This window comes from Pantoea sp. AS-PWVM4 (assembly GCF_000468095.1).
GTDB lineage: Bacteria > Pseudomonadota > Gammaproteobacteria > Enterobacterales > Enterobacteriaceae > Pantoea > Pantoea phytobeneficialis.
Genome location: NZ_ASZC01000011.1, coordinates 115,343 through 171,780 on the forward strand (window position 1 = coordinate 115,343; position 56,438 = coordinate 171,780).

General features: G+C 52.6%; 61 protein-coding genes, 1 other RNA gene and 1 pseudogene (1 of these 63 cut by a window edge). 33 read left to right on the forward strand and 30 right to left on the reverse strand.

The features are described from left to right. The first annotated feature begins 14 nt into the window (after positions 1-14). On the forward strand, positions 15-1,475 hold the full coding sequence (gene mltF / locus L579_RS11315) for a membrane-bound lytic murein transglycosylase MltF (protein WP_021184374.1): 1,461 nt from the start codon (positions 15-17) through the stop codon (positions 1,473-1,475). Here the strand turns inward: mltF and tadA are convergent. Both tadA and yfhb read right to left on the reverse strand, forming a co-directional pair. After that, positions 1,472-1,969 carry a tRNA adenosine(34) deaminase TadA gene (gene tadA / locus L579_RS11320; protein ID WP_021184375.1) on the reverse strand — a complete coding sequence of 166 codons (498 nt, stop codon included), beginning with the start codon at positions 1,967-1,969 and terminating at the stop codon, positions 1,472-1,474. The genes mltF and tadA overlap by 4 nt on opposite strands. Before the next feature lie 52 nt (positions 1,970-2,021). Then, positions 2,022-2,660 carry a phosphatidylglycerophosphatase C gene (yfhb, locus tag L579_RS11325; RefSeq protein ID WP_021184376.1) on the reverse strand — a complete coding sequence of 213 codons (639 nt, stop codon included), beginning with the start codon at positions 2,658-2,660 and terminating at the stop codon, positions 2,022-2,024. A gap of 201 nt (positions 2,661-2,861) precedes the next feature. Here yfhb and L579_RS11330 point away from each other — a divergent pair, with 201 nt between their 5' ends. Further along, entirely contained in the window at positions 2,862-3,701 is an 840-nt protein-coding gene (locus L579_RS11330) for a MurR/RpiR family transcriptional regulator (protein ID WP_021184377.1), read from the forward strand. Positions 3,702-3,807: 106 nt separating this feature from the next. Here L579_RS11330 and L579_RS11335 read toward each other — a convergent pair whose 3' ends face one another. After that, entirely contained in the window at positions 3,808-4,668 is an 861-nt protein-coding gene (locus tag L579_RS11335; protein ID WP_021184378.1) for a glycosyltransferase family A protein, read from the reverse strand. Positions 4,669-4,942: 274 nt separating this feature from the next. Between L579_RS11335 and L579_RS11340 the strand changes: the two genes are divergently transcribed. Beyond that, entirely contained in the window at positions 4,943-5,191 is a 249-nt protein-coding gene (locus L579_RS11340; RefSeq protein ID WP_021184379.1) for a YfhL family 4Fe-4S dicluster ferredoxin, read from the forward strand. On the opposite strand, the gene acpS is transcribed toward L579_RS11340, so the two are convergent. From acpS to rpoE, 11 genes are all read right to left on the reverse strand, one after another. After that, positions 5,188-5,568 carry a holo-ACP synthase gene (gene acpS, locus L579_RS11345; protein ID WP_021184380.1) on the reverse strand — a complete coding sequence of 127 codons (381 nt, stop codon included), beginning with the start codon at positions 5,566-5,568 and terminating at the stop codon, positions 5,188-5,190. The two genes, L579_RS11340 and acpS, sit on opposite strands and share 4 nt — an antisense overlap. Beyond that, positions 5,568-6,299, reverse strand: a complete 732-nt coding sequence (gene pdxJ, locus L579_RS11350; protein ID WP_021184381.1) for a pyridoxine 5'-phosphate synthase — start codon at positions 6,297-6,299, stop codon at positions 5,568-5,570. The genes acpS and pdxJ overlap by 1 nt, the downstream gene beginning before the upstream one ends. Before the next feature lie 59 nt (positions 6,300-6,358). Continuing rightward, entirely contained in the window at positions 6,359-7,087 is a 729-nt protein-coding gene (recO, locus tag L579_RS11355; RefSeq protein ID WP_021184382.1) for a DNA repair protein RecO, read from the reverse strand. 3 nt (positions 7,088-7,090) lie between these two features. After that, positions 7,091-7,996 carry a GTPase Era gene (era, locus tag L579_RS11360; protein WP_021184383.1) on the reverse strand — a complete coding sequence of 302 codons (906 nt, stop codon included), beginning with the start codon at positions 7,994-7,996 and terminating at the stop codon, positions 7,091-7,093. 45 nt (positions 7,997-8,041) lie between these two features. Beyond that, on the reverse strand, positions 8,042-8,722 hold the full coding sequence (gene rnc / locus L579_RS11365; protein WP_021184384.1) for a ribonuclease III: 681 nt from the start codon (positions 8,720-8,722) through the stop codon (positions 8,042-8,044). Positions 8,723-8,831: 109 nt separating this feature from the next. Further along, positions 8,832-9,803 (reverse strand): signal peptidase I, encoded by a 972-nt coding sequence (lepB, locus tag L579_RS11370; protein WP_021184385.1) that lies wholly within the window; start codon positions 9,801-9,803, stop codon positions 8,832-8,834. Positions 9,804-9,812: 9 nt separating this feature from the next. Then, the gene (gene lepA / locus L579_RS11375) at positions 9,813-11,612 is read right to left on the reverse strand and encodes a translation elongation factor 4 (protein WP_021184386.1); all 1,800 of its coding nucleotides are present in this window, start codon (positions 11,610-11,612) and stop codon (positions 9,813-9,815) included. A gap of 217 nt (positions 11,613-11,829) precedes the next feature. Continuing rightward, positions 11,830-12,294, reverse strand: a complete 465-nt coding sequence (rseC, locus tag L579_RS11380) for a SoxR-reducing system protein RseC (protein ID WP_021184387.1) — start codon at positions 12,292-12,294, stop codon at positions 11,830-11,832. Further along, positions 12,291-13,247, reverse strand: coding sequence for a sigma-E factor regulatory protein RseB (gene rseB / locus L579_RS11385; RefSeq protein WP_021184388.1), 957 nt, complete (start codon positions 13,245-13,247; stop codon positions 12,291-12,293). The genes rseC and rseB overlap by 4 nt, the downstream gene beginning before the upstream one ends. Further along, entirely contained in the window at positions 13,247-13,903 is a 657-nt protein-coding gene (rseA, locus tag L579_RS11390; RefSeq protein WP_021184389.1) for an anti-sigma-E factor RseA, read from the reverse strand. The genes rseB and rseA overlap by 1 nt, the downstream gene beginning before the upstream one ends. A gap of 27 nt (positions 13,904-13,930) precedes the next feature. Next, a complete protein-coding gene (rpoE, locus tag L579_RS11395; protein ID WP_010617748.1) occupies positions 13,931-14,509 on the reverse strand; it encodes an RNA polymerase sigma factor RpoE in 579 nt (192 codons plus the stop codon). Positions 14,510-14,953: 444 nt separating this feature from the next. On the opposite strand from rpoE, the gene nadB reads away from it, so the two are divergent. Then, entirely contained in the window at positions 14,954-16,573 is a 1,620-nt protein-coding gene (gene nadB, locus L579_RS11400; protein WP_021184391.1) for an L-aspartate oxidase, read from the forward strand. On the opposite strand, the gene L579_RS11405 is transcribed toward nadB, so the two are convergent. Then, positions 16,558-17,307 (reverse strand): tRNA(1)(Val) (adenine(37)-N(6))-methyltransferase TrmN, encoded by a 750-nt coding sequence (locus L579_RS11405; RefSeq protein ID WP_021184392.1) that lies wholly within the window; start codon positions 17,305-17,307, stop codon positions 16,558-16,560. The two genes, nadB and L579_RS11405, sit on opposite strands and share 16 nt — an antisense overlap. 156 nt (positions 17,308-17,463) lie before the next feature. Here L579_RS11405 and srmB point away from each other — a divergent pair, with 156 nt between their 5' ends. Beyond that, a complete protein-coding gene (gene srmB / locus L579_RS11410; protein WP_021184393.1) occupies positions 17,464-18,792 on the forward strand; it encodes an ATP-dependent RNA helicase SrmB in 1,329 nt (442 codons plus the stop codon). A gap of 207 nt (positions 18,793-18,999) precedes the next feature. Here srmB and grcA read toward each other — a convergent pair whose 3' ends face one another. Beyond that, positions 19,000-19,383: an autonomous glycyl radical cofactor GrcA gene (grcA, locus tag L579_RS11415; RefSeq protein WP_021184394.1), complete on the reverse strand. Its 384-nt coding sequence runs from the start codon at positions 19,381-19,383 to the stop codon at positions 19,000-19,002. Positions 19,384-19,650: 267 nt separating this feature from the next. Between grcA and ung the strand changes: the two genes are divergently transcribed. After that, the gene (gene ung / locus L579_RS11420) at positions 19,651-20,328 is read left to right on the forward strand and encodes a uracil-DNA glycosylase (protein WP_021184395.1); all 678 of its coding nucleotides are present in this window, start codon (positions 19,651-19,653) and stop codon (positions 20,326-20,328) included. Between the two features lie 46 nt (positions 20,329-20,374). On the opposite strand, the gene grpE is transcribed toward ung, so the two are convergent. Further along, positions 20,375-20,953 carry a nucleotide exchange factor GrpE gene (grpE, locus tag L579_RS11425; RefSeq protein ID WP_036626478.1) on the reverse strand — a complete coding sequence of 193 codons (579 nt, stop codon included), beginning with the start codon at positions 20,951-20,953 and terminating at the stop codon, positions 20,375-20,377. A gap of 122 nt (positions 20,954-21,075) precedes the next feature. Here grpE and nadK point away from each other — a divergent pair, with 122 nt between their 5' ends. From nadK to bamE, 3 genes are all read left to right on the forward strand, one after another. Then, positions 21,076-21,954 (forward strand): NAD(+) kinase, encoded by an 879-nt coding sequence (nadK, locus tag L579_RS11430; RefSeq protein ID WP_021184397.1) that lies wholly within the window; start codon positions 21,076-21,078, stop codon positions 21,952-21,954. Between the two features lie 85 nt (positions 21,955-22,039). Then, on the forward strand, positions 22,040-23,701 hold the full coding sequence (gene recN / locus L579_RS11435) for a DNA repair protein RecN (protein ID WP_021184398.1): 1,662 nt from the start codon (positions 22,040-22,042) through the stop codon (positions 23,699-23,701). 189 nt (positions 23,702-23,890) lie between these two features. After that, entirely contained in the window at positions 23,891-24,238 is a 348-nt protein-coding gene (bamE, locus tag L579_RS11440) for an outer membrane protein assembly factor BamE (protein WP_021184399.1), read from the forward strand. 52 nt (positions 24,239-24,290) lie between these two features. Here the strand turns inward: bamE and L579_RS11445 are convergent, their stop codons facing one another. Next, the gene (locus L579_RS11445; RefSeq protein WP_021184400.1) at positions 24,291-24,581 is read right to left on the reverse strand and encodes an RnfH family protein; all 291 of its coding nucleotides are present in this window, start codon (positions 24,579-24,581) and stop codon (positions 24,291-24,293) included. Continuing rightward, entirely contained in the window at positions 24,574-25,008 is a 435-nt protein-coding gene (locus L579_RS11450; protein WP_013510141.1) for a type II toxin-antitoxin system RatA family toxin, read from the reverse strand. The genes L579_RS11445 and L579_RS11450 overlap by 8 nt, the downstream gene beginning before the upstream one ends. 159 nt (positions 25,009-25,167) lie before the next feature. On the opposite strand from L579_RS11450, the gene smpB reads away from it, so the two are divergent. From smpB to L579_RS11505, 13 genes and pseudogenes are all read left to right on the forward strand, one after another. Continuing rightward, positions 25,168-25,650, forward strand: coding sequence for an SsrA-binding protein SmpB (gene smpB / locus L579_RS11455; RefSeq protein WP_021184401.1), 483 nt, complete (start codon positions 25,168-25,170; stop codon positions 25,648-25,650). Positions 25,651-25,693: 43 nt separating this feature from the next. After that, positions 25,694-26,083: a transfer-messenger RNA gene (gene ssrA / locus L579_RS23310) on the forward strand. Positions 26,084-26,164: 81 nt separating this feature from the next. Then, a pseudogene (locus L579_RS24345) lies at positions 26,165-26,374 on the forward strand (DUF1508 domain-containing protein); the annotation flags it as partial. A gap of 444 nt (positions 26,375-26,818) precedes the next feature. Continuing rightward, the gene (locus L579_RS11460) at positions 26,819-28,252 is read left to right on the forward strand and encodes a UbiA family prenyltransferase (RefSeq protein WP_021184403.1); all 1,434 of its coding nucleotides are present in this window, start codon (positions 26,819-26,821) and stop codon (positions 28,250-28,252) included. Beyond that, positions 28,246-29,538, forward strand: a complete 1,293-nt coding sequence (locus tag L579_RS11465; RefSeq protein WP_021184404.1) for an FAD-binding oxidoreductase — start codon at positions 28,246-28,248, stop codon at positions 29,536-29,538. The genes L579_RS11460 and L579_RS11465 overlap by 7 nt, the downstream gene beginning before the upstream one ends. Further along, positions 29,539-30,291 carry an SDR family NAD(P)-dependent oxidoreductase gene (locus L579_RS11470; protein WP_021184405.1) on the forward strand — a complete coding sequence of 251 codons (753 nt, stop codon included), beginning with the start codon at positions 29,539-29,541 and terminating at the stop codon, positions 30,289-30,291. Beyond that, entirely contained in the window at positions 30,291-32,669 is a 2,379-nt protein-coding gene (locus L579_RS11475) for a hypothetical protein (protein ID WP_021184406.1), read from the forward strand. Before L579_RS11470 ends, L579_RS11475 begins: the two co-directional genes overlap by 1 nt. 3 nt (positions 32,670-32,672) lie before the next feature. After that, positions 32,673-33,611, forward strand: coding sequence for an NAD-dependent epimerase/dehydratase family protein (locus tag L579_RS11480; protein WP_021184407.1), 939 nt, complete (start codon positions 32,673-32,675; stop codon positions 33,609-33,611). A gap of 1 nt (position 33,612) precedes the next feature. After that, positions 33,613-34,923: an NAD(P)/FAD-dependent oxidoreductase gene (locus tag L579_RS11485; RefSeq protein WP_021184408.1), complete on the forward strand. Its 1,311-nt coding sequence runs from the start codon at positions 33,613-33,615 to the stop codon at positions 34,921-34,923. Beyond that, on the forward strand, positions 34,920-35,309 hold the full coding sequence (locus L579_RS11490; protein WP_036626490.1) for a GtrA family protein: 390 nt from the start codon (positions 34,920-34,922) through the stop codon (positions 35,307-35,309). Before L579_RS11485 ends, L579_RS11490 begins: the two co-directional genes overlap by 4 nt. Continuing rightward, positions 35,306-36,310 carry a lysylphosphatidylglycerol synthase transmembrane domain-containing protein gene (locus L579_RS11495; RefSeq protein WP_021184410.1) on the forward strand — a complete coding sequence of 335 codons (1,005 nt, stop codon included), beginning with the start codon at positions 35,306-35,308 and terminating at the stop codon, positions 36,308-36,310. Before L579_RS11490 ends, L579_RS11495 begins: the two co-directional genes overlap by 4 nt. Positions 36,311-36,403: 93 nt before the next feature. Then, positions 36,404-36,760, forward strand: coding sequence for a hypothetical protein (locus L579_RS11500; protein ID WP_021184411.1), 357 nt, complete (start codon positions 36,404-36,406; stop codon positions 36,758-36,760). Between the two features lie 116 nt (positions 36,761-36,876). Further along, positions 36,877-37,533, forward strand: coding sequence for an epoxyqueuosine reductase QueH (locus L579_RS11505; protein ID WP_036626493.1), 657 nt, complete (start codon positions 36,877-36,879; stop codon positions 37,531-37,533). 9 nt (positions 37,534-37,542) lie between these two features. Here the strand turns inward: L579_RS11505 and L579_RS11510 are convergent, their stop codons facing one another. Further along, positions 37,543-38,061 carry a TetR/AcrR family transcriptional regulator gene (locus L579_RS11510; RefSeq protein WP_235056586.1) on the reverse strand — a complete coding sequence of 173 codons (519 nt, stop codon included), beginning with the start codon at positions 38,059-38,061 and terminating at the stop codon, positions 37,543-37,545. A 55-nt stretch (positions 38,062-38,116) separates the two neighbouring features. Further along, positions 38,117-38,374, reverse strand: a complete 258-nt coding sequence (locus tag L579_RS11515; RefSeq protein WP_021184414.1) for a DUF1471 domain-containing protein — start codon at positions 38,372-38,374, stop codon at positions 38,117-38,119. On the opposite strand from L579_RS11515, the gene L579_RS11520 reads away from it, so the two are divergent. After that, complete coding sequence (locus tag L579_RS11520) at positions 38,373-38,705, forward strand: hypothetical protein (protein WP_036626495.1); 333 nt, start codon at positions 38,373-38,375, stop codon at positions 38,703-38,705. The genes L579_RS11515 and L579_RS11520 overlap by 2 nt on opposite strands. Positions 38,706-38,780: 75 nt before the next feature. Here the strand turns inward: L579_RS11520 and mgtA are convergent, their stop codons facing one another. Then, a complete protein-coding gene (gene mgtA / locus L579_RS11525; RefSeq protein WP_021184416.1) occupies positions 38,781-41,504 on the reverse strand; it encodes a magnesium-translocating P-type ATPase in 2,724 nt (907 codons plus the stop codon). Between the two features lie 713 nt (positions 41,505-42,217). Between mgtA and L579_RS11530 the strand changes: the two genes are divergently transcribed. From L579_RS11530 to L579_RS11550, 5 genes are read left to right on the forward strand one after another with little or no spacing between them, the layout of a single operon-like run. After that, a complete protein-coding gene (locus tag L579_RS11530; RefSeq protein WP_021184417.1) occupies positions 42,218-43,786 on the forward strand; it encodes an ABC transporter substrate-binding protein in 1,569 nt (522 codons plus the stop codon). Next, on the forward strand, positions 43,786-44,838 hold the full coding sequence (locus L579_RS11535) for an ABC transporter permease (protein WP_021184418.1): 1,053 nt from the start codon (positions 43,786-43,788) through the stop codon (positions 44,836-44,838). The genes L579_RS11530 and L579_RS11535 overlap by 1 nt, the downstream gene beginning before the upstream one ends. Further along, positions 44,835-45,692: an ABC transporter permease gene (locus tag L579_RS11540; protein WP_021184419.1), complete on the forward strand. Its 858-nt coding sequence runs from the start codon at positions 44,835-44,837 to the stop codon at positions 45,690-45,692. The genes L579_RS11535 and L579_RS11540 overlap by 4 nt, the downstream gene beginning before the upstream one ends. Next, positions 45,682-46,515: an ABC transporter ATP-binding protein gene (locus tag L579_RS11545; RefSeq protein ID WP_021184420.1), complete on the forward strand. Its 834-nt coding sequence runs from the start codon at positions 45,682-45,684 to the stop codon at positions 46,513-46,515. Before L579_RS11540 ends, L579_RS11545 begins: the two co-directional genes overlap by 11 nt. Continuing rightward, complete coding sequence (locus tag L579_RS11550; protein WP_021184421.1) at positions 46,508-47,185, forward strand: ABC transporter ATP-binding protein; 678 nt, start codon at positions 46,508-46,510, stop codon at positions 47,183-47,185. Before L579_RS11545 ends, L579_RS11550 begins: the two co-directional genes overlap by 8 nt. Before the next feature lie 57 nt (positions 47,186-47,242). Here the strand turns inward: L579_RS11550 and L579_RS11555 are convergent, their stop codons facing one another. From L579_RS11555 to L579_RS11565, 3 genes are read right to left on the reverse strand one after another with little or no spacing between them, the layout of a single operon-like run. Further along, entirely contained in the window at positions 47,243-48,028 is a 786-nt protein-coding gene (locus L579_RS11555; protein WP_021184422.1) for an ABC transporter ATP-binding protein, read from the reverse strand. Beyond that, complete coding sequence (locus L579_RS11560; RefSeq protein ID WP_021184423.1) at positions 48,028-48,873, reverse strand: ABC transporter permease; 846 nt, start codon at positions 48,871-48,873, stop codon at positions 48,028-48,030. The genes L579_RS11555 and L579_RS11560 overlap by 1 nt, the downstream gene beginning before the upstream one ends. Positions 48,874-48,894: 21 nt before the next feature. Then, positions 48,895-49,806 (reverse strand): ABC transporter substrate-binding protein, encoded by a 912-nt coding sequence (locus tag L579_RS11565; RefSeq protein WP_235056588.1) that lies wholly within the window; start codon positions 49,804-49,806, stop codon positions 48,895-48,897. Positions 49,807-50,072: 266 nt separating this feature from the next. Here L579_RS11565 and speG point away from each other — a divergent pair, with 266 nt between their 5' ends. Beyond that, positions 50,073-50,618: a spermidine N1-acetyltransferase gene (gene speG, locus L579_RS11570; protein ID WP_021184425.1), complete on the forward strand. Its 546-nt coding sequence runs from the start codon at positions 50,073-50,075 to the stop codon at positions 50,616-50,618. A 39-nt stretch (positions 50,619-50,657) separates the two neighbouring features. On the opposite strand, the gene L579_RS11575 is transcribed toward speG, so the two are convergent. From L579_RS11575 to L579_RS11595, 5 genes are all read right to left on the reverse strand, one after another. Further along, the gene (locus L579_RS11575; protein ID WP_021184426.1) at positions 50,658-51,077 is read right to left on the reverse strand and encodes a hypothetical protein; all 420 of its coding nucleotides are present in this window, start codon (positions 51,075-51,077) and stop codon (positions 50,658-50,660) included. Positions 51,078-51,173: 96 nt separating this feature from the next. After that, positions 51,174-52,109, reverse strand: coding sequence for a homocysteine S-methyltransferase (gene mmuM / locus L579_RS11580; protein ID WP_021184427.1), 936 nt, complete (start codon positions 52,107-52,109; stop codon positions 51,174-51,176). After that, on the reverse strand, positions 52,099-53,514 hold the full coding sequence (gene mmuP / locus L579_RS11585) for an S-methylmethionine permease (RefSeq protein WP_021184428.1): 1,416 nt from the start codon (positions 53,512-53,514) through the stop codon (positions 52,099-52,101). Before mmuP ends, mmuM begins: the two co-directional genes overlap by 11 nt. 133 nt (positions 53,515-53,647) lie before the next feature. Then, complete coding sequence (locus tag L579_RS11590) at positions 53,648-53,986, reverse strand: DUF2002 family protein (protein WP_021184429.1); 339 nt, start codon at positions 53,984-53,986, stop codon at positions 53,648-53,650. Positions 53,987-54,177: 191 nt separating this feature from the next. Continuing rightward, positions 54,178-54,531 (reverse strand): DUF2002 family protein, encoded by a 354-nt coding sequence (locus tag L579_RS11595; protein ID WP_021184430.1) that lies wholly within the window; start codon positions 54,529-54,531, stop codon positions 54,178-54,180. Between the two features lie 149 nt (positions 54,532-54,680). Between L579_RS11595 and L579_RS11600 the strand changes: the two genes are divergently transcribed. From L579_RS11600 to nrdE, 4 genes are all read left to right on the forward strand, one after another. Next, positions 54,681-54,995 carry a DUF883 family protein gene (locus L579_RS11600; protein ID WP_021184431.1) on the forward strand — a complete coding sequence of 105 codons (315 nt, stop codon included), beginning with the start codon at positions 54,681-54,683 and terminating at the stop codon, positions 54,993-54,995. A gap of 345 nt (positions 54,996-55,340) precedes the next feature. Then, complete coding sequence (locus L579_RS11605; protein ID WP_021184432.1) at positions 55,341-55,583, forward strand: redoxin NrdH; 243 nt, start codon at positions 55,341-55,343, stop codon at positions 55,581-55,583. 4 nt (positions 55,584-55,587) lie between these two features. Next, complete coding sequence (gene nrdI / locus L579_RS11610; RefSeq protein ID WP_036626500.1) at positions 55,588-56,022, forward strand: class Ib ribonucleoside-diphosphate reductase assembly flavoprotein NrdI; 435 nt, start codon at positions 55,588-55,590, stop codon at positions 56,020-56,022. Next, positions 55,971-56,438: the 5' portion of a class 1b ribonucleoside-diphosphate reductase subunit alpha gene (gene nrdE / locus L579_RS11615; protein ID WP_071783582.1), read on the forward strand. It continues 1,671 nt past the right edge of the window; 468 of the gene's 2,139 nt are visible here — the first part of the coding sequence; its start codon is at positions 55,971-55,973; its stop codon lies off the right edge, out of view. Before nrdI ends, nrdE begins: the two co-directional genes overlap by 52 nt.

The following is a 56,438-nucleotide window of genomic DNA, read 5'->3' on the forward strand; positions in this document are numbered from 1 at the left end:
CGAGAGACAACTATTTGAAACGCCTGAAATTAAACTATCTGTTCATCGGTCTGATCACCGTGCTGCTTGCGCTGGCACTGTGGCCTTCTATCCCCTGGTACGGGGGTGGTAAAGACGCGATATCGCAGATCAAATCACGGGGAGTGCTGCGCATCAGTACTGTTAACTCCCCGCTGACATACTACACCGTCAATAATGCACCAGCCGGTATGGACTACGAGCTGGCGAAACGCTTCGCCGATTATCTGGGCGTCAAACTTGAGGTAACGGTGCGTCCGAACCTCGGTGACCTGTTTGACGATCTCGATGATGGTAAAGCGGATTTGCTGGCGGCGGGCCTGATCTACAACAACGATCGCATCGCCCGTTATCAGACCGGACCGAGTTACTATTCGGTATCGCAACAGCTGGTGTACCGCATTGATAAGCCGCGACCGAAAAATCTCGGTGACCTGAAAGGTCGGCTGGTTGTGCAGTCCGGATCGGCGTACCTGTCAACTTTGCGTTCCGCTAAAGCTGACCATTATCCCGATCTCGATTGGTCAATTGCGGCCGATCAGGGGCAAAAAGCGCTGCTGGAAGCCGTGGCGGATGGCAAGCTGGATTACACCGTGGGGGATTCTGTCACGATCGGCCTGTTGCAACGCATCCATCCCCAGCTGGCGGTCGCCTTTGATATCACCGACGAAGAGCCGGTCACCTGGTATCTGCCTCGCGATGAGCAGGATGACAGCCTGAACGCAGCGATGCTCGACTTCTATAGCCAGATGGGTGAAGAAGGCACGATGGCGCGACTGGAAGAGAAGTACCTCGGTCACGTCGGCACCTTTGATTATGTCGATACCCGCACCTTCCTGCGTGCCATCGACAACACGTTGCCGGATATTAAGCCGTTATTTGAAAAGTATGCTTCCAGCATCGACTGGCGCTTACTGGCAGCTATCTCTTATCAGGAGTCGCACTGGAATCCGCAGGCAACCTCGCCTACCGGCGTACGCGGTATGATGATGCTGACGCGCAATACCGCCGATAGCCTCGACGTTGCCGATCGGCTTGACCCCGAGCAAAGCATTCGTGGCGGCAGCGAATATCTGCAACGAATGATTGAAAAGGTCCCCACGACCATCCCGGACGATGAACGTATCTGGTTTGCGCTGGCTGCCTATAACATGGGTTACGCCCATATGCTGGATGCACGTAAGCTGACCGCCAAACAAGGCGGCAACCCGGACAGTTGGGCTGACGTGAAGTTGCGTTTACCGATGCTGAGCCAGAAACGTTACTACGCCCAGACCACCTACGGCTATGCGCGCGGCCATGAGGCGTACAATTACGTCGAGAATATCCGTAAGTATCAGATAAGCCTTGAGGGTTACTTACAGGAACAGGAGAAGCGGCTGGCACAACAATCCGCTATGGAAGCAGAACTGGGGGCCGGTTACCCGGCAGTCGAACCCAAAATTGCGATGAATTAACCGGCGTCGCGCTGCGCCTGGCGCAGTGCTTTCTTTTGCTCGCGGCGCATGCGGAAAAAGTCACTCAGCATCGCTGCGCACTCCTCCGCCAACACACCAGAATCGATCTGAATCTGGTGGTTCATCCCGGGATGACCAATCACATCCAGCAGTGAACCCGCAGCACCGGTTTTTTCATCTTTTGCGCCATAGACCAGCCGGGTAATCCGGCTGTGTACCATCGCCCCGGCACACATTACGCAGGGTTCAAGCGTGACGTATAAGGTAGTATCCAGCAGGCGATAGTTTTCCAGCACTTTGCCGCCCTGACGTAGCGCCATGATTTCCGCATGTGCCGTAGGATCATGCTGACCAATTGGTCGGTTCCAGCCTTCACCAATCACCGTATCGCCCTGCACCAGAACCGCGCCAACCGGCACTTCACCCTGCTCCCACGCCAGCCGTGCGAGACGCAATGCGTGACGCATCCAGTATTCATCTGTCTGTGGGTTCACCGGGCAGCTCCTGCGGGTTGTAAAGGCGGCGCATTATAACGGAAACGATGGGTTATTCCAGTTGTTGCAGGTTACCCTGCGGGGTGACACGCCAGCGGTGCTGGCAAAAGAACAACAGCGGATTGTCCTGTTTACTGTCGCTGTAGCCACTGTATAACTGGAGAGGTGTGCCGATTTTCTCCTCCAGCTGCGCCACTTTTTCATGCCCCAGACAACGCATCGCCAGCACCCGTCCACCACGGCCTGGTTTCATCTGACTGGCAATCAGCTGCACACGCGGCAGAAATGACGAATCGAAATAGACCTGCTCCACCAGCGATTGGGGGGAGCCGGTGATTAACCAGACATCCGCATCATCGCTACTGAGATAATCAGTCAGGCGTTGCTGTACCACCGGAAATGCGGTGACGCGCTGACGAAACCAATCGGCAAACTCGGCTTCGCGCTGCACCAGACGCTTTTCACTGTGGCCAAAGGTGATCGCCCATAATAACAAGCTCATCGGCCAACGTGCGGCACGGCCTTTCCACAGCAATCCTGCGCCGATCACCGGCAACAATGGCAGCACCAGCAAAAGATTCAGCGGCTGATGTCTCAGCAGATAACGCATAAACGTACCGAACATATCCTGCTGATGTAGCGTGCCGTCGAGATCAAAAAACACCACGCGTCGTTGCGTACCCTTTGTCAACCTACTCTCCTGGTATTCTGCCGCATGTGCCTTACAGTGTAGCCAGCATCCGCGGTCGGGGGTGAAAAGTGTCATTTTTAATTCCAATGACTACAATGCCAGCTGAATAGTTTATTCTCTTGGTCGGTAGTCTGTCATGCGACATTCCTGGTCGCCGGGATCAGACTAAAAACGCCTTACGTTCTGAATTAAGGATCGGACATGAGTTCATTGCTGCGGATTCGTCAGCTTTATCCGCGCCTGGCGCTTAACGAGCGTCGTTTGGCGGATTTTTTATTGTCGCAGCCAGATCGCGCACGGCATCTGAGTTCGCAAAAACTGGCGGAAGAATCCGGCGTCAGCCAGTCCAGCGTGGTCAAGTTTGCCCAGAAACTGGGTTATAAAGGTTTTCCGGCATTAAAGCTGGCCCTGAGTGAGTCGCTGGCCGATCGTGATGCCATCACCGTGCACAACCATATTCTCAGCGATGACCCACTGAAAGTGGTGGGTGAAAAACTGTTGGCGGAGAAAATCTCGGCAATTCGCGCCACGCTGGATATTAACAGTGAAGAGATGCTGCTTCAGACATTGCAGTTGCTGAAAAATGCCAATCGCATTCTGCTGGTGGGAATTGGTGCATCCGGTTTGGTCGCCAAAGATTTTTCGTGGAAGTTGATGAAAATTGGCATCAACGCGGTGGCCGAGCAGGATATGCATGCGTTGCTTGCCAGTGTGCAGGCGATGACTGCCGGAGATGTGTTGCTCGCCATTTCGTACACCGGTGAACGGCGCGAAATCAACCTGGCAGCGCAGGAAGCAGCCCAGACCGGCGCGGATGTGCTGGCATTTACCGGCTTTACCCCCAATACCTTGCAGCAGTGCGCTACCCATTGTCTGTATACCGTTGCGGAGGAACAAAGTACGCGTAGTGCGGCAATTTCCTCAACCAGCGCCCAACTCGCTCTGACTGACCTGTTGTTTATGGCGTTGGTGCAGAACGACCCGGAACGCGCCTCCAGCCATATTCGTCATAGCGAAGAATTGGTGAAAAAACTGGTGTAAACCGTGCCGGATATGTAGCGGCGCGATTTATCGCGCTTTCTGACCACAACGTCAAAATCAAAAGCGCGATAAATCGCGCCGCTACGAGTAAGGTGATCGATTATTTCTATCGCGCTGCGTACGCGCATAACCAACGCCACCACCATAAGGGACGCCAATATTTTCTTATTTTTGGTGCCGTGATTGACTGTCGGCAATGGCTTTTCACTTTAACCCAGTTAAAATTAAGAAACAGCCGACTGTGACCAAACTCCTTGCCGAAAGTGTCACATTCCTGCTTCTTGCGTAAATCGATGGGCGTATTAACCGATAAATCGCGTTCTAAACTGTGGTAGGTTTTTGCTCTATCCAGAGAGCGTTCATAACACCAAATATCCTTTGGCATATAACGTTGTTGCGAACCCTGATATTTCTGGTATTTCACAAATCGATAATCTTCTGCGCCATAGTGACCACAATATTCTTCATCATAACCATAAAAGCGTAAGAAGCGGGCGCGGCTCATAAAAAAAAGATTGGCATGGCCTTTATAGTAAGTCCCATCCGCACGCTTGCGACACAGTTTGTAGAAACGTCGTCCCGGGTTTGCCATGTTCGCCAGAGAAGTCAGCGTGGCTGCCGGGAAAGCGTGGTCGAGATCCGATATTAAGATCTTATCAGATTTGGCATAGGTCACCCCCAGATTACGCGCCCCACCCTGATTCCATTTAATATCAGTCGTAATACGTAACCAGGTGAAATTAATATTCAGCTCAGGAATATCGTAGGCAATTGGTGAGCCGTCATCTACAATAATAAACTCAACCCGATCCAATAACCCATCTGGATAGGTTTCATACTCTTTCAACAGCGATAAAACGGAATCGATAGATTCCTGATTGCAATAAAAGTGGGTTATATAACTTAAATCAATATGGGACTTATCACCAGCGTGACGCTGCCTGATTAATTCAGTCGGGGCATCCATTGTCAATCCATTTAACTCATCCTTGATGCCACAGATGCTAACTCAAAACACCCATTATGCTCTCATTAGTAAACATGAAAAAACATTGAGATTATTCGCCTGATAAAAACTTACTATAAAATTCATCACATTATCACTGAAATGAAATAGATGTCAGCGTTTTGCGCTAGCGCAAAACTGATGAAGAAAAAACGGACTTCAGATTGGGGCAAAGATTAAATTATGGTAAGGTGCGCGGCTTATTACTACCGATTAACCAGAAATTCAACAGATCATGGCTTTACTGATTACCCAGCGTTGTATCAACTGTGACATGTGCGAACCGGAGTGCCCTAACCAGGCCATCAGCCTCGGGGATGCCATTTACAAGATCGATAGCGACCGCTGCACCGAATGTGTCGGTCATTATGATGTGCCAACGTGCCTGAGCGTGTGCCCCATTGATAACACCATCATTCCCGATCCACAGCACCCCGAAAGCCGCGAGGCGCTGTGGGAGAAATTTGTGGAGCTACACCACTAATTCTCGATAATCACCGTGGCACAGGCGTAATGGCGCTCATCCGCCAGCGTGACGTGCACATGCTGCACCCCGAGTTGACGGGCAATGTCAGCGGCATGCTGGAAAAAACGCAGCCCCGGTTTGCCCAGCGCATCGTTATAAACCTCAAACTGATTGAACGCCAGACCACCACGGATACCGGTGCCAAACGCTTTGGCTGCGGCTTCTTTCACCGCAAAACGCTTCGCCAGAAAACGCACTGGCTGCTGGTGTGTTTGATATTGCTGCCACTCGGCTTCGCTCAGCACACGACGCGCCAGTCGGTCGCCGGAACGTTCAATCACCCCGGCAATGCGCTCGATTTCAACAATATCGGTGCCCAGTCCGAGAATAGCCATTAACGACGCGCTTCCCGCATCAGTAACTTCATCTCTTTGACCGCCTCAGCCAGACCACTCATCACCGCGCGACCAATAATGGCATGACCGATATTCAGTTCATGCATTTCCGGCAGCGCCGCAATCGGCAGCACGTTATGGTAGGTCAGACCGTGCCCGGCATTCACTTTCAGGCCGAGACTGGCTGCAAAGGTGGCTGCTTTACGAATGCGCTCCAGCTCGGCATCGCGTGCCAGACCTTCGGGTGCTTCCGCATACGCACCGGTGTGAATTTCAATGTAAGGTGCACCGCTCGCCACGGCGGCTTCGATTTGGCGGTGATCGGCATCGATAAATAATGACACCAGAATCCCCGCCTCGCTCAGCTGTTTAACCGCGGCATTGATTTTGTCCTGCTGACCCGCCACATCAAGACCGCCTTCAGTGGTCACTTCCTGACGTTTTTCCGGCACCAGGCAGCAGAAGTGTGGTTTGATGTCACAGGCAATGCCAACCATCTCATCGGTCACCGCCATTTCCAGATTCATACGCGTCTGGATGGTATCGCGCAGAATACGGACGTCACGATCGGTGATATGACGGCGGTCTTCACGCAGATGTACGGTAATACCATCCGCACCCGCCTGTTCAGAAATAAATGCAGCCTGCACCGGATCGGGATAATTCGTGCCACGCGCGTTACGTACGGTGGCGATGTGGTCAATGTTGACCCCTAACAGCAACTCAGCCATGACAATCCTTAACCAGGGTTAGTGAGTTTACAGTGTACCGCGTAGCAACAGGACTGGCATCATTCGCTCGACGCATCCGGCTTCTTTTTCGGTACAAACTGGCGAAAAAGTTCCTGACTCTTAAGCGGTTTGCCACCCAGATAGGGCTTCAGCGCCATTCGGGTAAAGCGTTTGGCGGCACGCAGGCTATCGGCATCAGGGAACTCGCGTGACCACAGCGCCCGCAACTGGCGACCGGTAAAACTACGCTGATTGACCACCAGGCTGGCAATGAAACCTTTCTCTTCACGGTAGCTGTAGGTCATACCATCATCCACCGCTTCGCCACTGCCCGCGCAGTGCAGGAAATCAACGCCGTATCCCAGATGTCCGAGCAGCGCCAGTTCGAAACGACGCAAGGCTGGCTCCGGCGTGCCGCTGACAGCGGCAAGCGCCTGGATGCAATTCAGGTAATCGAAGAAGAGGTCAGAGAAAGGGATTTCCTGCTCCAGCACCCGCGACAGCAGTTCATTGACGTACAGACCGCAGTAGAGCGTGATGCCACTCAGGGGGAGTGCCAGCGATACCGCTTCAGCGTTACGCAGCGTTTTGACTTCGCCGCGCCCGCCCCAGCGTACCAGCAAGGGGGTAAAAGGTTGTAACGCCCCCTTGAGTTGTGAACGACGTGAACGTGCGCCTTTGGCAAGGACACGCACACGCCCTTCGCTTTCGCTAAACAGATCGAGCAGCAGGCTGGTTTCGCTGTAGGGGCGACTATGCAGCACAAAGGCGCGTTGCCAGCCTTCCATCGGTTAGAGGTCGTCTACATAACCCAGACTGCGCAGCGCACGTTCGTCATCCGCCCAGCCAGATTTCACCTTCACCCACAGCTCGAGGTGAACTTTGGCCTCGAACATCTCTTCCATATCTCTGCGCGCTTCGATACCAATGGTTTTGATTTTGGCACCTTTGTTGCCAATCACCATTTTCTTCTGACCATCGCGTTCGACCAGAATCAGGCCGCTGATATCATAGCCACCGCGTTCGTTAGTCTCGAACTTTTCAATCTCAACGGTAACGGAATACGGCAGCTCTGCACCGAGGAAACGCATCAGTTTTTCACGGATGATCTCGGACGCCATAAAGCGCTGCGAACGGTCGGTGATGTACTCTTCCGGGAAGTGATGTTCCGCTTTGGGCAGACGCTTGCGCACGATGGCCGCAATGGTATCAACGTTTTTACCCGTCTCAGCCGAGATTGGGACGATATCCGTGAAGTTCATCTGCTGACCGAGGAACTGGAGATGTGGCAGCAGGATGCTTTTATCCTGGATGTTATCCACCTTGTTCACCGCCAGTACCACCGGCACTTTGCCATCACGCAGCTTGTTCAGCACCATTTCGTCATCTGGCGTCCAGCGTGTGCCATCAACCACGAAAATTACCAGTTCAACATCACCGATGGAGCTGCTGGCAGCACGGTTCATCAGGCGGTTAATCGCCCGCTTCTCTTCCATGTGCAATCCGGGCGTGTCCACATAGATAGCCTGGTATGGCCCTTCAGTATGGATACCCATGATGCGGTGACGCGTGGTTTGCGGCTTGCGCGAGGTGATCGACACCTTCTGCCCCAGCAACTGGTTCAGCAAGGTGGATTTGCCGACGTTGGGTCGGCCAACAATCGCGACAAAGCCGCAATAAGTTTCGTGTTCGCTCATTCGAGTCCTGACTTAATCAGCACCGGTCAGGGTGCTGCGATGTGACTATTCAAGGCCGAGTTTAATCAACGCCTGTTCGGCGGCGGCCTGTTCTGCTTTACGGCGGCTGGAACCTACGCCCACCACCGGCTCAGCCATGCCACTCACCTGACAGTGAATGGTAAATTCCTGGTCGTGGGCTTCACCACGCACCTGCACTACCAGATACGAAGGCAGCGGCAGATGGCGTCCCTGCAAAAACTCTTGCAGGCGCGTTTTTGGATCTTTTTGTTTATCGCCCGGACTGATCTGTTCCAGTCGCGTTTGATACCAGTCGAGAATTAGCTTTTCGACGGTCTGAATATTGCTGTCGAGGAAAATGCCGCCAATCAGCGCTTCCACCGTATCAGCAAGAATCGATTCGCGACGGAAGCCGCCGCTTTTCAGTTCACCTGGCCCCAGACGTAAACACTCGCCAAGATCAAACTCACGCGCCATTTCTGCCAACGTATTTCCACGTACCAGTGTCGCACGCATACGGCTCATGTCGCCTTCATCAACCCGCGGAAAGCGGTGATACAGCGCATTAGCAATGACATAGCTGAGAATTGAATCGCCAAGAAATTCAAGACGCTCGTTGTGTTTACTGCTGGCGCTGCGGTGAGTCAGAGCCTGTTGCAACAATTCCGGATGAGTAAAAGTGTAGCCCAGTTTGCGCTGCAACTTGTTAATGAGGATGGGGTTCATGCGATTCCAGTTCTTTTGTGCTTCTGTCACTCTGCATACGAAACAGGGCTGAGGTTCCAACACGTTCCGTTTCGTGTGCAGTGGCTCCCCGCAGGGAGCCAACCGTTTATCAGTGAATACCGCCAATGCGACTTAAGCGCACGCCGGTAGGCCACTGTCCTTCTTGTTTCTCAAAGCTCATCCAGATAGCGACCGCTTTACCGACCAGGTTGCGCTCGGGTACAAAGCCCCAGTAGCGGCTGTCGGCGCTGTTATCACGGTTATCGCCCATCATGAAATATTGCCCCTGCGGCACAATCCAGGTCGACTGAGGCTGGCCCGGCTGCTGGTAATACATGCTCGCCTGACTCTGTGCTTCGTTAACCAACAGGATATCGTGGGTTACGCTGCCCAACGTCTCTTTACGTGTACCAAGACGTAAGCCGCCGCGCATCGTTTCGCCCTGCGGTACCTGGAAAAAACCATTACCGGTTTCGTTGCCATCAAAACCGCTGAAGGTCTGAATAAAGCTGCTTGGCTCGATATTGGTATAGGTGATTGGCAGCGCAGTGTCACATTTTCCGTTGCCACAACCCGGATTCACCGTCAGGGTTTTGCTGTACGGATCGTAAACCACTTTGTCGCCCGGCAGACCAATTACCCGTTTGATGTAATCCATGCTCGGATCCTTCGGGTATTTGAATACCGCGATGTCGCCGCGCTGTGGATGACCGGTCGGGATCAGCGTCGTTTGGGTGATCGGATCTTTCAGGCCGTAGGCAAATTTCTCCACCAGGATAAAGTCACCGATCAGCAGCGTCGGCATCATCGAGCCAGACGGGATCTGGAATGGCTCATAAACGAATGACCGAACGATAAATACCACTGCCAGCACCGGGAAAACCGACGCTGCGGTTTCCACCCAACCGGGTTGCGGAGAGACTTTCGCCAGCGTTTTGCTGTCCAGCGTATTACCTGCCTGCGCCTGTGCGGCAACCTGCTTCGCACGACGCGCCGGTGCCCACTTAAAACGATCAATACACCAGATAACACCCGTTACCAGCGTCGCGATCGCCAGAATCAGGGCGAACATATTAGCCATTGAGGTTCCTTATTTGCTGTCTTTACCGACATGCAGAATGGCAAGGAATGCTTCCTGCGGCAGTTCAACGTTACCGACCTGCTTCATTCGCTTCTTACCTTCCTTCTGCTTCTGCAACAGTTTTTTCTTACGGCTAACGTCACCGCCATAGCATTTCGCCAGAACGTTTTTACGCAGCTGCTTGACTGTTGAGCGAGCGATAATGTGGTTGCCGATTGCTGCCTGAATCGCGATATCGAACTGCTGGCGTGGGATCAGATCTTTCATCTTTTCCACCAGCTCACGGCCACGATATTGCGAGTTATCACGGTGAGTAATCAGCGCCAGCGCATCGACACGTTCTGAGTTGATCAGCACGTCGACACGCACCATGTCAGAGGCCTGGAAACGTTTGAAGTTATAATCCAGTGAAGCATAGCCGCGCGACGTTGATTTCAGACGGTCAAAGAAGTCGAGAACCACTTCCGCCATCGGGATTTCGTAAGTCAGCGCAACCTGGTTACCGTGGTAAACCATATTTGTCTGAACACCACGTTTCTCGATACAGAGCGTAATGACGTTGCCGAGGAACTCCTGCGGCAGCAGCATATGACACTCGGCGATCGGTTCACGCAGTTCTTCAATATTATTCAGCGGCGGCAGCTTAGACGGGCTGTCAACATACACCACTTCGCCATCTGTGGTTTCCACTTCATACACCACGGTCGGTGCGGTGGTGATCAGATCGAGATCGTATTCACGCTCCAGGCGTTCCTGGATGATCTCCATATGCAGCAGGCCAAGGAAGCCACAGCGGAAGCCAAAGCCCAACGCCGTGGAGCTTTCTGGCTCATAGAACAGTGACGCATCGTTCAGGCTCAGTTTGCCCAGCGCATCGCGGAAAGCTTCATAATCATCAGAGCTGACCGGGAACAGACCGGCATAGACCTGCGGCTTCACTTTTTTAAAGCCTGGCAGCGCTTTATCCGCCGGGTTACGTTGCAGCGTCAGGGTATCGCCCACCGGTGCGCCGAGGATGTCTTTGATTGCACAAACCAGCCAACCTACCTCGCCACATTTCAGCTCGGTACGATCAACCTGTTTCGGGGTGAAAATCCCCAGACGATCGGCGTTATACACCTGACCGGTGCTGATCACTTTAACTTTATCGCCTTTACGCAGGGTGCCGTTCTTAATACGAATCAGTGACACAACGCCAAGATAGTTATCGAACCATGAGTCGATAATCAGCGCCTGCAATGGGCCTTCTGGATCGCCTTCCGGCGGCGGAATATCGCGCACCAGGCGTTCCAGCACATCCGGAACACCCACGCCGGTCTTCGCTGAACAGCGTACGGCGTCAGTCGCATCAATACCGACGATATCTTCAATCTCTTCCGCCACGCGCTCCGGGTCGGCCGCAGGCAGGTCGATCTTGTTCAATACCGGTACCACTTCCAGATCCATTTCCATGGCGGTATAGCAGTTCGCCAGCGTCTGTGCTTCTACGCCCTGGCCTGCATCGACCACCAGTAACGCCCCTTCACAGGCCGCCAGAGAGCGGGATACTTCATAAGAGAAGTCAACGTGTCCGGGAGTATCGATAAAATTGAGCTGGTAAGTTTCACCGTTCAGCGCTTTGTAATCGAGCGTTACACTCTGCGCCTTAATGGTAATGCCGCGTTCACGCTCCAGATCCATTGAATCCAGAACCTGCGCCGCCATCTCACGATCGCTCAGGCCACCACAAATTTGAATCAAACGGTCTGACAGCGTCGATTTGCCGTGGTCGATATGAGCGATGATGGAGAAATTTCGTATGTGCTTCATTTATATGAACATCTTCACGTAGAATATCAGTTGAATACTTGAGCACAGACATATTCAGGAAATGGAGTTTTACCTGGAAACCTGTCAGCCTCATTAATGACGACGCATATTACACTGTTAACGCCTTGCGTTAAAGAATGGAACTGCGGGGAATCGCAACAGATTTCAGCGGCTAAACGCCGTGAAAAAGGCCGCGTTCGACGCGGCCCGGCAAGTATCAAACTTCAGTTTCAACCCGCATGGCATCAGGAGGCAAAGCAATATTGAGGATTACCGGCTGAAAAGCCTCACGCTCACCAAACACCGATGAAACGCCTTTTGCCACAATAAAGCCACCCACTCCACCCAACAGCGCGCCACAGGCGGAAGCCAGATCGCTATGGAACAGCATCTGAAACAGACCTGCGACCAAAAACAGGCCAAACAGCGGCGTCATATAAACCAGCAGTGCTGAGCCTAACAAACTGCTTTCGCGAATCCCCAATTCGATACGCTGACCTGGCTGCAACGGTTCGGGGCTGGCGATCTCCATCACATGCGCATTTTTCGGCCCCAGCTTATTCAGCATATGGCTGCCGCAACCTTTACGCGCCGAGCAACTGTTGCAGGAGGTTTTCGCTTCGGTATGTAGCGTCGCGATACCCTCTTTCCACGCCACCACAGTGGCCCATTCTCTCATCATTTTGCTGATCCCGAATCAATGCTGTCCGCAATACGTTTTGCTGTGGTCGGTGGAATCTCACCCACCACGGTAATCTCGTTATTATTGCGCACTTCAGTCTGCACCGTACGACGCCCAGTGCGCAATGTCTGCGCCACGCTGTTTTTATCTGCGGGAGTAATGTTAATCGCAAAACTAAACAGGCCATCGCTGTAGAGACGGGATTCAACGGTTTTATTCAGCGCCGGGATATCTCGGCGACTCTGAGAGATGAGGGTCATCCCTGCCGGAAGCCATGTTGGCTGCCAGTTGAGCTGCACTTTATCGCCCGCCGGTAATGATAATGTTGGCGGCAGATTTGCTTTCTCCAGCCCCTGCATCAGATTGCGCACACCTTCATCAACGGCAAAACTGATAACCCGGAACTGTTCCAGCGTTTCACCATCACGATCCAGCAGGTCAATGCGTAACGGCAGCTTGGTATCAACATCCAGCCACACCACATAGCTGTAGCGCGAACCGTCGCGTGAGACGATGCGCACCACCTCACACAACTGATCAGCGATGCGTGACCGACCAACGGGAATGAAATCGTAGGCATCGCTCAGGCGTGAGAAGTCGGCAAACATCAACGGTGGCAGGGCATCCACAATATGGTTGCCGGGCAAGGAGAACGGATCAAGGCCGGGTTCAAAGTAGCTGATATCGTTACCACGCTGAATCACCTCACGACGTGGCCCGTCCATCTGCAACAATTGAGCAAAGATACGATTGTCGATAACCGCATGGCGATAACGCAAGGACTCAATGCCAAGCCGGGAGACATTGATGTAAGCGAATTCATAATTGAGGGACTGGCTTGCTTGCTCCATCTGCTGTAACAACGCCCCGGACGCAGAAGTCTGCGCCGGGGCGGTAGATGTATAAAGCAGGCTGCCTGCCAGCAGGCTAACGGCACACCAAAGCTGCTTCATTACTGCTGCTGAATTCCTAACGACTGATTACCGGGAACATTCGCTTGCGCCTGTTGCGGATCGTTTTTCTCAAACTGAACCTGATCGGCATGCAGACGACGTTGCAGCTCATAATCTTGCAGCATCGCGTTGATACGACGACGCTGTTCCTGCACCTGCTGGTTTGAACTGTTGGTATCAAACGCATCAGACGGCACACCCAGACTAACCGGTGAAGCCTTGCCCATCATCGGCAGCGTATTAAACACTGGCGAATCAGACGATTCGGTTGCGTTGCTACCCGCAGGCTGATTGTAGTGCTGAACACCGACAATCACCGCCAACGATACACAGGCTGCTACGCCAACCTGCGCCAGTTGCGCAGTCCAGGAACCGGACTTACGCCAGAACGGCATTTTCTTCCAGCGCACCGGTTCGGGTTGTGCTTCCGGAATCAGCGAAGTCACTTTACGCACCGGTTCATTTTCGATGGCTGCCGCCACGCGCGCGGAGATATCAAAATGCAGCACTTCACCCACATCGCCCCGCAGGGTGTCGCGGATTAGATGGTAGCTTTCCCAGCTTTTTTGCAGATTCACATCCCTTGATAACGACGCCAGTAGCTCGTTATCTAAAGTTTCACCATCCATTAAAGCGGAAAGTTTTTCTTTCTGCATGCTTTGGTACCCTTCCAGTAGCCGTTATCACTGACGTTGGATAAGCGGTTGAACTTTGTTATCAATAGCCTCTCGCGCACGGAAGATACGAGAACGTACTGTACCGACCGGGCAATCCATGATGGCGGCAATCTCTTCGTAGCTTAACCCATCCAGTTCTCTGAGGGTGATTGCCATACGAAGATCCTCAGGAAGCGCCTCAATGGTACGAAAAACAATTTGTTTCAGTTCGTCAGACAACATTAAGTTCTCAGGGTTCGAAATTTCTTTTAATGCACCCGCACTTTCGAAGTTTTCCGCATCAATTGCGTCAACATCACTCGACGGCGGACGGCGCCCCTGAGCCACCAGATAATTTTTTGCTGTGTTCACCGCAATACGGTACAGCCATGTGTAAAACGCGCTGTCGCCACGGAATGATTCCAGTGCGCGATACGCTTTGATAAAAGACTCCTGTACCACATCCGGCACATCGCCCGATGGGACATAACGTGAAACCAGGCTCGCCACTTTATGCTGGTATCGAATCACCAGTAAGTTAAATGACTTTTGATCTCCCTTCTGAACCCGTTCAACGAGAACCTGATCCGTTAACTGCTCGCTCATCCGAGGTAATGTCTCCCCAAACTCTTTTTTTATGCGTAAATGAACTGCCAGCACATCTCATTGTTCTGAGCAAGCATGCGCTTAGAGTCATATTCTGGCATGAAGTTCACCACGACCTGAAAATTTTCCGTATCGGAACCCAGACGCTGTTGTTGTTGATTGTCTTTCAGTGTAGCGATTTGCCGCGCTGGCAGCCTCATATCCGGCACCGATAATCGCTGGCAGAGTAACCTATGACGCCACGATTTTCATCTTTATTACCTGAATTTTCAGTAAGTTTGGTATAAAAAACACGTAAAGGTTATTTTCAGACATAACTTACTGAAATCGCGCAATTATCGCCGGGAAACGCCGAATTCCTCGACAAAACCTGTTTAAAATACTTCACAGAGTTGGCATCCGGGCTTATGCTCTGAACACCTTTTGTTTAGTAAATTAAACATCATGACTTCCCAATCCGATTATCAGTGCGACGTACTTATCGTCGGCAGCGGCGCTGCTGGCCTGTCACTGGCGCTGCGCCTGGCGCCGCATTATCAGGTTACGGTCCTGAGTAAAGCGCAGGTGAATGAAGGTTCAACGCTCTACGCACAAGGCGGCATCGCAGCGGTGTTCGATGAAACCGACAGCATTGAATCGCATGTGGAGGATACGCTGATTGCCGGAGCGGGGTTATGCGATCGTGCTACCGTCAATTTTATCGCCAGTAACGCACGCGACTGCGTGCAATGGTTGATTGATAATGGCGTGGCGTTCGACAAAGAACCGCAAGCTGATGGTGAAGCTCGCTACCACCTGACTCGCGAAGGAGGCCACAGCCATCGGCGCATTTTGCACAGCGCTGACGCCACCGGTCGCGCGGTGGAAACCACGCTGGTTAGCCAGGCCCTCAGTCATCCCAACATCCGCATTCTTGAACGTACCAATGCTGTTGACCTGATTCTTTCCGATAAAATCGGCGTACCCGGACCACGTCGGGTTGTCGGGGCCTGGATCTGGAACCGTAACCGTGAGCAGGTTGAAACCTGCCGGGCGCGCGCGGTGATCCTCGCAACCGGCGGGGCCGCCAAAGTGTATCAATACACCACCAACCCGGATGTCGCATCCGGCGATGGCATTGCTATGGCCTGGCGTGCGGGTTGTCGGGTAGCGAATCTGGAATTCAATCAATTCCACCCCACCTGTCTGTTCCATCCACAGGCTCAAAATTTCCTGTTAACTGAAGCATTACGAGGCGAAGGGGCATGGCTACTGCGCCCGGATGGCACGCGCTTTATGCCTGACTTTGATCCCCGTGCCGAACTGGCACCGCGCGATATCGTAGCGCGAGCCATTGACCATGAGATGAAACGTCTTGGCGTGGACTGTATGTATCTCGACATCAGCCATCAGCCGGCCAGTTTCATTCGCGCGCATTTCCCGATGATCTATGAAAAATTGCTGACTTTCGGCCTCGATTTGACCAAAGAGCCGATCCCGATCGTTCCGGCGGCTCACTATACCTGCGGCGGAGTGATGGTTGATCAGCAGGGGCGTACTGATGTCGATGGCCTGTATGCGATTGGTGAGGTGAGCTATACCGGCCTGCATGGTGCCAATCGCATGGCTTCGAATTCGTTGCTGGAATGCCTGGTCTATGGCTGGTCAGCCGCCGAAGATGTGATCCGTCGGCTACCCGGTATAGAACAGGTTAATCACCTGCCTGCCTGGGATGAAAGCCGCGTGGATGACGCCGATGAGCGCGTGGTGATTCAACATAACTGGCACGAGTTGCGGCTGTTTATGTGGGATTACATGGGCATTGTGCGCACCACCAAACGGCTGGAGCGCGCATTACGTCGTATCAACTTACTCCAACAGGAGATAGACGAGTACTACGCGAATTTTCGCCTGTCCAACAACCTGCTGGAGTTACGTAATCTGGTGCAGGTTGCTGAATTGATGGTGCGATGTGCGCTGGAACGTAAAGAGAGTCGAGGTCTGCACTATACGCCGGACTATCCGGATTTGCTGCCGAATGCGGTTCCGACGGTACTGGCTCCACCCCACTACATGAACAGGTAGAAATCACGCGTCAGGCTGCACCAGTCTTCCGAGTATTGGGTGTTTTCATCGCGTATCGCCAACCGCTCTATCAGTTGTTCTCCCATGCAGGGGGAAAAGCCCAATAGCACACGATGAGGCGGGCGCTGAGCATACTCGGCAACGTCATAACGAAAACGCAGATGCCAGCCATCTTGCTGCGCCTGTTCAATCATACTTTGGCCCAGTGATTCTGGCAGCACTACGCAAAAGAAGCCTTCTTCTTCTATTAACTGGGCGGCACAGCGCAACAAAGTATGATGATCCAGGGTGTCGGTCGAACGCGCGGTCGCACGCTGCGGCGTGGCACAGGCCACACCGGGAGCAAAATAAGGTGGGTTGCTGACGATCAGGGAATAGCGTTGTTCACAAGCATCGGCCCATTGCACGATATCTGCCTGATGGATTGTTACCCGCGATGGCCAGGGTGAGGCCTGCACATTCTCCTGCGCCTGCTGGGCCGCATCAGCATCCAGCTCAACCGCATCTATCTGCACGTCATCCGGCGTTCGCTGAGCAATCATTAAGGCTATCAGGCCGCTACCGCTACCAATATCCAGCACGCGTCGCACACCCGCCACCGGTGCCCATGCGCCTAACAAAATACCGTCGGTGCCAACTTTCATTGCACAGCGATCGTGGGCAATAAAAAATCGCTTAAACGTAAAACCATTTTTTTGTAACTGAGGCCGCGGATGCGGCGTCGTTTCTGTCATTCTCTGCAACCACTCAACAAATCCTGCCCAATGGCAGAGCTTCAGTGTAACGTGACAGAGCAGGGAAAACATCTCCTGGCATGGCGAGTTGGCACACAAACAGATGAAGATTATGTTTGTTCTGTCTATAATCAGCGCCCCAAACTGAGGTAGACCATGACCGTAACCACATTCTCCGAACTCGAACTCGACGAAAGCCTGCTGGATGCCCTGCAGGAAAAAGGCTTCACGCGCCCAACAGCCATCCAGGCTGAGGCCATCCCTGCCGCTCTGGAGGGCCGTGACGTACTGGGTTCAGCACCGACCGGAACGGGGAAAACCGCAGCCTATCTGCTGCCGGCTATGCAGCACCTGATCGATTTTCCACGTAAAAAATCAGGCCCGCCGCGCATTTTAATTTTAACGCCCACGCGTGAACTGGCGATGCAGGTTGCCGACCACGCGCGTGAGTTAGCGAAACACACGCATCTGGATATCGCCACCATCACCGGCGGCGTTGCCTATATGAACCACGCTGAGGTATTCAGCGAAAATCAGGACATCGTAGTCGCGACCACTGGTCGTCTGCTGCAATACATCAAAGAAGAGAACTTTGATTGCCGTGCAGTAGAAACCCTGATCCTGGATGAAGCTGATCGCATGCTGGACATGGGCTTTGCCCAGGATATTGAAACTATCGCGGGTGAAACCCGCTGGCGTAAACAGACGATGCTGTTCTCCGCCACGCTGGAAGGCGACAGCATTAAAGATTTTGCCGAGCGTCTGCTGAACGATCCGGTATCGGTAGATGCCGATCCCAGCCAGCGTGAGCGTAAGAAAATTCAGCAATGGTATTACCGTGCCGACGATGTTGAGCATAAAACCAAATTGCTGGTGCACCTGCTGAAGCAGCCGGAAGTGACGCGCTCGATTGTGTTTGTACGTAAGCGTGAACGCCTGCATGAACTGGTGACCTGGCTGCATGAAGCTGGCATTCGCTGTAGCTATCTCGAAGGCGAAATGGTGCAGGCTAAGCGTAACGAAGCGCTGAAGCGTCTGAATGATGGTCGCGTTAACGTGCTGGTAGCGACCGACGTTGCTGCACGCGGCATTGATATCGAAGACGTCAGCCATGTCTTCAACTACGACATGCCGCGCACTGCGGATACCTATCTGCACCGTATCGGACGCACCGCACGCGCCGGACGCAAAGGAACCGCGCTGTCACTGGTTGAAGCGCATGACCATGTGTTGCTGGGTAAGATCAGCCGCTATATTAATGAGCCGTTGAAACCTCGTACCATCGATGAGCTGCGCCCAGAATCGCGTGCACCAAGCGCAAAAGTCACCGGTAAACCGTCGAAAAAAGTGCTTGCGAAGCGTCAGGAGCAGAAAGAGAAAGAAGCCGAAAAACCGCGTGTGAAGAAACGTCACCGCGATACTAAAAATATCGGTAAACGCCGCAAACCGAGCGGCTCCGGGACATCGGGACAGAGTGCGGAATAAATCAGCACCCTGACGAAAATGCCGCCTCATTTGAGGCGGTTTTTTTATTTTTGACTGCCCAAAACAGACACTTCACTCTACTTCTTTACTCAGGCTCGATGAAGTAAGCCATCTGACTCGCTGACCAAAATGAAAAGGCCGCACCGGTATGCACCAGCACGGCCTTTATTACTGTGTGTCTTTTCGTCAGTGGTACAAAAAGCCGAATTACAGGCTTTCGGTGAAAGTACGGGTGATCACATCACGTTGTTGTTCTGGTGTCAGGGCATTAAAACGCACCGCATAGCCTGATACGCGAATGGTCAGCTGCGGGTAATTCTCCGGATGTTTCACGGCATCTTCCAGAGTTTCACGGCGCAGGACGTTAACGTTCAGATGCTGACCACCTTCAATACGCACCACCGGTTTTTGCTCCAGCGGAATTTCGCGGTAAGCGATTTCACCCAAATCGCTGATAGCAACAACCTGATCTTCTGAAAAATCACCTTTAGCACACAGGCAGCGCGCTTCGGATTTTTCATCATCCAGCAACCAGAAAGAGTTCAGCAGTTGCGGGTTATTGGTTTTAGTAATTTGAATACCGGTAATCATAGATGGCCTCCTGAGCCTGGCGCTGCCGCAGGCGAACAGCGTGGTTATCGAAATTTTGTGATGCTCAGGTATAGCACTGCAACAATCCAGCCGTTTTGACCTGCATCAATTTCATCCAGCCAGATTCTCGGCCTCGACACCTAATAAATTGATTTGAAATAATTTTCTCATTTAAATTTTTTTTGTAAATTATCAAATTTTTTTAACCTTCTGCTCCCTGCCAGGACGCGTTAAGCTAAGCGCAATTTTTTTGGCAGGGAGTCAATAATGAGCGAGAAGCTGACCTGGCACGATGTGCTGGCTGAAGAGAAACAGAAACCTTATTTTGTTGAGACGCTGACAGCGGTCGCCAACGAGCGTGCTGCGGGCGTCACTGTTTATCCGCCGCAAAAAGATGTCTTTAACGCCTTTCGACTGACCGAATTGGGTGATGTTAAAGTCGTGATTTTGGGCCAGGATCCTTACCACGGCCCTAATCAGGCGCACGGACTGGCTTTTTCAGTGCTGCCCGGCGTCGCCATTCCCCCTTCGTTGTTGAACATGTACAAAGAGCTGGAACAGGATATTCCCGGCTTTATACGCCCACAGCACGGCTTTCTGGAAAGCTGGGCAAAACAAGGGGTGATGTTATTAAATACCGTGCTAACGGTGCAGGCGGGTCAGGCGCACTCCCATGCCCGCTTTGGTTGGGAGACCTTTACCGACAATGTCATTAGCGCTATCAATCAGCATCGTGAAGGGGTGATTTTTCTTCTGTGGGGGTCACATGCGCAGAAGAAAGGAAGCATCATCGATCGTCAGCGCCATCATGTGTTGAAAGCACCGCATCCCTCGCCACTCTCCGCGCATCGCGGTTTTTTCGGCAGCAAGCATTTTTCACAAGCCAATGCATTGCTCAGCCAGGCAGGACAAACACCCATCGACTGGACACCAGTGTTACCGTAAAACAAAAACGGCCGCGTCAGGCGGCCGTTAACTATTGTGCGAGAAATCAGCTTTTCGCTTTTGCCACAGCAACCATTGCCGGGCGCAGCAGGCGACCGTTCAGGGTGTAGCCTCGCTGCATCACCATCATGACGTGATTCGGTGCAACCTCTTCAGATTCCATCATCGACATCGCCTGATGTACATCAGGGTTGAAGGGTACGTTGGTTTCACCTACCACTTCGACACCAAATTTACGCACCGCACCCAGCAGTGATTTCAGCGTCAGTTCGATGCCTTCAATCATTGATGCCAGCTCAGAATTCTCTTTGTCTGCCACTTCCAGCGCACGCTCCAGGCTATCAATTACCGGCAGCAGCTCGTTGGCAAATTTTTCCAGCGCAAATTTGTGCGCTTTTTCCACATCCATTTCAGTACGACGACGGATATTTTCAATCTCCGCCTGCGCACGCAGTTGCGCATCACGCACGCCAGACTGCGACTGGGCCAATTCAGCCTCCAGTTGCGCGATACGTTCATCACGCGGATCCACCTCAGTTGCTGTCTCTGCGTCCAAGTGCTGTTGATCCTGTTGAATTTCGTCTGAGACTTGCTCGTTTGGGGTGTTCTGTTCTTTACTACTCATGAATTTCTCCGCGTTTTGCACATTCATCTCGCTGTTCGCTTATTATGGGGATCAGTTTGACGGTTTCAAGGGAACCCATCACATTGCCTGGCCGTTTTGGCTTATGAGGAACACCAGCTCAAATGAATAAACACTTTAACTGCATTGGGATTGTTGGCCATCCGCGTCATCCTACTGCGTTAACCACCCATGAAATGCTCTGGCGCTGGCTGACAGCAAAAGGCTATGAGGTGATTGTCGAGCAGCAAATTGCACGCGAACTTTCGCTAAAAGATGTACAGACCGGTTCACTGGCGGAAATTGGCCAACGCGCCGATCTGGCCGTTGTTGTCGGTGGCGATGGTAATATGCTTGGCGCTGCACGCGTGCTGGCGCGTTATGACATCAAAGTGATTGGCATTAACCGCGGAAATCTTGGTTTTTTGACCGACCTTGATCCTGACAACGCGCAACAGCAGTTGGACGATGTCCTGGAAGGTGACTATTTCATCGAGAGTCGTTTTTTACTGGAGGCGCAGGTATGCAAAGAAGATTGCTCCCCGCGTATTGGCAGTGCCATCAACGAAGTGGTGCTGCATCCGGGAAAAGTGGCACATATGATCGAATTTGAAGTTTATATCGATGAAGTATTTGCCTTTTCACAACGTTCCGATGGCCTGATCATTTCAACCCCCACGGGTTCAACAGCCTATTCGCTCTCCGCTGGCGGCCCGATTCTTACGCCTTCGCTGGAAGCGATTGTCCTGGTGCCAATGTTTCCACATACCTTGTCGGCACGTCCTTTAGTGATCAACAGCAGTAGCACCATCCGCCTGCGTTTCTCTTCCTTACGCAGCGACCTGGAGATCAGTTGCGACAGCCAAATTGCGCTACCGATTCAGGAAGGGGAGGACGTATTGATTCGGCGCAGTGCCAATCACCTCAATCTAATCCACCCAAAAAATTATAATTACTTCAACACATTAAGCTCAAAACTCGGCTGGTCAAAAAAATTGTTCTGAAAATCACCCATCACCACTTTACTGGATAAAAAACCAGTTTATACTGTATGAAAAACCATATCTGTTTTTCTATACAGGTGAATGTATGCTGGCACAACTGACCATCAGTAATTTTGCTATCGTTCGTGAACTGGAAATCGATTTTCATCGTGGCATGACGGCGATCACCGGTGAAACCGGCGCAGGAAAATCTATCGCTATTGATGCACTTGGTCTGTGCCTTGGTGGCCGTGCTGAAGCAGATATGGTACGCCAGGGGGCGAGTCGCGCAGATATTTGCGCGCGCTTTCAACTGAAAGCCTCCCCTTCGGCCCAACGCTGGCTGGCAGAAAACCAGCTGGACGATGGCAACGAATGTTTATTACGCCGTGTGATCAGTGCCGATGGCCGTTCTCGTGGTTTTATTAACGGCACGTCGGTTCCTCTCTCTCAACTGCGCGAACTCGGCCAACTTCTCATCCAGATTCATGGCCAGCATGCTCACCAGTTGCTGCTCAAACCCGAGCACCAAAAGCATCTGCTTGATGCCTACGCTGCCCACGACGATGCGCTGACTCAGATGCGTGTCCATTATCAGCACTGGCACCAGAGTTGCCGCGCCCTGGCTCAACATCAACAGTTGTCACAGGAACGTGAAGCACGGCGCGAACTGTTGCAGTACCAGTTGAAAGAACTCAATGAATTTGCGCCTCAGCCCGGCGAGTTCGAGCAAATTGATGAAGAATATAAACGTCTGGCTAACAGCGGGCAGTTGCTTTCCACCAGCCAACAGGCCTTGCAAATTTTGGCCGACAGCGACGACACCAACATGCAAAGCCTGCTTTATAGCGCACGCCAGATGTTGAGCGAGTTGGTCAGCCTGGATGATAAAGTCAGCGGTGTGTTTAACCTGCTCGAAGAAGCCGCGATTCAATTGAGTGAAGCCAGTGATGAACTGCGCCACTATTGCGATCGTCTGGATCTCGACCCCAATCGCCTGCACGAACTGGAACAACGCCTGTCCCGGCAGATTGCTTTGGCACGCAAGCACCACGTTACACCCGAAGCGCTGCCTGTACTCTATCAACAACTGTTGGATGAATCAGAGCAACTCTCGCAGCAGGAAAGCGATCAGGAAACGTTGCAGGCTGCCGTTGGCGCTCATCATCAGGCAGCCCTGGCAAGTGCCGAAATGCTGCATCAGCAACGTGAAGGGGCAGCCCGCGAGCTGACGCATTTAATTACCCAAAGTATGCGTACGCTGGCGATGCCACACGGTGAATTCGCCATTGTTCTGGAGTTTAACCCGGATCAACTGACCGCCGAGGGCGCCAGCCGGATCGATTTTCGCGTCACAACTAACCCAGGACAACCGTTGCAACCGCTGGGTAAAGTGGCCTCAGGGGGCGAACTGTCACGTATCGCGCTGGCTATTCAGGTCATCACCGCGCAGAAAATGGAAACCCCGGCGATGATTTTCGACGAAGTGGATGTCGGCATTAGCGGCCCTACCGCTGCGGTTGTCGGCCAGATGTTGCGCCAATTGGGTGAATCAACCCAAGTGATGTGTGTAACGCATCTGCCACAAGTGGCTGGTTGCGGCCACCAACATTTCTTCGTCAGTAAAGAGACTGATGGCGCGATGACCGAAACGCACATGCAGCCGCTGGATAAACGGGCACGTCTGCAAGAACTGGCGCGTTTGCTGGGCGGTAGTGAAGTTACACGCAACACGCTGGCAAACGCGAAAGAACTTTTAGCAGCCTGATACCGCACTTTTTTCCGGCCCGGTGGTCATATGCTTGCTCTGTAGAGGTTTCAAATAGCGAAAAGGTTTATTATCATCGGCAACTTATGTCGCCAGAGTAATAAAGCCTGCCGCAGGCAGAGTTCAGAATTTGATGGCAAAAAAACAGCCTGATGAAAAGGCGTTTGGCCCCAGAAAAGGAATGTATAGATGCGCTGTAAAATGCTGACTGCCGCGGCAGTGGTAATGTTGATGATGACCGCCGGATGTTCCACTCTTGAGCGTGTTGTGTACCGCCCGGATATCAATCAGGGGAATTATCTGGTCGCCAACGATGTGGCTAAAATCCACACTGGCATGACGCAGCAGCAGGTGGCGTATACCCTCGGAACACCGATGATGCGCGATCCTTTTGGCAGCAATGTCTGGTACTACATCTTCCGTGAAGAGCCGGGTCATGAGCGCGTAAGACAGCAAACTCTGACGCTGACATTTGACAGCAACGGCGTGTTGACCAACATCGACAACAAACCACGTCTCACGGGTAGTGAAGGCTGATGAGTTGCAACAAAAAAGGCGCCTGAGCGCCTTTTTTGCTTCTGCGATTTCGCTATTTCTTTTCAGCAGCTCGTTCTGCCCGCTGGCGTCGCATCTCTTTAGGATCGGCAATCAATGGACGATAGATTTCTACCCGATCACCATCCTGTAACAGATCATCCAACTTCACCGGACGACTGTAGACGCCGACTTTATTGCTTTTCAGATCGATATCTTTGCGCAATGACAACAGCCCCGAGGCCTTAATCGCCTCTTCAACCGTTGCCCCTTCTGCCAGCGTCACCGTGCGCAGATACTGTTTTTCTGGTAGCGCGTAAACCACCTCAACCGATATATCAGGCACGATAAACCTCTTTGGCGCGCTGGGTAAAAGCCTGCACCATACTGTTGGCCAGCTCTTTAAATACGCGACCAAACGCCATTTCTACCAACATATTGGTGAATTCAAAATCTAAGCTCAGTTCGACCTTACAGGCATCATCGCCCAGCGAGACAAATCGCCATCCGCCGCTCAGCTTACGAAAGGGACCATCGACCAACTGCATATGAATGCTTTGGTTGCTGGTTAAGGTATTACGCGTCGTGAAGGTCTTACTGATGCCTGCTTTGGAGACATCAACAGCAGCAGTCATCTGGTTTCCGCTGTTATCCAGCACCCGACTGCCGGTGCAGCCCGGTAGAAATTCCGGATATGAATCCACATCATTCACGAGCTGGTACATCTGTTCAGCGCTATAGGGGACCAGCGCGGAACGACTAATCTGGGCCATAATGGTTCCTGTTCATCACAAAACCGTTAAATAATATCATTTTCGGCTATCAAACAAAAATTCACGGGTATGCCAGCTGTGCTAAAATAACCCGTTTTTTACCGCCCCGCAGGACAGGGGATGCGTCCACAGACTGAGTGATGTAGACTACGCCGCACTATGACAAAGAAAAAAGCCCACAAACCTGGTTCAGCCACTGTTGCCCTCAATAAACGCGCTCGCCATGAATACTTCATTGAAGAAGAGTTCGAAGCGGGATTGTCGTTACAAGGATGGGAAGTCAAATCTCTCCGCGCCGGCAAAGCCAACATCAGCGACAGCTACATTTTGCTGCGCGATGGCGAAGCTTATCTGTTTGGCGCAACTTTTCAGCCGCTGGCTGTGGCCTCAACGCATGTGGTATGCGACCCAACCCGCAACCGCAAACTGCTGCTGAAGCAGCGTGAACTCGATTCGCTGTATGGCCGCGTCAATCGTGAAGGTTATACCGTGGTCGCGCTGTCGATTTACTGGAAAAATGCCTGGGCCAAACTGAAGATTGGTGTGGCACGCGGTAAGAAAGAACATGATAAGCGCGATGACATCAAAGAGCGTGAGTGGAAGCTGGATAAAGCGCGAATCATGAAAAATTCCAACCGCTAAGGGATGGAATCAGCGGAATTTTTTGCTATAATCATTAGTTCCTGGGGCTGATTCTGGATTCGACGGGATTGTGAACCCTTAGGTGCATGCCGAGGTGCGGTAGGCCTCGTAAAAAAACCGCAAAAACATAATCGCAAACGACGATTACAACGAATCTGCTAGCGAACTCGCGTTCGCAGCTTAATCAGCTTAATAAACTGAAGATTCCCTCTCTCCCTAGCCTCCGCTCTTAGGACGGGGATCAAGAGAGGTCAAACCCAAAAGAGATCGCGTGGACGCTCTGCCTGGGGTTGAAACGTTAAATCCAATCAGGCTAGTTTGTTAGTGGCGTGTCCATCCGCAGCTGACAGGCGAATGTAAAGATTGGACTAAGCATGTAGTGCCGACGGCGTAGTAATTTCGGACGCGGGTTCAACTCCCGCCAGCTCCACCAAAATTCTCCGTCAGTGATTACCAGAGTCATCTGACGAAGTCCTGAAAGCCCGCAAAGCGCAAGCTCTGCGGGCTTTTTTGTTTTGTCCCGAAGGCCAGTAATGGTGAGACCATCGCTACCAGTGAAATTTACTCAAGCAAGCTGCACAAAATGGGAAACGATGAACGCATTCCCTTCTCTCTTGAAAAACTGCAACGCTCTGCACTTGTCTGCGGCATCATCATCTACCCGGAAAAAACAACATTACTACGAGAGGCAGAGTTGAAAGGCCATCCCATACATTTCGGGTGATTGATGTTACAGCATCAAATCAGCCTTATGCGGGCGTATATGTTAAATCAACAGACTATCCCCTGAGATGCCTCGTTTTAAACGCTGTAAGTGGTGATAACAATAAATAGGTACACCCTACAACCCGGTATAAATTTGATTTAAGTCAGCATCATGCGACAGTCACATCATCAATTTTATTCAGACCCATCTATCGCTCATGCAATGAAATCCGAAATGCGCACAACCTTATCTCAGCGGTCTTTTGTAGCTTAATTTTTTCGGGGAGACGGTGATGTCTACCTCTAATACCGCTTAATAAACACGTAAAAAAGAGTACCGATTATTGATTTAACTCAGCCATCGAAGCATGCATAAATGATGACGTTCCCCTCCCCATTGTTTTAGAATGAAGAGTTTATAAGGTCACTCGCCTTCTTAAAATTTATCGCTGGGAGAGTTGTTTTGATTGGGAAACCACTTGTAGTGGATTTGGATGGTACGTTAATCCATTCCGACATGCTGCACGAATCTGCATTAAGGGTGTTTAGGGATAGCCCGTTTGAAACGCTCCGCATTCCATTCCTTCTATTAAAGGGTAAGGCTTGTCTAAAACAGCACCTTGCTTCACGAGCTGAATTTACTCCTAAGACTCTCCCATACAACGAAGAGTTACTTGAATGGCTCAAGCAACAGCGTGAAGAGGGCCGATATCTGGTTTTGTGTACGGCATCTGATAAATCGATTGCAGACCGTATTGCGGAACACTTAGGTATTTTCGACGAAGTTATTGCCAGCGATGGGGTGTCGAATATTGCCGGGGAACACAAAGCAGCTGCTTTAGTGCAACGCTTCCAACAACATGGCTATGATTACGCTGGAAATTCCTCGACGGATTTACCGGTATGGTCGCAAGCGCATAAAGCCATCGTTGTTAATGGGTCAAACGACCTGGTGAAAAAGGCCCAGGATATTGCAACGATTGAACGCGTATTTCCTAAACGAGAAATCGGCTTTTCCGCATGGCGTCGGATGCTACGAATTCACCAATGGCTAAAAAACCTTCTCCTTTTAGTACCATTGTTTGCGGCACATGATGTGAGCAATGGAGAGGCATGGCTTTCTCTGCTGTTGGCATTCATTGCGTTTAGCCTTTGCGCTTCATCAGTGTATATCGCCAACGATTTACTCGATCTTGACAGCGACCGCCTGCATCCCCGAAAACGAAACCGACCGTTTGCGTCAGGCCTGATACCCGCCTGGATAGGCGTATTGCTTGCGCCACTGCTACTAATCATCAGTCTGGCCATAGCCGGGTTAGTAGGGAAACACTTTTTATTCTGGCTGCTGTTCTATTTCGCCCTGACCTGCGCCTACTCATGGCTACTCAAACGACTGATGTTGGTTGATTGCCTCACTCTGGCAATGCTGTATACCTTGCGAATTGTTTCTGGTGCGGCGGCTGTTGGTCACGATCTCTCATTCTGGCTGTTGGCTTTTTCGGTATTTCTATTCCTTTCTCTCGCATTCGTTAAACGTTATGCAGAATTGGAACTTCAACTGCTCAGCGGAAAAGAGAAAATTCATGGCCGTGGATATCATACCGCCGATGCACCTTTGATTCAGACTATGGGGATTGTGGCTGGTTACTCATCTGTTTTGGTACTCGCGCTATATCTGAACAGCGATGCTGTGCTGAAATTGTACGCCGCACCTGAACTGATTTGGGGAGCCGTACCTGTCATGTTGTTTTGGGTAAGCTGGATGTGGATGCAAGCCCATCGAGGCAAAATGCACGATGACCCACTGGTCTTTGCAGTGAAAGATCGTGCCAGTCTCAGCGCGGGTATTATATTTGCCGCTATTTTGGTTGCCGGCACAGTGGGGGTTTCATGGTAACGATAAACTCATGGGGCCGCCTGTCTCGTGAAGAGCACAACGTGGTGGCATTGAGTGACCGTGGTCAGATACAGGCTTCTCTCACCACTCCCGGTCTGGCTCATGGCATGGGACGCAGCTATGGCGATGTATGCCTAAATCCGCAGGGTGAGATCTGGATAACAACCGGACTTGACCACTTTATCGCCTTTGATGAAAGTACAGGGCGTTTGGTATGCGAAGCTGGAGTCTTGCTCCAGGACATTCAGAGGCTGATGATTCCGCGTGGCTGGATTCTGCCCGTTACGCCAGGGACTCAGTTGGTCACCGTTGGCGGAGCCATCGCCAATGATGTACATGGTAAAAACCATCATGTTGTGGGTTCATTCGGGGATCACATTAAAAGTCTGACCCTGATCCGGACCAATGGCGAAACGATCGAATGTGGCCCAGACCAGCATCCTGAATGGTTTTCCGCCACGGTGGGTGGCGTTGGTCTGACTGGCGTGATCGCTTCAGCCGAAATACAGCTTCGTCCCGTTGCGGGTCCGTGGGTTGATACCGAGACCATTGCCTTTGACAACCTTGATGAGTTTTTCCGACTGTCGGACACGTCAGAAGCCCAGTGGGAGCATACCGTTTCGTGGATCGACTGTATCTCAAAAGGCGGCGGCCGTGGTTTGTTCATGCGCGGAAATCCGGCTGATATAAAGGATCGGAAGGCACCAAAGGCTGGCAAACTCACGATGCCCATCGTGCCCCCGGTCTCAATGGTTAACCGCCTGACACTTCGTCCCTTCAACATGACCTACTACCACCTCAAAAAGTGGCAGGCAAAAAGGGAAATCGCTCATTACGAGCCCTTTTTCTATCCCCTCGATAATGTGCTGCACTGGAACCGGATGTACGGTCCCAAAGGTTTCTATCAGTACCAGAGTGTAGTACCACGCGAAGTGGGGCAAGATGCAGTTCAGGCGATGTTGAAAGAGATAGCACGCTCTGGAGATGGTTCCTTCCTCGCAGTACTCAAAACTTTTGGTAACCGGCAGCCCCTTGGTATGCTGAGTTTTCCACAGCCGGGGGTCACACTGGCGTTGGATTTCCCAAACCATGGAGATCGCACGCACAAACTGTTCGAGCGACTGGATGCCATCGTGCGTGAAGCGAAAGGCCGTATCTATCTCGCCAAAGATGCACGCATGCCGAAAGAATTGTTCGAAGCGGGCTATCCACGCCTGGCTGAATTTATCCAATACCGAGACCCGGGCATCAGCTCTGGCCTATCACGCCGCCTAATGGGAAGTTGAATGAAGCTTAAGAAAAAAATCGCCATCATTGGTGCTACTTCTGCGATTGCTGAACAATGCGCACGACTGTGGGCGAAAGAGAACCCATCAGAGATTGTTTTGGTCAGCAGGAATCAGGAAAAAGCCGAACGTATTGCTTCAGATCTCAAGGTGCGTACCCCGGATGCAGTAATTACCAACCTTCAGGTGGATTTTCTCGATGCGGGCCAAATTCAAGAGCTGATTCATCACATCTACCAGTCAGGCAATGTTGATGTGGCACTTATTGCGCACGGCTCCCTGCCTGACCAGGAAGCATGTCAGAATGATCTCGTCCTGTGTCGGGAAGCTCTGGATGTCAATGGTATCTCGCCGGTACTGTTTGCCGAGGCGTTTGCCATGCAGATGCAAAAGGCCAATAGTGGAACGCTCGCGATTATCGGTTCAGTTGCGGGTGACAGAGGCAGGAAATCTAACTATACCTACGGTGCCGCAAAAGGGTTGGTTGCAGGCTATGTACAAGGTTTACAACACCGCTTTGCAAATACGAATGTAAAGGTGGTTTTAATTAAACCAGGACCAACCGATACACCAATGACCGCACATCTCAAACAATCCGGTGCCAAACTCGCCCCCGTTGATCGCGTGGCCGCGGAGGTTGTACGTGGCATTGAAAGCGGGCAACGTGTTGTATACACGCCAAAAATTTGGTCAGTAATCATGATGGTTATTCGCAATTTGCCACATTTCGTATTTAAAAGGCTGGATATTTAATGTCAGGATTGAAAGCGAATATGGCTTCAGGAAGGAGCTCTAACTTGAATAATCACAATGCTATAAAAGACACATTGTTTTTATTGGCGCTATTACTGGTATCGATTGCTGTTTTTGTTCCTCTGTCGCCAAGGATGCCGTGGGAAGGTCTCGATCCCTCCTGGTCTTATGGGATGAATGAAGCACTGGCACACGGGATGTCTATTGGCAAAGACATTATTTTCACATTCGGTCCCTATGCTTCAATTTATACACAAAGTTATCATCCAGCCACCGACCATTTGATGGTATGGGGAGCGCTCTACCTCGCTATTGCCTTTGCTGTAGCTGCCTGGCTTAACTTTAAAGTAAGCGGATGGCCGTTAAAAATTGCACTCCTGGCTGTTTTGAGCGCATTAATATATGGCCGTGATGCACTGTTTTTCTTCTATCCCATGCTGGTGGGCATTCAGGTTTATCGTTGGGGAACGGCTTTTGATACCAGAAAGACAGCGGTTCTGGGTGAATATTCGCTTATCATTGCCTTATTTTCACCGTTTGGTTTATTACCACTGATTAAAGGTTCGACGCTCGTAGCATGTGTAGCAATATCTGTTCTTTCAATTGCTCTGCTGGTAAAGAGAGGACAATGGAAGTTTTCGCTCCTTATCGTTGCAACCTTTTTAGTCTCAACCGGAATTTTCTGGGCATTCTCCGGGCAACCATTAAGCGGGCTGGCTGATTATTTTATCGGCCTGTCACCCATTATTAGTGGTTACACTGAGGCAATGGCAACCAATGGCGATTTGTCTCAGTGCGTCCTTTATGTAGTGGCTACGGCTGTCATGGCTGCACTTCTGCTGTATGGAACACGAGGTACGTTTTACGACAAATCGGTTGTTACGCTTATTTTTCTTTGCATCCTCTTTTTAGCCTTTAAAGCGGGTTTCGTCAGGCATGACGGCCATGCGCTCATTTGTGCTTCTATGATTCTCCTTGGAGGCCTATTGGCTGGGACGCTGATCCCCACCCGTAGCGCATTAGTCGTTTTAGCAGCCTGTCTGATCACATGGATTTACATCGACATTGCCTATATCAAAAAACCCGTCGATAGCGTTAAAAATAATTTCAAAAATACGTTCTCCAATACATGGGATGGGTTAAAACAGCGCATATTGGAACCTCAAGCGCTGGCAAAAGACTTTGAAGAACGTGTCAATCTGCTCAAAAAACGTGGAGCCATTCCAAAGCTTAACGGCACCGTTGATATATATTCATTCGATCAAGCCTATCTGCTCGCATCTGGAAACACATGGAGTCCACGACCCATTCTGCAAAGTTATTCGGTCTACACCCCTAAACTGGCTGAATTAAATAAGATGCATCTTCTCGCAGCGAACAGACCAGATAATATCATCTTCAATGTCCAGCCCATTGATAAGAGATTGCCTTCACTGGAGGATGGTGCGAGTTGGCCTGTTTTGCTGTCCAATTATCAACCAACATCATTTGCAGGTGGCTACCTTTACCTTAAGCATCGAGACACACCAAATCCGACATCCGAACCTTCAGAAAAAATAGGCGGAGGTTTTTATTCATTTGGTGATACGATCAGTTTGCCTGATTCCCGCAAACCTATATTTGCGAAGTTAACTATTCGTAAAAGTTTTGCTGGCACAATCTTGAATACATTATTTAAACCAAGTCAGCTTCAGATGAAACTGACCATGCAAAATGGTGTTACACGCAGCTACAGAATAATCTCAGGCATGACGGAGTCTGGTTTTATTATTTCTCCTCTGATTGAGAATACTGCAGAGTTTGGATTACTTTCCGCCAGTGCAGATTACCTCAAAGATAAGAGAGTTAAATCGATTGAGATTTCCGCCACTGACCTCCCCTTCCTTTGGAAACGGTCATTTAATATCGAATTTTATGCTCTCAACTATCGTTCCTCACCGGATGACATTAATATACTGGGCTTTGCTAAACCCCAGCCGGAAACATTTAAAAATACAACATTCGTTCAGCAATGTACTGGAAGCATCGATTCTGTGAATGCTGTTTCTCCATCGTCTGGTTTAATCAAAACGTCAACTTTATTAAATGTTCAAGGGTGGCTGGTCGCATCCGTGACCCCAGCTAAACTCCCGGATAACGTTTACGTGATGCTGTCTAATGCCGATGGAAAGCGTTACTTGTTTAACGCTCAGCGTAAGTCACGTCCGGACGTTGGTGCATATTTAAAACAACCATCGCTAAATTCATCCGGTTACGAGCTGACAGCAGATGTGTCAAAATTAAATGGGGACTACAAGTTGGGACTTGCATACGCCAGAGACAATGAACTCTTTGTGTGCCCCCAATTCAACGTCCCGGTCAAGATATCTCAGGAGTAAATTTTGTTGCAGAAAAAGATAATACTTTCTGGCGGGGCTGGTCTGGTCGGTCAAAATTTGGTGGCCCGACTCAAGGCAAAAGGCTATTCAAACATTGTTGTTCTCGACAAGCATCGTACTAATCTGGACGTGCTGAAACGAGTTCAACCCGACATCACTGTCGAGTATGCCGATCTCGCCGAACCCGGCCAGTGGCAGCAGCACTTCGTAGGGGCGGATGTCGTGGTGATGTTACAGGCTCAGATTGGCGGTAACGATTATCAGGAGTTCGTGCGAAACAATATTGATTCGACCCGCCTCCAACTGGAAACCATCAAAGCGAACAACGTACCCTACATGGTACAGATCAGCTCCTCGGTCGTGGAATCGGTCGCTGATGATTTCTATACCAACACCAAAAAGGAACAAGAGAAAATGGTGTTGGAATGTGGTATTCCCTGCCCCATTCTGCGCCCCACCTTGATGTTTGGCTGGTTTGATCGCAAACACCTGGGCTGGTTATCACGCTTTATGAAGAAGGTCCCCGTGTTTCCGATCCCTGGGGATGGTCGCTACATGCGACAGCCACTTTATGTCGGAGATTTTGCCAATATCATTATCAGCTGCATCGAGAATGGCATTCGCGATGGTGTGTATAACATCTCAGGCCATGAAAAAATCGACTATATCGACATGATTCGCGAGATTAAACGCGCAATTCGGGCCAAAACGATAATTTTACGCATTCCATATTCTCTTTTTTATGCCTTGCTGTGGGTATGGGGCAAGTTTGATAAAAACCCGCCTTTTACCACCCAACAACTGGCGGCTTTAACGGCGAAAGATGAGTTCGAGGTGATTGATTGGCCCGGTATTTTCGGTGTTCCTTACACCCCTTTCAGTGCGGCTGTGGAAGAAACCTTTAACGATCCGCGCTATAGCGGTGTAGAGCTGGAGTTTTAAGATGGGACAACGCATTGCGGTGTTGGGCGCGGGTCCAATGGGTTTAGCAGTAGCCTACCAGTTAGCGCTTGATGGTCATCAACCCGTGCTTTTTGAAGCAGACGATCGTGTGGGTGGCATGACCGCGACATTTGATTTTAGTGGTCTGGATATTGAACGCTACTACCACTTTCATTGCATCTCTGATCATGCCTTTTTGCAGGTACTTGAAGAATTAGGCATTGCCGATCAGATGAAGTGGACGGAAACCAAGATGGGCTACTGGTATCAGGGACGTTTGCAGCCCTGGGGTAACCCGGTTGCCCTGCTCAAATTCCGTGGTTTAAGCCTGATGGCTAAATTCCGCTATGGCTTACATGCTTTCCTGTCGACCAAACGCGACGACTGGCGTCCACTGGATCATGTGGAGGCAAGTGGCTGGATCAAACGCTGGGTGGGTGCAGAGGCCTGGGAAGTTTTGTGGCGCCGACTTTTTGACTACAAGTTCTACGACTATGCCCAAGGTTTGTCAGCAGCCTGGATTTGGAGCCGTATCCGTCGTATTGGCCGTTCCCGTTACAGTTTGTTCCGTGAGAAACTGGGTTACCTTGAAGGGGGTTCAGCCACGCTGTTAACCGCACTGAAAAGTGCCATCGAGGCCAATGGTGGCGAAATAAGACTGAAGTCACCTATCGAGAAGGTAGTCATCAACAATGGCAAGGTGGCTGGCGTGCAAGTAGCTGGTCAGCTTGAATCCTTCGATAAGGTGATCAGCACCATTCCGCTGCCTTATGTCTCTAAACTTATGCCAGATTTACCCTCAGATCTGTTGGCTAAATTCAGTGCCACCAAGAACATCGCGGTGGTCTGCGTAATTGCCAAACTCAGAAAAGCAGTAACAGAGAACTTCTGGTTGAACACCAATGACCCGGAGATGGATATCCCAGGCCTGGTGGAGTACACGAACCTGCGTCCACTCGACCAACATGTCGTGTATGTGCCGTTCTATGTGCCGGGCGAGCATCCCCTGTATGCTGAGTCTGATGAGGCTTTCCTCACTAAAGTGCGCAACTATCTCAAGAAGATCAATCCGTCGCTGACTGATGATGATTTTATTGACATGCGTGCCAGCCGTTATCGCTACGCACAGCCGATCTGCGATCCCGGATATCTGGAAAAATTGCCTCCAGTCGCCTTACCCGTGCAGGGACTGTGGGTGGCGGATACCTCTTACTACTACCCGGAAGATCGCGGCATTTCAGAAAGTATCGGATTTGGCCGACAAATGGCGAAGATGGCCACCCCGGAAAACAAGGAGTCTCCTCAGCCATGATCTCGCCACAATTCCTGCGATTTCTAGTCGCTGGAGGAATCGCTGCCGCAGCTAACTTTGGTTCACGATTCGTCTTTAGTATGTTTGTCGGCTACGGCTTCGCGGTTTTTTTTGCTTACCTGGTCGGTATGCTGGTGGCTTTTCTGCTGATGCGCGGGCATGTTTTTAATGCGAGTCAGGGCCCGCTCGCACCGCAGGTATACAAGTTTGTGGCAGTGAACGTTTTGGCCGTTATTCAGACATTGGCGATCAGTCTGCTTCTGGCTCGCTGGTTGCTGCCATCGGTTGGCATCGTGGATCATGCTGAAGCGATAGGACATTTGGCCGGTGTGCTGGTACCGGTGGTGACCAGCTACTTTGGCCATAAGCTTTTAACCTTTCGATGAACAAGTTCTTTACTCGACTCCAGGGTGCGCTGCATGAGCGGCGCATCATTCGCGCCATTGTCTGGTTTGTCACTATTGGAGTAATGCTTTATCTAGCGGCTGTTTTCTGGTCCGGGTGGCAGTCGACGGTAGAAGCATTCTCTGCGCTAGGACTTCAGACGTTGGTGATCAGTGCCGTTCTGTCGAGTAGTTCTTATTTATGGCGCTTCGGACGGTGGGAGTATTCTCTTCATTGTCTCGATAATGTCGTCCCCAGATTTACCCATCTCGGCATTTATATGTCCGGGCTTGCCTTGACGGCCACACCAGGGAAATCCGGCGAAACTTTTCGTTCTGCTTTGTTGGTCCCGCACGGCGTGAAGGTTACGCACAGCCTCGCTACGTTCCTTGTTGACCGAGGGTCAGATGTATTGGGGATGATTTTGCTGGGTATGCTGGCCGCCATGATGGCAGGACAGTCGCTGGCTTGGGTATGGCTGTTGGCGTTCGCTGCTATTCTGCTGGGGAGTTGCGTCTTTGCATACGCCCTTTCACACCCTATGGTCAGTACCGGCTGGAACCGACTGGGTCGTGCAGTGACATGGTTGCCAATCAAAGGTGGGCAAGCGACGCTTGAAGCCTGGGCTCAAGTGTGGAAACCCACCAGAGTTTCGGCTTTCTCGGTTGTCGCGATGGTTGCTTATGGCACGCAGGCTCTGGTCTTTGCATGGTTCTGCCAGATCCTGGGAACGGGAATTTCAAGTGCTGACTGCGTGTTAATCTTTGTGCAGGCAACGTTGTTCGGCGCAGCAAGTATGATACCAGCCGGACTTGGCGTCATGGAGGCCGCACTGGTTTTTCAGTTGGTGGCACATGGTGTCAGCGATGGTACGGCGATGTCTCTTGCCATCTCCATTCGTCTGGTGACGCTATGGTTTGGGATGTCATTGGGTGCGCTCTCTCTGTTGCTGTTGTCGGGTCGGGACCTGAGCTCAAAACAAAGCCCCACCAGAACACGATGATTCATTTACAGTTTATTCCTAAAGCCAGATGTTATTGAGCGTGCCATTGTTAACTACAGTCATAACAATGATGACTTTGATGAGGGAATATTCATGAAAAAGACAATTATCGCTTTATCAACATTTCTGCTGGCTTCGTCGGCATTTGCCGCTACCACACACGCAACAGATAACGATGTGGCCAATGCACAGGCTGGCGCAAATACGGCTAAAGAGAAACTGCATCAGGCCCAGGATCAGGGCGCTGAGCTGAAACTCAAGTCCAAACATGCCGCTGAAGGAAAGAGCGACAGCCTGAGCAGCAAAGCCAGCGAAGGGACGCAAAAAGCCTGGCATAAAACCAAAGAAACCACGGAAAAAGGTGTGGATGCCACCAAAGAAGGTGCGCAAAAAGGCTGGAACAGCACCAAAGAAGGTGCCAGCGAACTGAAGAAAAAAGTGACCGAATAATGCTCACTAAGGCCGCAGCGAATGCGGCCTTTTTTATTGCCATAATCCTCAATTTTGCTTCCCGACGACATAGCGCTTACACTGGTGTTTTCCATTCATAACCATTAATCATTCTTATGTCAGACACCTTCACTCGCCAACCTCTTCCCCTGCCAAATGGTCACAACAAAGTGCTGCTGCACTCCTGCTGCGCGCCCTGTTCGGGTGAAGTAATGGAAGCGATGCTGGCTTCCGGTATCGACTACACCATCTTTTTCTACAATCCGAACATTCATCCGCTGAAAGAGTACGAACTGCGCAAAGAGGAGAATATCCGCTTCGCCGAACAGTTTGGCGTACCTTTTGTTGATGCAGATTATGACAAAGACAACTGGTTTGAACGCGCGCGCGGTATGGAGTGGGAACCGGAGCGTGGGGTGCGTTGTACTATGTGTTTTGATATGCGTTTCGAACGCACGGCGCTGTATGCTTATGAACATGGTTTCCCGGTAATTACCAGTTCCCTCGGCATCTCTCGCTGGAAAAACATGCAGCAAATCAACGATTGTGGCGTACGAGCCGCAGCGCGCTATCCCGACATGTTGTATTGGGAATTTAACTGGCGCAAAGGCGGTGGCTCGGCCCGTATGATTGAAATCAGCAAGCGCGAGCGTTTTTATCAGCAGGAATACTGCGGCTGTATCTATTCGCTACGAGATACCAATCGCCATCGCGTGGCAAGTGGCCGTGAACGCATTGAAATAGGCGTGCAGTATTACCAGCCAGATGAATAAAGCCAAAGATTAACTTTGCAGGATGCTGGTGAAAAAACGCTGCACCAGCGCCGCATCCGGTTTTTTTCCTTCCTGAATGATGGAACGTAACAGCCAGGCGTCGGTAAAGGCGACTACCGCCTCGGCTTGCTGCGCAGTCAGTGCAAAATGTTGCTGTAAAATGTGCTGGTGGCTGGCAATCCATGCGGCAGCAGCCTGACGCAGACGTGGACGCGATACCGCCGCCACAAATAACGCGTACTCACAAATTAGCCTTTCGCGTTCATCCAGAGTCCAGAAAAGAAATTGGGTTAGTTGCTGCGCGACAGAGTTTTCTTCCATTGCACCAAACCACGCGTGTGTCTGCTGCGTAAAGCTCTCCACCGCCCGTTCAATTACCGCCGCATGCAGTTCATCCAGGTTTTTAAAATGATAGGTGACGGTGCCTGGTGAAATCGCGCACTGTTCAGCCACCGCACGGTGAGTACAGGCATGCAGTCCCTCCAGGCGGATAATCATCGCCGCATGATGCAAGATCGAATCACGCATCTGTTCACCACCGGCGCGCCCTGCCCTTTTTCCGTCACCTGGCATTTGGCTCACCTTATTTCAATAGCTCGGCAGTGCCTGAAAAGGTGTTCTTACCATTGGCAGAAGTGATATGAAATGCCGATGCACCGGCAAGGTCAGCTTTCTGCCCCAGTGCAGCCACCAATTCATCCAGATTACGGGCACCGCTGGCGCTGATATGCCCAACCACCTGTTGCGTACCAGGCATTATCACTTCCGTCGCCGCCAGAGAAGAAGCACTGACTGCAACCAGCGCGCCCGCCATCATCATTTTCACAAGGATATTTTTCATGTTTGCTCCAATTAACAGGGAAATGTTGGAGCGCATGGTAGAGCGGTACTCAGACAAACATAACCCCGCCCCACTGACAAACTTATTCACTAATATTGAACAACTAAACACAACAAAATTACCGTACAGCGTACAAATTGCAGCACTAAAAACCAATCATGAGCTGAATGACATGGCTATGCAGCCAAAACCTCTGCTAATCGTACTGGCGTACAACCAAATCGTGTCAAGCCTTCTCGATATGCAGCAAAAAAAAGCAGCGTTTCGCGCGGAAACGCTGCTTGATAAAAAGCCCAAATGGTTAAATTCGTTAGCGAATCACCACGGTTAACAGCACAATCACCACCATGATGATCAGGCAATGGCACACCACTTTATCCAGTTTGCGCATCATGCCTCCCTGGGGTTAGAACCACTGACCAAAACGTTTGATGTAGAGGGTTTTCATTCCCTGAGCAACCAGGCAGTAACCCAGCAAGGTGGCGACCAGCCACGGGAAGTAAGCCCACGGCAACGGCACCAGTCCCACCATGGCACCAAGCGGTGAGAACGGCAGCAATATCCCCGCTACCATCACACAGGCCGTCGTCAGCAGCACCGGTAACGCCGCGCGGCTCTGAATAAACGGGATCTTTTGCGTACGCAGCATATGTACCACCAGCGTCTGCGATAGCAATCCCTCGACAAACCAACCGGACTGGAACAACGACTGCATGGCCGGAGAATTAGCAGCAAACACATACCACATCACCGCAAAGGTGGTGATATCGAAGATCGAAGATGTCGGCCCAATCCACAACATAAAACGTTTGATGTTGCGCGCATCCCATTTACGCGGTTTACGCAGAAACTCGCGGTCCATTTTGTCCCACGGTAGTGCCAGCTGCGAGACGTCATACATCAGGTTCTGAATCAACAAATGAATCGCCAGCATTGGCAGGAATGGAATGAACGCACTCGCCACCAGTACCGAGAACACGTTGCCAAAGTTAGAGCTGGCGGTCATGTTGAGGTACTTAATGATGTTGCCGAAGGTTTCACGTCCTTTCATCACCCCCGCTTCCAACACCATCAAATCTTTTTCCAGCAGGATGATGTCAGAGGACTCCTTGGCGATATCTGCCGCACTGTCCACCGAGATGCCAACGTCGGCATCGCGCAGTGCCGGAGCATCATTGATACCATCGCCGAGAAAGCCCACGGTATGATCCTGCTGCTGCAAGGCACGCAAAATGCGCGATTTTTGTAACGGCGTCAGTTTGGCAAACACCGCGCTACGTGCAGCAACTGTTGCCAGCTGCTCATCATTCATTGCCGCGATATCATCGCCGGTGACAATGGTGCCGCAGTCGATGCCCACCTGCTGGCAAATACGCGCCGTGACCACCGGATTATCTCCGGTCAACACTTTCACGCTGACCCCATTCTCCTGAAGCGCGGTGATGGCTTTCGCAGCGCTCTCTTTAGGCGGATCGAGGAACGTCAACAACCCTTCCACCGTCAGCCCCTGCTCATCTGCCACGCTCAACGCATATTGTAAGCCCGGATCAGGCAGCACACGACTGGCTACCAGCAAGACCCGGAATCCTTGTTGGTTGTACTGATGAGCCAGCGCCAGTAGCTCCGCACGGCGGGTTTCATTAAGTAGCTGGATCAGTTTGCCTTCACGCTCTGCGACGGAAATGCTCAACATCTCTTCCACCGCGCCTTTACAGATCAACAGTTGCTGGCCGAGACGACGATCGCCCACCACCACCGAGACACGGCGACGGACAAAATCAAACGGCAACTCATCCACTTTGCTGTAATAATCGGCCACCGCATGGCTGACGCGGGTTTCACCGTAGCGCAGAATCGCGCGATCCATCAGGTTGGGCGTGCTGCTCTGATAGTGGCTGTTCAGCCAGCTCAGCATCAGGACGCGTGAGTTCTCGACACCCGCGCAATCCAGATGATGCTCCAGAATGATGTTGTCCTGGGTCAGTGTGCCGGTTTTGTCAGTACACAAGATGTCCATCGCTCCGAGGTTCTGAATCGCGTTCAGACGCTTCACAATCACTTTGCGGCGCGACATGGCGATAGCCCCTTTCGCCAGATTGGAGCTGACAATCATCGGCAACATTTCCGGCGTCAGACCCACCGCCACCGCCAGCGCGAACAGGGTGGCATCCAGCCAGTCGCCTTTGGTCAGGCCATTGATCAGCAGCACCACCGGCACCATCACCAGCATAAAGCGAATCAATAACCAACTAACGCTATTCACCCCCCGGTCAAAGGCAGTTTGCGTCCGGTTGCCAACAATGGATTTCGCCAGGCTGCCAAAATAGGTTTCTTCGCCGGTTGCCACCACCACCGCTTTGGCGGTGCCGCTGGAGACATTGGTGCCCATCAGGCAGACGCTACCTAACTCCAGCAAAGATGCGCCCTGCTGGCTTTCGCTGCTGCTTTTACTCGCCACATTGCCGGTGACATCATATTTTTCTACCGGCAGCGATTCGCCAGTCAGAATCGCCTGGCTGATAAACAGATCGCGTGAATCCAGCAGGCGCACATCAGCCGGGACCAGATCACCGGCAGACAGCCAGATAATGTCCCCTGGCACCAGCGTGGTGATATCCACTTCCTGTTTGCGAGCGGGTTGCTGTGCCGATTCACGACGCTGCACCGTGGCAGTGGTGCGAACCATCGATTTCAATGCCTGGGCGGCTTTATTGGTGCGAAACTCCTGCCAGAAGCGCAGCAAACCGCTGAGCGTTACCATCGTTACAATGATGATGACACCGGTCAGGTCAGTCTCCTCCCCACGACGCGCGGGCAGCCAGAAATCGGTAAAGAAACTCACCAACGCCAGTACCATCAGGACATAGATAAACGGGTTGTTGAATGCCTGGACCAGTTGCACCAACGCCGGTGGCGCTTTGTCATGAGCCACCTGGTTGTAGCCAAATACCGCGAGGCGCGCTTCGGCTTCGTTGTGGCTCAGCCCCTCGGCATCGCTGTGCATGCGCGCGAGGGTTTCATTGGCGGAGTAAGCCGCTTCTTCTTCAATCAGATAGCGAGGAGTTTTCTGGCGTGGTGGACGTGCCAGATTCAGCACACTTTTTTCATTATTGAGTTTCATGTCAGTCATCGTGACATTCCTCTTTTTTACGGCGATAAATATCCCTGCATGTCAGGCATGCATTATTTTGGTGCAAATTAACGGCTGAGCGTTATTTAGAAAAAAAATAACCTGTCGGGAATTTTCATATATCCTCCCGGAAATAAAGAATAAACAACCCACCTGTCTCACAGGCAAGAAGTTGAACTTAAGATGTGGGTCTGCACACGACAGGCGCAGTAAAACTCAGCACACTGAAGATCAGTGTGCGCACCGAGGTGGAGGGAAAAGTGCGTGTAAAATCATATGCATGACGTTAATCCCCGAGCATTAGCCCGTAGCAAATCCATATAAAGGGGAACAATCGTCAGAAATGAGAGAGGATTGCTGCCCGCCGACTCCGGCAAGCAGCAACAAAAGAATTCGTGCGTCAGCTTGCCTTGTGTAATGTTAAATAAGGGTGACTGTCCAACTGAATTCTCCTGTTTGAAGTTGCGGCCATTATATTCCCGAGCCGGGTATTGTAAAGTTAATTATTCGGCCATCGGCTTCCGTTTAATTTCCGTTGTAAATTGCCGGATACGCCGCAGCCGAATGTTAAGGTTTCGCAAATCCGTTAACCTCCTTATAACCGTAACGCTAGTCTTAGAACAGATAAGCATATGCATAGCCAATAATTGACTATTATTCATGGCAGCGCTTTCGTAAACTCGCGTTACTTTTTTATAAGGCAAGGAAATCACATGAAAAAAATAATCCCCTCCCTGCTGGCGTTATCGATGGTAGCCGCATTCACAACCCAAGCCGCCACCCCGAAAGATACGCTGGTGATTGCCCAATCTACCGACGATGCCGACAGCTTTGACCCGGCGAAAGGTTTTGAGCTGACCACGGTGCAGGCGTTTACTAACCTTTATCAACGACTGGTCCAGTCTAATCCGCAGAATCCGACCGAACTGCAACCGACACTCGCCACCTCGTGGCAGCCAGGCAGTGACAATCGCAGCCTGACCTTTGAACTGCGTAAAGATGCCAAATTCTCCAGCGGCAACCCGCTGCGCCCGGAAGATGTGATCTTCTCGCTGGGCCGCGTAGTGAAACTGAACCTCGATCCATCCTTTATCCTGACCCAGCTGGGCTGGAACAAAGACAACGTCGACAGTTTCCTGACCAAAGTCGACGATAACCACGTCAAAATCAGCTGGAGCGCCAACGTCAGCCCGGCCTACGTGCTGAGCCTGCTCTCCGCACCGGTTTCTTCAATTGTTGATGAGAAAACCGCGCTGGCGCATGAAAAGAATGGCGACTTCGGTAATGGCTGGCTGGCGACCAACTCCGCAGGCAGCGGTCCGTATCAGATCCGCAAAGTGGTACTGCATGAAGTGGTGCTGCTGACGGCTAACCCAACCTCGCCGGCAGGCGCACCAAAACTGAAAAATATTCTGATCAAGAACGTGCCGGAACCGGCCGCCCGTCGTCTGCTGCTGGAACAGGGTGATGTGGATATCGCACGTAACCTCGGCGCTGACCAGATCGCCGCGCTGAAAGGCAAAGCGGGCGTCAAAACCGAAGCCATTCCGATGGCCTCGCTTTACTACATCCAGTTCAACGTCGGTTCCGATCCAGTGCTGAAAAACCCGGCCCTGTGGGAAGCGGCACGTTACCTTTTCGACTACAAAGGTATCGCTAACGACCTGCTGAAAGGTCAGTTCGAAGTGCACCAGACCTTCCTGCCGAAAGGTTTCCTTGGCGCGCTGAACGATACCCCGTACAGCTACGATCCGGAAAAAGCCAAAGCGATTCTGAAGAAAGCCGGTCTGACCAACGTCAGCTTTACCCTCTCCACCAGCAACCAGCCGCCGTATCTCGACATTGCTCAGGCGTTGCAGGGCAGCTTTGCCAAAGGTGGCGTGAAAGTTGAGGTCCAACCGGGCCTCAGCTCTGAAGTCTCCACCAAAGTGAAGGCGCATCAGTACCAGGCCACGCTGAATGCCTGGGGTGCTGACTACTTCGACCCCAACACCAACGCCGCCTCTTTTGCTTACAACCCGGAAGATGGCAGCAAAACCATCGCTTACCGTTCCGACTGGCATATCCCGGAGCTGAGCAAGCAAACGCTGGCGGCCACTGCCGAGAGCGACAACAACAAACGTGTTGAGCTGTACCAGGCAATGCAGCGTGAAGTGTTGAAGAACTCACCGTATGTCATCGGCTTGCAGGCACGTAACCTGATTGCGTTACGCGATAACCTGAAAGGCTATGTGCAGGGGATCAACCCGGATATGGTGTATTACTCACAGGTCACCAAGTAATGGCGGCGTCAGCCCCACAGGCCGGGTTCGCCCGGCCACTCTGGCAACGCACCAGCCGATTGCTCACCAGCCTGCTGTCGTTGCTGGTGACGTTGATCGGCCTGCTGGCCTTTACCTTTATGCTGTCGCATCTGTCGCCGGTCGATCCGGTACAACAGATCGCGGGCGATCACGCCAGTGAAGCCACCTATGCCCAGGTGCGGCACGATCTCGGTCTCGATCAACCGGTGCTGGTGCAGTTCTGGCGTTATATCAGCCATCTGGCACAGGGTAATCTTGGGCTGTCCCATCTGACCAATCAGCCGGTGAGTGCCGACCTGATGCGCACCTTCCCGGCCACCATTGAGCTGGCAACCTGTTCGATGATTTTTGCCGCCGTGTTCGGCGTGGCGCTGGCATTGCTGGCCGCATGGAAACCGGGCAGCATCATCGACAACGTGGCACGTTTTATTTCACTGCTTGGCTACTCGGTGCCGGTGTTCTGGCTCGGCTTGCTGGGCCTGCTGCTGTTTTATGCCGTACTGCACTGGTCTGCCGGACCAGGACAGTTAGACGATATCTGGATTTATACGCTGGAGCCAAAAACCGGCTTCGTACTGATCGACAGCTGGCTGTCGGGCGATCCTGAGATGTTCCGCAACGCCATTGCCCATATCTGGCTGCCGGTGGTGATCCTCGGGCTGCTGGCGATGGCAGGGATTACACGCCTGCTGCGTGCCGCGCTGCTGGAAGAGAGCAGCAAGGAGTACGTCATCCTGGCGCGCGCCAAAGGTGCTGGCCGCACACGTATTCTGCTGCGCCATATCTTTCCTAACGTGCTGGGCACGCTGATTACCGTTATCGCCCTCTCATACGCCACTTTGCTGGAAGGTTCGGTGCTGACGGAAACCGTTTTTGCCTGGCCTGGTGTTGGGCGTTATATGACCAATGCCTTGTTCTCCGCCGATGTTCCGGCGATTCTCGGCGCCACCTTGCTGATTGGCAGCTGCTTTATCCTGCTCAACGCCGTGGCCGACGCCCTGACCTGGTTAACCGATCCGAGAACCCGATGACTCAACAACTCTCTGAACTGGAAACGTTACGCCCGCGCCGCAGCCGTCGCCGCATCACCTCCCTCAGCATCGGTTTAACGCTGGTGGGAATTCTGCTGGTGATGGCGATCTTTGCCCCGTGGCTCGCCCCTTACGATCCCAATGTGCAAACCATCGGTATGCGTCTGCTGCCCCCTTCGGCCGCCCACTGGTTTGGCACCGATGGTTTTGGCCGTGATCTGCTGTCGCGCGTGATTTACGGTACGCGCCCAACGCTGATGCTGGTGACGCTGATTCTGGTGCTGACCATTCCGGTGGGTCTGCTGGTCGGTATCACCGCCGGTTACGTTGGCGGCTGGACTGAACGCGTTTTGATGCGCATTACCGACATCTTTCTCTCGCTGCCTAACCTGGTGATCGCACTGGCGTTTGTCGCCATGCTTGGCCCCGGCCTGATGAATGGCGCATTGGCGCTGGCGCTCACCAGTTGGCCGCCATTTGCCCGTCAGGCGCGTGCTGAGACTCTGGCACTGCGCCGCAGTGATTACCTCGCCGCAGCGCGTATGCAAGGCATTACCGGCCTGCGTCTGATGTTTGGTCATATTCTGCCGCTCTGCCTGCCCACCGCCGTGGTACGTGCTGCGCTGAGTCTCGGTGGCATCATTCTTTCCGCTGCCGGTTTGGGCTTCCTTGGTATGGGCGTGCAACCGCCGACCGCCGAATGGGGATCGATGGTAGCCGAAGGCAGTAAAGTGATTTTCGACCAATGGTGGGTCGCCGCTGCGCCTGGCGGGGCTATTTTACTTGCCAGCCTGGCATTTAACCTGACAGGCGATGGCCTGCGCGATCAACTGGATACCCGTCATGCCAAATAATCTGTTAATTGATGCGCAGGGACTGACGATCCGTAGTGACGATGCCCTGCTGGTCGATAACATTCACTTGCAGCTGGGCCGCGAACGCGTGGCGCTGGTCGGCGAATCCGGCTCGGGTAAATCCCTCACCGCCCGCACCCTGATGGGCCTGCTGTCGCCGTCGCTGCATTTGCAGGCCGAACGTTTGCAGGTGGTTGGAGAAGATGCGTTGCAGATGCGTGAGCGTGACTGGAGCCGACTGCGCGGTAGCAAGGTGGCGATGGTGATGCAGGACCCGAAATATGCCCTCAACCCCACGCGCACCATTGGCTGGCAGGTGGAGGAACCGCTGGTGTTGCACCATCGTCTGAGCCGCGCCGAGCGCAAAGAGAAGGTGTGCGAGATGCTGGATGCGGTGGGCTTGCCCGATCCGCGCCAGCTGATGAAACGTTATCCCCACCAGCTCTCCGGTGGTATGGGGCAGCGCGTGATGCTGGCGATTGCGCTGATCACCGATCCCGAACTGCTGATCGCTGATGAACCGACCTCTGCGCTCGATCATGCAATGCGCGATCAGGTGCTGGCGCTGATTCGCCGTCTGGTGGAACAACGCAATATGGGGCTACTGCTGATCAGCCACGATCTGCAACAGGTGTCGGAACACTGCGAACGGGTGATGGTGATGTACAAAGGCCGCCTGCTGGATACGCTGCCGGCGGCGGAGTTGTCCCACGCCAGCCATCCTTATACCCGCACGTTGTGGGCCTGCCGCCCGAGCAAAGCCACTCATGGTACAGCACTGCCGGTGCTGGATCGTGCCGCCCTGGAGCAGAAGCATGATTGAGTTATCCAACCTGAGCGTCTCCCATAAGCAGGGCTACGAGCTGCGTACCGTGGTGCATGACGTCACCCTTAACGTGAAGGCTGGCGAGTGTTTTGGCCTGGTTGGCCCTTCTGGCTGCGGCAAATCATCGTTGCTGTGGGTGATTGCCGGTCTGAATCCCCACTGGTCCGGCAGCATGGCGCTGGCAGGCACCCGCGTGCAGCCCGGTAAGCCCTTTACCGGCCAACTCCGCCGCGATGTGCAGATGGTGTTTCAGGACCCCTATGCTTCGCTGCATCCACGCCACCGGCTGCGTCGCACCCTGGCCGAGCCGCTGAAGATGCTGAAATACGACCATATCGATGATCGTATTAACGAGGGCTTTCGCCATGTCGGTCTTGATCCGGCATTGGCGGATCGCTATCCACATCAGTTGTCTGGTGGTCAGCGCCAGCGCGTGGCAATCGTGCGCGCCCTGCTGTTGCAGCCGAAGATCCTGTTACTGGATGAGCCGACGTCGGCGCTGGATATGTCGGTCCAGGCAGAGATCCTTAACCTGCTGAACGAGCTAAAGCGCGATGATGGACTGACGATGGTGCTGGTAAGCCACGATCCCGATGTCATCGACCATATGTGCGATCGTGCGGCGCGTATGGCTCAGGGGCGGATTGTTGAACAGTTAAGTGCATAAATTTCCGTCGCGGCGCGATTTATCGCGCCGCGACGGGTGGATTCATCGCGCAATCCATTAATGCGCCATCGTTTGCAGCGTTTCGCTGCGAATCGACTCAGTTATCTCCGCCTTCAGCGTCATAAATTCCGGTGAGGTTTTGATGGTGTAATCCCGTCCACTGTTAAAGTTCACCGCCACTTCCTGCTTGATGCGACCCGGCCTGGCACTGAAAATCGCCACTTTGTTCGCCATAAAAATCGCCTCGTCGATATCGTGGGTAACAAACAGTACCGTCTTACGCGACTGCTCCCACACCGATAACAACAGTTCCTGCATCATCACGCGCGTCTGATTATCCAGCGCACCGAACGGCTCATCCATCAACAACACTTTGGGATCGTTCGCCAACGCGCGGGCAATGGCGGTACGCTGCTGCATCCCGCCCGATAGCTGGCGCGGATAGTGCTGTGCAAAACCGCGCAGACCCACCTGCTGGATATAGTAATCGCTGCGTTCTTTCTGCTGCGCCGTGCTTAAGCCCCGCTCACGCAGGCCGAAGCGAATGTTCTCCTCCACCGTCAGCCACGGGAACAACGTGTAGCTCTGGAACACCATGCCCCGGTCAGCGCCAGGGCCATCGACCGGTTGTCCATCCAGCCAGATCTCCCCGCGCGTGGGGGTATCCAGCCCGGCGATAATGCGCAGCAATGTTGATTTTCCACACCCCGATGGCCCAAGAATGGTAATGAAATCATTCTCTTCCACCTGATAATGAATCGGTTGCAGCGCCTGGGTTTGTTCGCCTTTCGGCCCGGTAAAGACGCGCTCCACTCCGCGTACATTCAGCTTGCTGTGCTTCATCACAGGTTACTCCATGCAAACAAGCGCCGGTTGGCGACTTTGAACAGATAATCCGACACCAGACCGATACAACCAATCACGATGATGCCAAAGATAATTTGCCCGGTATTCAACAGCGCCTGGCTGTCGACGATCATATGACCGATGCCGCTTTCCGAGCCGATCAGCTCCGCGACGATGACGTAAGTCCAGGCCCAGCCCAGTACCAGCCGCAACAGCTCCGCAATGCCTGGAGCGGCGCCAGGGATCAACACCCGACACACGATCGAGCGATTGCTACACCCCAGCGTGTAGGCCGCTTCGACCAGATCACGCCGCGCGCTGCTGACAGTGACCGCCACCATCAACACTATCTGGAAAAAGGAGCCGATAAAGATGACGAGGATCTTTTGCATCTCACCAATACCGGCCCACAGGATCAGCAGCGGCACAAACGCCGAAGCTGGCAGATAACGGCAGAAGGAGACAAAAGGTTCGAGAAAGGCTTCCCACATTTTGTACGCGCCCATCATGATGCCGAGCGGCACACCAATCAGCGCCGCCAGCAGGAATCCGGCCAGTACACGCATCACCGTCATACCGATATCCAGTGAGAAATTATATTCGGTGAACAGCGATACGCCCTGCTCCAGCATGGTGATCGGATCGGCCAGGAAGGTAGGCGAAACCATGCCACTGAAGGTCACCAGCGCCCACACCGCGACAAACAGCACAAAGAATCCCACGCCGAGGCCAATTCTCAGCCGGGTTGAGATCGCTTTCAACGGCACCATCAGCGGATTGTGCCAGCGACGTGGCGCATCCGGCAGTGCCTCGGGTGGCGTTACGGGTTGGCTTTTACTCATCTCCATCTCCTGTCTCCCTGATTACTGCACGAAGCTGGCGTCGTACAGGCTTTTCACGTCCGGCATTTTCTTGATCACTCCGGCACGCAACAGCAGCTTGCCCGCTTCATCGCTAAAGCTTTCGATCTCACCGTTAAAGAATTTTTTGTTCTCTTCCGGGCCTGCCCAACGCAGGTAGCTGGCAGATTCGGCAAACTCTTTACCGCTGGATTTCACCGCCGCACCCATGATTTCGTTCGATTTATCTGGCTGTTGCTTGATCATCTCCAGCGCATCGTAGTAGCTCGCCACCAGCGCTTTGGCTGCCTGTGGATGCTCTTTCAGGAAAGTTGGCGTGCAGCCGAGGGTATCCATCACCATCGGGTAGTCGAGGGTAGTGGCAAGGATTTTGCCGGATTTCGGTTGATTACGGATCACCGACAGATAAGGTTCATAGGTCACCGCCGCATCGTTTTGCCCGGCCGCGAATGACTGGGCCGCGGCCTGCGGTGCCATAGTCGCCAGATGGACGTCTTTCATCGTCAGGCCGTTTTTATCCAGCATCCACGCCAGCAAGAAGTAGGGTGACGTGCCCGGCGCATCAACCGCAATGGTTTTGCCTTTCAGGTCTTTGATGCTGGTGATGTCGCTACGGGTTGCCAGACCATCAGCGCCGTAGGATTTATCCAGCTGGACGATCTGTTTAATCGGCACACCGGCTGCATTCCACGAAATATAGGTTTCTACCGTGGTTGCCGCGCACTGAATGGTACCCGATGCCACCGCCAGATGACGGCTGCTTTGCGGGATCATTTTTACATCAACATCAAGGCCATGTTTTTTGAAGATTCCGGCTTTGTCGGCCAGGGTCAGAGGCGCAAATCCGGTCCAGCCGGAAATACCGATTGCCACTTTAGTGTCGGCTGCCTGGGCGCTCAGCACGCCTCCTAACATCACTGCTACGGTTAACGCACGAACTGCATGTTGCACTGGCTTACCCATCTTCCACTCCTGTCAAAAAGGTGATGAAAAACAACAGTTGTATAGGCTTATCTATACAAGCAAAGCAATGGCTGTGCCAGGAAGGAGATTGAGTCTGTGCGGTGGCGCACGCGGATGATCCGAAAATGCGCTGCACCGTCACAGAGCAAGTTTGCAAACGTAACAACCACTTTGGTGCAGCTATACTCGCCACATCTCAGTCAAAGAAGGAATGCCGTATGACGGTCAAATTGCGTCCGCTGGAGCGGGAAGATCTGCACTTTGTGCACCAGTTAGATAACAACGCCAGCGTGATGCGTTACTGGTTCGAGGAGCCGTATGAGGCCTTTGTTGAGCTTTCGGACCTGTACAACAAACATATTCATGATCAGACCGAACGCCGTTTCGTGGTTGAGCATGATGGACAAAAAGCCGGGCTGGTGGAGTTGGTCGAGATTAATCACGTCCATCGTCGCGCTGAGTTTCAGATCATTATCGATCCGGCGCATCAGGGCAAAGGTCTGGCAAGCCAGGCGGCGAAGCTGGCGATGGATTACGGATTTTCGGTGTTGAATCTCTACAAGCTCTACCTGATTGTCGATCAGGAGAATGAGAAGGCCATCCACATCTACACCAAGCTGGGATTTGAGGTGGAAGGGGTGCTGAAACACGAGTTTTTTATCAACGGCGCCTACCGCAACACCATCCGTATGTGCATCTTTCAGCAACAGTACCTGGCGCAGCATAAAACGCCGGGGGCGATGGTGAAACCAACCGCCCAGTAACGGCGCGATTTATCGCGCCGCTACGGTTCTTGCGTACCATTAACCGCGCGCGCCAACTGGGTTCAGGAAAGGTTTAGGGTTGGCTGGCTTCAGGTCATACATGCCACCGTAGAAGGGATCGACCAGCAGCCAGCCAGGGAAACCAAGCAACGGAATATTACCCAGCAGATACCATAAATTGGCGCTGCCCTCGATCGGCATCGTCACCGGCACATAGCCCGGTCTTTCCAGCATCACCTGATAATGTTTCTTGCCAAAATAACGACCGGTGGATTTCGCCAGCTCAACGTTTTGCGGCGTAAAGCCCTGCGCCACGGCATGGCCGGTCTCATCCTGCACGGTAAAACGCGCGCCTTGTGGCACGGAGTCAATTCGTACCGATTGCGTTTCGGTGCCAACAATGGTCGCACAGCCGCTTAACAGTAGCGCGCAGGCAGGAAGGAGATGTCGCAGGTTCATCGCAGGTCCGCTTCAGAGTCAGAAGGGACAGTCTAAACTGCCCTCCCGCCCTTTTCACTCGCCTCAATCGCGCTATCAGTGGCGCTTTTCTGCGCTTTATTGCGGTTGACAACAGGCGGCAATCGCCGCGATATCCTGTGGCGTGGTGCGACAGCAACCGCCAATCAGGCGTGCACCAGCCTGTTGCCATTCGGGGAATTTGTCGTGCAACGTGCAACCCGACGGGGCCGAATGCCAGGTTTTACTGGTGGCATCGTACTGTTCGCCGGAATTGGGATAAACCAGCAACGGTTTGTCGCACAGCGCCTGCAAGGTGCGCAGCGCGGGCGTGACGCTCTCCAGCGCAACGCAGTTGATTCCCACCGCCACCACCTGTGGAGCCGCGTTGAGCAACGCCGCAACCTCGTTCAGCGGGGTGCCATCGCTGATATGATTTGCGTCACGCAGCGTAAAGGAAAACCAGGCACTGCTGTCCGGGAACTCCGCCAGCAGGCTGACCAGCGCCTGCGCTTCGGCAAATGATGGCAAGGTTTCACACGCCAGCAGATCCACACCCGCTTCAAGCAAGGCGGCAACGCGCGGGCGATGGAAGGCTTTCATTTCAGCCTCTGGCAGCGCGTAATCACCACGATATTCCGCGCCATTGGCGAGAAAAGCTCCGTAGGGACCAACCGAACCGGCCACCAGCAGCGGTGCTGCCGTGCCTGATGCTGCGCGATAATCATCACGCGCCCGTTGTGCCAACGCGGCACTTTGCTGAATCAGCGTACGAGACTGAGCTTCATCCAGGCCACGTTGCGCGAAGCCCTGCGGTGTGGCCTGATAGCTGGCGGTAATGGCGCAATGGGCGCCTGCGGCGAAGTAGTCGTAGTGCACCTGATAGATCAGTTCAGGATTTTCCATCAACACCTTCGCCGACCAAAGCGTATCAGCCAGATTACAGCCTCGCGCTTCCAGTTCGGTTGCCAGTGCACCATCAAGAATCAGGGTATCGGTTTGAGATAGCGCCTGCGCTACCGGGTTACGCCACATCGTTGGCCTCCTCAGCCTTCAGAGATGATTTACGTCGTTGCGTGACATGGTATGCGGCATAGCAGAAGAGAACAAACGGAATCCCGCACCACAAGGCAATCCGCTGTGACGGGTCGAAAGCCAGCCCAACACATGCCAACAGGCACAGCAGAAAGCCGAGAATCGGCGTCAGTGGGTAAAGTGGCGCTCGATACACCAGATCTTTCAGCGAACCGCCCTGCTGCACATGATGGCGACGGAACATAAAGTGAGATGCGCAGATACTGAGCCACACGGCCACCACGGCAAAACCGGAGATGGCTGACAACGCAACGAAAACGGTATCGGGGGCAATCACGCTGGAGAATAACGCCAGCAGGCCGCCAATCATGCTGATGGTAATCGCCAGCACCGGGATGCCACGACGATTCACGCGGGCAAAGCAGCGCGGCAAGGTGTTTTCATTGGCCAGTGACCACAGCATACGGCCCGAGGCGTACAAGCCGGAATTTGCGGCCGACAGGATGGCGGTGAGAATCACGAAGTTGAAGATATCCGCCGCCCAGGGAATGCCAATCTTCTCGAATACCAACACAAACGGGCTTTTCACGATCCCCGCCTGATCCATCGGGATCAACGCGGCCAGTACCAGCACGGTGCCGATAAAGAACACAATCAGACGAGCGACCGTGGTGCGGATCGCCAGCGGCAGGGCTTTTTGCGGCTGTTCGGTTTCACCGGCGGCAATGCCAATCAGTTCGGTGCCTGAGAAGGCAAAGTTGACGGCGACCATCGTCATCAGAATCGGCAGCGTGCCATGCGGCAGCCAGCCGGATGCGGTGAGGTTATGCAAGCCAGGTGCAGCACTGCCATCCTTCATCGGGATAAAACCAAACATCGCCCCGGCACCGAGAATGATAAAGGCGACAATGGTGATGACCTTGATAATCGAGAACCAGAACTCGCCTTCGGCAAAGAAGCGCGTTGAGACAATATTCAGCAAATAGATGGCGACGCAGAACACCAGGCACCAGACCCAAACCGGGATGCTCGGGAACCAGTACTGCATACAGAACCCGGCAGCGGTCAGGCTGGAGCCGAGGGCCACCGTCCAGGTCAGCCAGTAGAGCCAGGCCACGGTATAACCGGTGGCCGGACTCAAATAGCGCGCGGCATAGACATGGAAAGCACCGGTTTCCGGCATGGCAACGGCCAACTCGCCGAGGCATACCATCACCAGCCACACCACCAGCGCACCAATCAGATACGCCAGCAGCGTACCGGCGGCACCGGTGGTGGAGATGATATAACCGGTATTAAAAAACAGACCTGTGCCGATCACACCGCCGAGCGACAGCATCACCAGATGCCGTACTTTCATGGTGCGCTTAAAGTTTTCCTGCGAAGGATTTTGCTCGCTTTGCATTATTTTTATCCATATGGACGTCTAAACATCTACATGGACACAGGGTTATACGCGCCAGCGCGTCGAAATGCAACGTGGCAAAAGGTAAGGATTTTGTTGGAAGGGTGCGGCCCCGCGATGGCGGGGCGCAGCGTCAGCCGCCGAAGACACCTTGCAGATAGCGCTCCAGCGCAATACGCGAACTAAAGCCGTGCGGGATACCGTAATGTTCCTGGTTATCGCCTGCCAGATAGAGAGGAAACTGCGTATAGTGATCGCAGGTTTTCATTTCTGATGCCGGTTCAGCAAAGTTCAGACTTTTCTCTTTCAGCGTGGGATGAATGATCAGGGCCGTACGCCCCATGCGGGCTTCACGGTTGACGTAGACATAATTGTCGCCACGACGATAACCATAGATTTTGGGCGTAAGGGTATCCATTTCGAACCCTGCTTTTTCCAGTACGCGCGCTACCTCATCTGGTCGTAAATACATGCTTGCTCCTCTCTTCTTAGCCTCGCAACCTTACAACAGCCGTGCTGCACAAGGCATTCGGAATTTTCCATAAAGCCAGGTTAAAACCTGCCATCACTGGCAACTCGTCTGCATTAAGTATTACGTTTTAATTTAAAGGGAGCGAAAAATGTTTAGCCAGATTGGCAAAATGTTCCCATCGCTGCCGCAAATTAACGGAGCTCGCTTGAGCCACCGTAGATGCACTGCAAATAGCGCTTCAGAGATGCACGCGAGGTAAAGCCGTGAGCGATACCGTAATGCTCCTCCGTTTCGCCCGCCAGATAGAGCGGAAACTGCGTGTAGTGATCGCAGGTTTTCATCTCTAAAGCCGGTTCAGCGAAGCCCAGGCTGCGTTCTCTCAGCGTAGGGTGAATGACGAGTGCGGTGCGCCCCATGCGCGCTTCGCGGTTGACGTAGACATAGTCCTCGCCACGGCGATAACCAAAAATTTTGGTGGTAAGGGTATCCACTTCGAAACCTACCTTTTCCAGTACGCTCGCTACCTCATCCGGTCGTAAATACATGATTGTTCCTCTGTTATAAAAGTCGCGCAACTTTACACAGCGGGGAAAAACGGGACATCCGGAATTGTCCCGAAAGTCAGGAGAAAATCTGCGTTTGATCGCGATTCGTCTACACTAAGTCTTACGTTTTAAAGTAAAGGGAGCGAAAAATGTTTAACCGAACCAGTAAAAACGAGGCCTCTGATATCAATCAGGATGTGAACGAGCTGGCTGATTCGCTGGAAGCATTGCTGAAATCGTACGGCAGCGAAGCCAAAGATGAAGTGGAAAACGCACGCAGTAAAGCACAATCGCTGCTGAAACAGACGCGCGCGAAACTGAACGGTAACAACCGGGTTTCCCAGGCCGCGCGTGACGCGAGTTACCAGGTTGATGCGTATGTACATGATAAACCCTGGCACGGTGTCGGCATTGGTGCCGCGGTCGGTCTGGTGATTGGTGCGCTGCTGGTCTCGCGCCGCTAATCTACATTGTAATCCCGTAGCGGCGCGATTTATTGCGCGATAAATCGCGCCGCTACGGTCCGTTTATTGTTCAAATTTGCAGCAACGCTTGCCTTAATCACCCCGCCCTCACCCTTCACAAAAATTTTTTTTGCTCGCAAAGGCGCATGATCCCTGGTCTTAGGCCAATTCTGAGGCTTCAAATCACAAACCCATATATATAGTGGGCTTGACCACAACAAACACTACATCTAGTATTTGCTTCATCAGTTCACTACCAGATGTCGGCAAGGATGAGGCTCGCAGCAAAAGGATTTTTTGCTTCGTATCTCGCATCCTGACCATACCAAGAGGGAAATACGAATCATGCGCATTATTATTTACACCAAGAACAATTGTGTCCAGTGCAATGCAACAAAAAATGCCATGGACCGTAATGGCATCGATTACCAACTGATTAACCTCGATGCTCAGCCTGAAGCTATCGACAACCTCAAATCCCTTGGCTATCGCCAGGTGCCGGTGGTGATGACTCACGATGATCACTGGAGCGGCTTCCGTCCCGATAAAATCGCCAGCCTGCGCCAGCTCGCTGCTGTCGGGGGATAAGGCGATGTTTCCACTGGTGTACTTTTCCAGCCAGTCGGAAAACACGCACCGATTTATCACACGTCTGGGCCTGCCTGCACGACGGATACCCATCGACAGCACGCAGCGCCTGCATATCGACCAGCCCTACATTCTGGTGGTGCCGAGCTATGGCGGCGGCAGTGCCAGAGGGGCGGTGCCCGGACAAGTGATCCAATTCCTCAATGATGAAGCTAACCGAGGCGGTATCCGCGGGGTGATTGCTGCCGGCAACCGCAACTTCGGAGCGGGATTCTGCCTGGCGGGCGACATCATTGCGCAGAAATGTCAGGTTCCCTATCTCTACCGCTTTGAGTTGATGGGAACCCCCGACGATATCGCTAATGTAAAAGCGGGAGTGACCCAATTTTGGCAACGACAGACACCCTCAACGGCGCAGGACTTGACTACCACGCCCTGAACGCGATGCTGAACCTGTATGACGCCGATGGCCGCATCCAGTTCGATAAAGACCACGAAGCCACGCATCAGTTTTTCCTGCAACATGTTGCGCCCAATACCGTGCCTTTCGCCTCTGCGGCGGAACGCCTGCGCTATCTGGTGGCTGAAGGCTACTACGAAGCTGAGGTACTGAATCAGTACGATTTCGCCTTCCTGTGCCAGCTGCACGACGAAGCCGATGCCTGGGGTTTCCGTTTTCATACCTTCCTGGGGGCGTGGAAGTTCTACACCAGCTACACGCTGAAAACCTTTGACGGCAAGCGTTACCTCGAAACCTTTGAACAGCGCGCCTGCATGGTGGCGCTGACGCTGGCACGCGGTAACGAATCCCTGGCGCGCGAACTGCTGGCAGAGATGCTGAGCGGTCGCTTCCAG

Bases quoted from the DNA above. Each gene is read 5' to 3' on its own strand.
- L579_RS11330 (WP_021184377.1), top strand. From the start codon at position 2,862: ATGAGTTCATTGCTGCGGATTCGTCAGCTTTATCCGCGCCTGGCGCTT.
- L579_RS11335 (WP_021184378.1), bottom strand. From the start codon at position 4,668: ATGGATGCCCCGACTGAATTAATCAGGCAGCGTCACGCTGGTGATAAG.
- L579_RS11340 (WP_021184379.1), top strand. From the start codon at position 4,943: ATGGCTTTACTGATTACCCAGCGTTGTATCAACTGTGACATGTGCGAA.
- acpS (WP_021184380.1), bottom strand. From the start codon at position 5,568: ATGGCTATTCTCGGACTGGGCACCGATATTGTTGAAATCGAGCGCATT.
- pdxJ (WP_021184381.1), bottom strand. From the start codon at position 6,299: ATGGCTGAGTTGCTGTTAGGGGTCAACATTGACCACATCGCCACCGTA.
- recO (WP_021184382.1), bottom strand. From the start codon at position 7,087: ATGGAAGGCTGGCAACGCGCCTTTGTGCTGCATAGTCGCCCCTACAGC.
- era (WP_021184383.1), bottom strand. From the start codon at position 7,996: ATGAGCGAACACGAAACTTATTGCGGCTTTGTCGCGATTGTTGGCCGA.
- rnc (WP_021184384.1), bottom strand. From the start codon at position 8,722: ATGAACCCCATCCTCATTAACAAGTTGCAGCGCAAACTGGGCTACACT.
- lepB (WP_021184385.1), bottom strand. From the start codon at position 9,803: ATGGCTAATATGTTCGCCCTGATTCTGGCGATCGCGACGCTGGTAACG.
- lepA (WP_021184386.1), bottom strand. From the start codon at position 11,612: ATGAAGCACATACGAAATTTCTCCATCATCGCTCATATCGACCACGGC.
- rseC (WP_021184387.1), bottom strand. From the start codon at position 12,294: ATGATGAGAGAATGGGCCACTGTGGTGGCGTGGAAAGAGGGTATCGCG.
- rseB (WP_021184388.1), bottom strand. From the start codon at position 13,247: ATGAAGCAGCTTTGGTGTGCCGTTAGCCTGCTGGCAGGCAGCCTGCTT.
- rseA (WP_021184389.1), bottom strand. From the start codon at position 13,903: ATGCAGAAAGAAAAACTTTCCGCTTTAATGGATGGTGAAACTTTAGAT.
- rpoE (WP_010617748.1), bottom strand. From the start codon at position 14,509: ATGAGCGAGCAGTTAACGGATCAGGTTCTCGTTGAACGGGTTCAGAAG.
- nadB (WP_021184391.1), top strand. From the start codon at position 14,954: ATGACTTCCCAATCCGATTATCAGTGCGACGTACTTATCGTCGGCAGC.
- L579_RS11405 (WP_021184392.1), bottom strand. From the start codon at position 17,307: ATGACAGAAACGACGCCGCATCCGCGGCCTCAGTTACAAAAAAATGGT.
- srmB (WP_021184393.1), top strand. From the start codon at position 17,464: ATGACCGTAACCACATTCTCCGAACTCGAACTCGACGAAAGCCTGCTG.
- grcA (WP_021184394.1), bottom strand. From the start codon at position 19,383: ATGATTACCGGTATTCAAATTACTAAAACCAATAACCCGCAACTGCTG.
- ung (WP_021184395.1), top strand. From the start codon at position 19,651: ATGAGCGAGAAGCTGACCTGGCACGATGTGCTGGCTGAAGAGAAACAG.
- grpE (WP_036626478.1), bottom strand. From the start codon at position 20,953: ATGAGTAGTAAAGAACAGAACACCCCAAACGAGCAAGTCTCAGACGAA.
- nadK (WP_021184397.1), top strand. From the start codon at position 21,076: ATGAATAAACACTTTAACTGCATTGGGATTGTTGGCCATCCGCGTCAT.
- recN (WP_021184398.1), top strand. From the start codon at position 22,040: ATGCTGGCACAACTGACCATCAGTAATTTTGCTATCGTTCGTGAACTG.
- bamE (WP_021184399.1), top strand. From the start codon at position 23,891: ATGCGCTGTAAAATGCTGACTGCCGCGGCAGTGGTAATGTTGATGATG.
- L579_RS11450 (WP_013510141.1), bottom strand. From the start codon at position 25,008: ATGGCCCAGATTAGTCGTTCCGCGCTGGTCCCCTATAGCGCTGAACAG.
- smpB (WP_021184401.1), top strand. From the start codon at position 25,168: ATGACAAAGAAAAAAGCCCACAAACCTGGTTCAGCCACTGTTGCCCTC.
- L579_RS11465 (WP_021184404.1), top strand. From the start codon at position 28,246: ATGGTAACGATAAACTCATGGGGCCGCCTGTCTCGTGAAGAGCACAAC.
- L579_RS11470 (WP_021184405.1), top strand. From the start codon at position 29,539: ATGAAGCTTAAGAAAAAAATCGCCATCATTGGTGCTACTTCTGCGATT.
- L579_RS11475 (WP_021184406.1), top strand. From the start codon at position 30,291: ATGTCAGGATTGAAAGCGAATATGGCTTCAGGAAGGAGCTCTAACTTG.
- L579_RS11485 (WP_021184408.1), top strand. From the start codon at position 33,613: ATGGGACAACGCATTGCGGTGTTGGGCGCGGGTCCAATGGGTTTAGCA.
- L579_RS11490 (WP_036626490.1), top strand. From the start codon at position 34,920: ATGATCTCGCCACAATTCCTGCGATTTCTAGTCGCTGGAGGAATCGCT.
- L579_RS11495 (WP_021184410.1), top strand. From the start codon at position 35,306: ATGAACAAGTTCTTTACTCGACTCCAGGGTGCGCTGCATGAGCGGCGC.
- L579_RS11500 (WP_021184411.1), top strand. From the start codon at position 36,404: ATGAAAAAGACAATTATCGCTTTATCAACATTTCTGCTGGCTTCGTCG.
- L579_RS11505 (WP_036626493.1), top strand. From the start codon at position 36,877: ATGTCAGACACCTTCACTCGCCAACCTCTTCCCCTGCCAAATGGTCAC.
- L579_RS11510 (WP_235056586.1), bottom strand. From the start codon at position 38,061: ATGCGTGATTCGATCTTGCATCATGCGGCGATGATTATCCGCCTGGAG.
- L579_RS11520 (WP_036626495.1), top strand. From the start codon at position 38,373: ATGTTTGCTCCAATTAACAGGGAAATGTTGGAGCGCATGGTAGAGCGG.
- L579_RS11515 (WP_021184414.1), bottom strand. From the start codon at position 38,374: ATGAAAAATATCCTTGTGAAAATGATGATGGCGGGCGCGCTGGTTGCA.
- mgtA (WP_021184416.1), bottom strand. From the start codon at position 41,504: ATGACTGACATGAAACTCAATAATGAAAAAAGTGTGCTGAATCTGGCA.
- L579_RS11530 (WP_021184417.1), top strand. From the start codon at position 42,218: ATGAAAAAAATAATCCCCTCCCTGCTGGCGTTATCGATGGTAGCCGCA.
- L579_RS11535 (WP_021184418.1), top strand. From the start codon at position 43,786: ATGGCGGCGTCAGCCCCACAGGCCGGGTTCGCCCGGCCACTCTGGCAA.
- L579_RS11540 (WP_021184419.1), top strand. From the start codon at position 44,835: ATGACTCAACAACTCTCTGAACTGGAAACGTTACGCCCGCGCCGCAGC.
- L579_RS11545 (WP_021184420.1), top strand. From the start codon at position 45,682: ATGCCAAATAATCTGTTAATTGATGCGCAGGGACTGACGATCCGTAGT.
- L579_RS11550 (WP_021184421.1), top strand. From the start codon at position 46,508: ATGATTGAGTTATCCAACCTGAGCGTCTCCCATAAGCAGGGCTACGAG.
- L579_RS11555 (WP_021184422.1), bottom strand. From the start codon at position 48,028: ATGAAGCACAGCAAGCTGAATGTACGCGGAGTGGAGCGCGTCTTTACC.
- L579_RS11560 (WP_021184423.1), bottom strand. From the start codon at position 48,873: ATGAGTAAAAGCCAACCCGTAACGCCACCCGAGGCACTGCCGGATGCG.
- L579_RS11565 (WP_235056588.1), bottom strand. From the start codon at position 49,806: ATGTTAGGAGGCGTGCTGAGCGCCCAGGCAGCCGACACTAAAGTGGCA.
- speG (WP_021184425.1), top strand. From the start codon at position 50,073: ATGACGGTCAAATTGCGTCCGCTGGAGCGGGAAGATCTGCACTTTGTG.
- L579_RS11575 (WP_021184426.1), bottom strand. From the start codon at position 51,077: ATGAACCTGCGACATCTCCTTCCTGCCTGCGCGCTACTGTTAAGCGGC.
- mmuM (WP_021184427.1), bottom strand. From the start codon at position 52,109: ATGTGGCGTAACCCGGTAGCGCAGGCGCTATCTCAAACCGATACCCTG.
- mmuP (WP_021184428.1), bottom strand. From the start codon at position 53,514: ATGCAAAGCGAGCAAAATCCTTCGCAGGAAAACTTTAAGCGCACCATG.
- L579_RS11590 (WP_021184429.1), bottom strand. From the start codon at position 53,986: ATGTATTTACGACCAGATGAGGTAGCGCGCGTACTGGAAAAAGCAGGG.
- L579_RS11595 (WP_021184430.1), bottom strand. From the start codon at position 54,531: ATGTATTTACGACCGGATGAGGTAGCGAGCGTACTGGAAAAGGTAGGT.
- L579_RS11600 (WP_021184431.1), top strand. From the start codon at position 54,681: ATGTTTAACCGAACCAGTAAAAACGAGGCCTCTGATATCAATCAGGAT.
- L579_RS11605 (WP_021184432.1), top strand. From the start codon at position 55,341: ATGCGCATTATTATTTACACCAAGAACAATTGTGTCCAGTGCAATGCA.
- nrdI (WP_036626500.1), top strand. From the start codon at position 55,588: ATGTTTCCACTGGTGTACTTTTCCAGCCAGTCGGAAAACACGCACCGA.